This is a genomic window from Amycolatopsis sp. NBC_01488 (assembly GCF_036227105.1).
Lineage (GTDB): Bacteria > Actinomycetota > Actinomycetes > Mycobacteriales > Pseudonocardiaceae > Amycolatopsis.
On record NZ_CP109434.1, the window covers coordinates 2,585,014 to 2,639,895 of the forward strand.

Below are 54,882 nucleotides of genomic sequence, written 5' to 3' on the forward strand. Positions count from 1 at the left end.
CGTGGCTCCGCACGCGTTGTTCGGGCGCAAGGGGCTCGACCTCACGATCACCGTGCCGGTCGACTTCACCGAGCTGACGCTCGGCACCACGATCACGGTGCCGACGCTCGAGGGCAAGGTCTCGCTCAAGGTGCCGCCGGGCACCGCGAGCGGGCGGGTGCTGCGCGTGCGCGGCAAGGGCATCGCCAAGCGCGACGGCTCGCAAGGTGATCTGCTCGTCACCCTCCAGGCGGCGATCCCCGCCAAACTGGACGGCAAGGCGCGCGAAGCACTGCAGGCGTACGCCGAGTCGATGGCCGGGCACGACCCCCGGCCCGAGATCACTGAGCTGCTCGAAGGCAGGTGAGTGGGATGTTCGGCGGGATTCCCCAGGGGGGCGACGAAGAGACCCCGGTGTTCGTCATCTCGGTGGCGGCCCAGCTCGCTGGCATGCACGCGCAGACGTTGCGCACCTACGACCGGCAGGGCCTGGTGTCGCCGGGCCGGACCGCCGGTGGCGGGCGGCGCTACTCGATGCGGGACATCGCGCTGCTGCGCGAAGTCCAGCGCCTGTCGCAGGAGGACGGCGTCAACCTCGCCGGGATCAAGCGCATCATCGAGCTGGAGAACCAGGTCGACGCGCTGCGGGCCCGGCTGTCGGAGATCACCGAGGAGCTGGCCGCGGCTTACGCGGCCGCCGAACAGGGCGTGGCGGCCGCGCACGCGTCCTACCGCCGGGACCTGGTGCCGCTCAACCAGCAGACGGCGATGGTGGTCTGGCGTCCCAAGCGCCGCTGACGTTTCGACACACCGAAGGGCCTACCCGAACTTCTCGGGGAGGCCTTCGTGCGTCACAGCCGATCGAATACACGAAGACCGCGAGCAGCCGGGCAGAGGCTGCTCGCGGTCCGCGCCGCGGGGACGTCACACCTTGAAGTTCAACAGCTGCTTGACCTCGGCGCTCCGCGACTCGATGACCCGCCGCGCCAGGTCGCGGGCCTGGGCGTTGATCCCGCCGCTCGTGCCGTTCTCCGTCTGGGCCAGCTCGACCGCGCCCTGCTGCTGGCCGGACAGGACGTCGAGGAACTTGCGGGAGAACTCCGCGTCGGGAGCCGCCTGAAGCGCGCTCACCAGGTCCGGCGACGTCATCTTCATGCCGCCGTGGGCCGCGTGGGCCTGGGGGTTCAGGTCCATCGTCTCAGGCTGGCCCCACGCCTTCAGCCAGTTCTGCATGTCGGCGATCTCGGTCTGCTGGGTCGACGCGATCGCCGCCGCCAGCTCCTTCAGGGGTGCCGGGAGCTGCCGGTCGGCCGCCAGGCGGACGATGTCGATGCCCTGCTGGTTCTGGGGGATCAGCATCTGCAGGAACATCACGTCGGCCGCGTTGTAGGCGGGCGGGGCCGCCGTCGCGCTGCAACCGGCCAGCAGCAGGCCGACGACGGCCATCAGCACTCTCACTGACGCTGCCAGAGGGCAGGCGTGTTCGGCGGCTCCCAGCCCGCGATCGCCGTGTGCGCCTGGAGGCAGCGGTAGCTCACGCCGTTGTACGTCACGACGTCACCGGCCTTGTACGCCGTGCCGGCCGTCCACGTGCCGCTCGACGGCGGTGTCGTCGTCGGGGGCGGGGTCGTGGTGGGCGGCGGGGTCGTGGTCAGTGGCGGCGTGGTGGTCGGCGGCGGCGTGCCACCTCCGCCGATCTGGAGGTCGACGCAGCTGTAGAACGCGTTGGCCGTGTCGGAGATGTTCCAGATCGCCAGCACCTTCACCCGGCCCGAGTAGCCGGCCAGGTTCACCGTGTGCGAAACGGTCGCCGGTGGCTGCTGGTTGTTGCCGGGGATGTTCGCGACGCGGGTGTTCCCGATGTAGTACTCGTAGCTCGCGGTCGCGTGCCGGGCGGTGAACACCCAGTTGAACGTCACCGTCGTGCCGACGGACTTGGCAGGCCACGGCTTGGACTCGTCGGACAGCTGCGAGAAGCGGGAGTTGCCGCCGTCGCAGCTGCGCAGGCCCTTCGGACCTTCGACGCTCTGGGGCTCGTAGACGATGTCGCCGCAGTCCGGGACCTTCCCGGCCGCGCAGTTGGCCTGCCGGCTGGGCGGGTCGGAGATGTAGCCGTGGGCGCTCGCGGTGGTGGCGGGGAGGACGACGACCAGCACCGGGGCGAGCAGGACACCGGCGGAGGCCGCGAAGAGCTTGCGTTTCCAGGTCATTTCGGCTCCTCGAGGGGGAACAGCGTTGTTCCAAGGGGAGGACGAACGAGCACATCCGGGAAAGATGTGGTCTAGACCATAAGGTGATTCGGGCACAACGGTCAACGAACTACGACCATTCGGCGAAAAGGCTCGCCCGCTCGGCTCAGTGCGAAGGTCGGGCCGGTTGCTGCAGGTGTTCGCCGAAGAACGCCGTCACCCGGCGCCACGCGTCCTCGGACGCTTCGTGGTGGTAGGTGAACCCGACGACCTTGAGCAGCAGGTTCAGCGGCGGCGCGACCTCGATCTTGTTCGCGAACCCGTGACTGGCGCCGGGGTACTCCTTGACGTCGTGCGGGATTTCACGCTCGGTGAGCGCCGTCTCGAGCTTCGCCGCCGCGCCGCGTAGCGAGAAGTCCTTCTTGCCGAAGCTCGCGACGATCGGGCAGGCGTCGTCGAGCACCGACAGGTTCTTCGGCAGCTGCCCGTAGTACGGCGCGGACGCCTCGAAGCCGCGTGACGCCGCGACGAGCGCGAAGCCGCCGCCCAGGCAGAACCCGGCGATGCCGATCCGGCCCGAGCAGTCCGGGCGGGCGGCCAGGAGCGCGCGGGACGCCTCGATGTCGTCGAACGTCCGGCCCTGGTTCGCGAACATGTCCGAGAACACGCGTCGCACGCAGCGGCGCATCCCGCCGCGTGCGTACAGGTCCGGGCTGAGCGCGAGGTAGCCCTCGGCGGCGAAGCGGTCGGTGATGTTCTTCGTGTCCTGGCTCAGCCCGAACGCGTCGTGGATGAGCACCACGCCCGGGTGCGGTCCTTCGCCCGGCGGCTCCGCCAGGTAGCCGCCGATCGTGCCGTCCGAAACCGGAATAGTCATCTCCATATCGGCGAAGATAGCGAGAATCCGGCTGGTGTGCGCGGTGCGCTGAGAGTTCCTCAGTCCAGGGTGAACGGGTCGAAGCGGATGCGCTCGAGCTCGACGCCGGCGGTCAGCAGCCGCGCGATCGTCGCCCGGATCATCGCGGGCGAGCCGGCGACGAGGACGTCGTGGTCGTGCCACTCGCCGCGCTGGGTCACCGCGTGGGCGAGCGTGCCGCGGTCGCCGCCCGGCACCGCGCCCTCCTCGGTCACCGGCGTGACCGTCAGCCACTTCGACACCGCGGTCAGCCGCCGGAGGTCGTCCAGCGCGTACAGGTCTTCCGGTCTTCGGCCCCCGAAGAACAGGTGCACCGGCGGGTTGTGCTTCCAGTGCGCGAGGTCGTCGAGGATCGAGACGAACGGGGTGACCCCGGTCCCGCCGGCGATCATCAGCAGCGGCTTCCTCGTCGCGGTCGGGCGCACGGTGAGCGTGCCCATCGCCGGTCCGAGCCGCCAGGTGTCCCCCGGCTTGGTGTGGTTGACGATGGCGCCGCTGACCCAGCCGCCGGGCACCGTGCGCACGTGGAACGTCAGCTGGCCGTCGCCGCGCGGCGCGGTCGCCGGGGAGAGGTAGCGCCACATCCGCGGGCGCTGCGGTACCTCGACGCTCACGTAGCTGCCGGCCCGGAAGGGCAGCAGGCCTTCGGTCTGCACCCGCACCATCGCGACGTCCTGGGACAGCTTGCGGTGGTCGAGCACCCGCGCCGCCCACGACGCCGGCCCGGTCTCCGCCTGCGCGGCCTCGCGCATGGTCTTGGCGATGAGCCCGTACGCCGTCGTCCACGCGCATTCGACCTCGTGGGTCCACTTCTGCTTGAGGAACCGTTTCAGCGCGAGCAGCAGCGCGACGCCGACGGCGTCGTAGTGGCGGGCGACGACGGCGAACTTGCGGTGGTCGCGGCCCAGCTGGCCGAGGAAGGTGACCAGCTCGTCGGGCCGGTCGACCATCTGCACCACGTACACGAGCGCGCGCAGCAACCGGCTCCGCTGGTTCGTCATGGTGACCGGGAACAGATCGCGGCAATCCGGCGCGACCACGAACAACACGCCGTAGAAGTACTGTGCCACTTCGTCGGCTTTCGGTTCGATCTCCGCAAAACTTTCACGAATCAGCCGAGCCAGTTCGCGACCCTCCACGGTCGAAACGGGGACGGTCTGCGGCGGTGCGAAGATCTTCACGGATTCAGCGCTCATCGGGAACGGTAATCTCCAGTCGTGCAAGGGATTCTTTGCGCCGTGCGTGCGGCGTCGCCGTGCGGTGCCGCCCCCGAGGGTTTCCGACTGTAGGCGAATTCCCGTGCAGATGCGTGTGATTCCGCGCGGTCCGCTCGAACGGAGCAATTTCGCCACGCGCGGTCAACCCCGGCTGGCACAGCGTAAAAATGATCACGCCGCCCGATTAATCCGGTGCCGTTGTTGTTTTGCGCGGAAATGCGCACCGGACAGCGGATTGCCTTTGCTAGTCGATCGTGAACGGGTCGTACTGGATCTGGTCCAGTGCGCTGCCCGCGACCAGCATGCGCGACACCGTCGCGCGGATCATCGCCGGCGAACCGGAGACGAGGATGTCGTGGTCCGGCCAGGAGCCGTACCGCGTGATCGCCTCGGCGAGCGTGCCCTGCTCGAACCCGGGGACGTCGCCGCCGCGCTCCACCACCGGCGTCACGGTCAGCCAGGGGTTGACCGACGCGAGTGCGCGCAGTTCTTCGAGGTCGTAGAGGTCCTCACGGGCCGGGCCGCCGTAGAACAGCCACGTCTTCGGGTTCTCGCCCCACAGCGCGAGGTGGTCGAGGATCGACCGCAGCGGCGCGACGCCGGTGCCGCCGGCGACCATCAGCACGCCCCGTGACGATTCGCGGTCGACCGTCAGCCGCCCGAGTGGCGGGCCAAGCCGCCAGACGTCGCCGGGCTGCGTGTGGCTGACGATCGCCCTGGACACCCAGCCGCCGTCGATCGCGCGGACGTGGAACTCGATGCCGCCGTCCTCGCGGGGCGCGTTCGCCGGCGAGAGGTAGCGCCACAGCCGCGGCCGCTGCGGGACTTCGACGCTCACGTACTGGCCGGGGTGGTAGGGCACGGGCTGGTCGGGCACCAGCCGGACCAGCGCGAGATCCCAGGTCAGCCGCCGGTGCTCGACCACCGTGGCCTGCCAGGACGGCGGGTTCGTGTCGGACGCGGCGGCGTCCTGCATGGCCCGCGCGGCGATGGTGAACGCCTCGGCCCAGGCCCGTTCGACCTGGGGCGTCCACTCCGGGCCGAGGTGGTTCTTGAGCGACGCGAGCAGCGCCGTGCCGACGGCTTCGTAGTGCCGGGGCACCACGCCGAACTTGCGGTGGTCGCGGCCCAGCTGGCGCAGGAACGGCGCGAGGTCGTCGGGCCGGTCCACCATCTGCACGATGTGCACCAGCGCGCGCACCAGGCGGCCGCGCTGGATCTCCATGTTGATGGGGAAGAAGTCGCGCGTGGTCGGCGCGAGCGTGAACAGCATCCCGTAGAAGAACTGCGAGATCTCGGCGATGTAGGGCTCCGACTTCGCCCAGCTGTCGCGGATGAGCCGGACCATCGCGACGACGGCGGCGGGGGCTTCACGCGGGGCCGAGGACCTGGGGAGCGGGCTGACCGAATCGGCTGTCATGGACGTGGGTTCGCTGGTCGGGGACGGGTGAACGGCGGCACGCGGTCAGCCACCGCCGGGACGGCGGTTCCGTGCACAGCCGCCTCCTGGGTCCGTCGTCACTGCTGCCACCTCGTCACTCGTCCGCGCCGCGCGCGCGGTCCGTCCGCAGGGTAGCCGCCAGGCAGCCTTTTGCCCGCATTGTTGCTCCGACCGGGTGTACTGCCGGCTGTCACGGCGTGGGCGACCTCACCGGGGTGATCCTTGCTCGCGCAAGCGATCGGCAATAAACTTGTATTACACAAGTAATGGCTGTGGCAGGAGGGCCGATGGGCTTCGACGACACCGACGACGACGTCCGGGTCGAGCTCATGCGCGAGCTGAAGACCGCGTCGCAGCTCCAGCACGCCTGGGTCATGCAGGCCTGGCAGGACCAGCCGGGGTTGCACCCGGCGGCCGCGATGCTGCTGTCGGACCTCGCGAAGAACGGCGAAGCCAGGCCGTCCGAGCTGGCCAAGCGCCGGTTCGTCGACCTGTCGGTGGTCAGCAGGCAGATCACGCAGCTGCGGGACGCCGGGCTCGTCGACCGCCGTCCCGCGCCCGAGGACGGCCGGGCATCCCTGGTGAGCGTGTCCGAGAAGGGCCGGTCCGAGCTCGCCCGCTGGCGGACCAACTACCTGGAGTTCATGGAGCGGGCGCTCGGCGGCTGGGACGACGAGCGTGTCACCGACCTCACCGGACGGCTCGCCGAGATGAACGCCGACCTGCGCCGTGCTCTTGGCAGCGCCGCGTGCCTGGCCGACACGACCAAGTGACGCCTGGCGAACGGGTAACACCGGGAGTTGCATTTTGCACGCCGGAATGTGTCCGTTCGGGCCTGACTTGGCGGCGCGCCACAGGGTTAACGTCGATAGGTGACGCGTAGCCGGGTCGCACTGCTGTGCGCGCTGGGGATCGACAACTTCGGCTCAGGTCTCTTCCTCCCGTTGGCACTGGTCTACGTGACACAGGTGATCGGCGTGCCGCTCGCGATGGCGGGCACAGCTGTCACGCTCGGTACCGTCGGCGGCCTCGCCGTGCCGCCGCTGGCCGGCCGGCTCGTCGACCGCGTCGGGCCGCGGGCCGTCGTCGTCGGGGCCCAGCTGCTGCAGGCCGCCGGCGCGGGCGCGTACCTGCTCGCCGACGCCGCCGGCGCGGTCGTGGGCGCCGCGGTCCTGCTCGCCACCGGGCAGCAGCTGTTCTACAGCTCCCTGTTCGTGCTCATCGCCGACGTCGCGGGCGACGTCCCGAAGGATCGGCCGTTCGCCGAGGTGGGGATGGTGCGGGCCGGCTGCTTCGGCCTCGGCGGGCTCGTCGCGGGCGCGCTGCTGACCTGGCTGGGCGCGGACGGCTACCGGATCGCGCTCCTCCTCGACGCCGCGACGTTCGTCGTGGCCGCGTCGATCCTCGCCCTGTTCGTCCAGCTCGCGCGGCCGCACAAGCAGCACTGCGAACGCTCGGTCAAGGTGCTGCGCGACCGGCCGTACCTCGCGTTGATCCTGTTCAGCGGGCTCTTCGGGCTCTCGCTCGAGTTCTTCCTGATCGGCACGCCGGTCTTCGTGTTCGACCGGCTGCACGGCCCGGCCTGGCTGCCCGGCGCGATCCTTGCGCTGCTGACCGTATTGACGAGCGTCGGCGGCACGCTCGCGCTGCGGCTCACCGCCCGGCTGACCCGGATCACGGCGATGCGCGCGGGCTCGGCGCTGTTCGCGGCGTGGTGCGTGATCAGCCTCGGCGTGCTCCTCGTGCCCGACGGCTGGCGCGTGGTGTACCTCCTGGCGTCGACGCTGGTGTTCGCCGCCGGCGATCTCGTCTTCGGCCCGCGTTCGGGTGCACTGGCCGAAGCCGCGGCACCTCCGGTGGCTCGCGGGCGTTATCTCGCTGCGTACCAGTACGCGTTCACCATGGCGCAGGTGCTCGCGCCCGCCGTGGTGGCGTTGTTCTCGGTCGCCGACTGGTTACCCTGGGTGCTGGTCGGGGCGTGTGCCGGCGTCGCCGTGGCCGGGCTCGGGATGCTCGGGTCGCGGTTGCCGGCGGACGCCGTCGCACCCGGTCAGAGTTGAGCGGAACAGACTCAAGTTTTCCTGCGTTGAGGATAGTGTCAGGTCTCGGTCAGGCCTGTCACCTGGACTTTTGGTGTATCGAGCATGAGGTGAGGGATGGACGCTTTCAACCCGACCACGAAGACCCAGCAGGCGATCTCGTCCGCGGCGCAGGCAGCCACCATGGCCGGCAACCCGCACGTGTCGGCCGCCCATCTGCTGGGCGCCCTGCTGGCGCAGGGTGAGGGGCTGACCGCACCGCTGCTGACCGCGGTCGGGGCCGACCCGGGGGTGGTGCACAAGGAGCTCGAGCCGCTGATCGCGGCCCTGCCGTCGGCGACCGGCGCGACGGTGTCGAGCCCGCAGTTCGACACGTTCGCCGTCAAGTCGCTGACGCGCGCGCAGAAACTCGCCACCGAGCTGGGCGACGAGTACGTCTCGACCGAGCACCTGCTCGTCGGGCTCGCCACCGAAGGCGGCCAGGTGGCCGACCTGCTCAAGCGCCACGGCGCGACGCCGGACGCGCTGCAGGAGGCGTTCGCCAAGGTCCGCGGCTCCGCCCGGATCACCAGCGCGGACCCGGAGAGCACGTTCAAGGCGCTGGAGAAGTACGGCGTCGACCTCACCGAGCGCGCCCGCGCCGGCGAGCTCGACCCGGTCATCGGGCGGGACACCGAGATCCGCCGCGTCGTGCAGGTGCTGTCGCGGCGCACGAAGAACAACCCGGTCCTGATCGGCGAGCCGGGCGTCGGCAAGACGGCCATCGTCGAGGGGCTGGCCCAGCGCATCGTCGCCGGGGACGTGCCGGAGTCGCTGCGCGGCAAGCGCGTCGTTGCCCTCGACCTCGGGTCGATGGTGGCCGGCGCGAAGTTCCGCGGCGAGTTCGAGGAGCGGCTGAAGGCCGTGCTCAAGGAGATCACCGACTCCGCGGGCGAGGTCATCACGTTCATCGACGAGCTGCACACCATCGTCGGCGCCGGTGCCACCGGTGAAGGCGCGATGGACGCGGGCAACATGATCAAGCCGATGCTCGCCCGCGGTGAGCTGCGGATGGTCGGCGCGACCACGCTCGACGAGTACCGCCAGCACATCGAGAAGGACGCGGCCCTGGAGCGGCGCTTCCAGCAGGTGCTGGTCGGCGAGCCGTCGCCCGAGGACACCATCGCGATCCTGCGCGGGCTGAAGGAGCGTTACGAGGTGCACCACGGTGTCCGGATCACGGACGCCGCGCTGGTCGCCGCGGCGACGCTGTCCGACCGCTACATCACCGCGCGCTTCCTGCCGGACAAGGCCATCGACCTGGTCGACGAGGCCGCGTCCAAGCTGCGCATGGAGATCGACTCGCGGCCGGTGGAGATCGACGAGGTCGAGCGGGCGGTCCGCCGTCTCGAGATCGAGGAGATGGCGCTCGCCAAGGAGAGCGACGCGGCTTCGAAGGACCGGCTCAACGCGTTGCGCGCCGAGCTGGCCGAGAAGCGGGAGACGCTGACCGCGTTGACCGCGCGCTGGCAGAACGAGAAGGGCTCGATCGAGCGCGTCCGCGAGCTCAAGGAGCAGCTCGAGCAGCTGCGCGGCGAGTCCGAACGCGCCGAGCGCGACGGCGACCTGGGCAAGGCCGCCGAGCTGCGCTACGGCCGGATCCCGGCGCTGGAGAAGGAGTTCGAAGCGGCCACCGCGGCGAGCGAGGCCAGCCAGCAGAACGTCATGCTGAAGGAAGAGGTCGGCGCGGACGACGTCGCGGACGTGGTCAGCGCGTGGACCGGCATCCCGGCCGGACGGCTGCTCGAGGGCGAGACCGGCAAGCTCCTCCGGATGGAAGAGGAACTCGGCCGTCGGGTCATCGGGCAGCAGGAAGCCGTGCAGGTCGTCTCGGACGCGGTGCGCCGCAGCCGGGCCGGCGTCGCCGACCCCGACCGCCCGACCGGCTCGTTCCTGTTCCTCGGCCCGACCGGCGTCGGCAAGACCGAGCTGGCGAAGGCGCTGGCGGAGTTCCTGTTCGACGACGAGCGCGCGATGCAGCGCATCGACATGAGCGAGTACGCCGAGAAGCATTCGGTGGCGCGCCTGGTCGGTGCCCCGCCGGGCTACGTCGGGTACGACCAGGGCGGGCAGCTGACCGAGGCCGTCCGGCGCCGGCCGTACTCGGTGGTGCTGCTCGACGAGGTGGAGAAGGCGCACCCGGACGTCTTCGACGTGCTGCTGCAGGTCCTCGACGACGGGCGGCTGACCGACGGCCAGGGCCGGACGGTGGACTTCCGCAACACCATCCTGATCCTGACCTCGAACCTCGGCTCGCAGGCCATCGCCGACCCGAACCTGGACGAGCGGCAGCGGCGGGACGCGGTGCTGTCGACGGTGCAGCGGCAGTTCAAGCCGGAGTTCCTCAACCGGCTCGACGACATCGTCGTGTTCCACTCGCTCGGCACCGAGCAGCTGACGTCCATTGTGGACATCCAGGTGGCGCGGCTGGCCGCGCGGCTGGCGCAGCGCAGGCTGAACCTGGAGGTCACCGACGGCGCCCGCGAGTGGCTCGCGCTCAACGGCTTCGACCCGATCTACGGTGCCCGCCCCCTGCGGCGGCTGGTCCAGTCGGCGATCGGCGACAAGCTGGCGAAGGAGCTGCTGTCCGGCGAGGTCCGCGACGGCGACACGGTCCGGGTCGACATCCCGGCACTGGAAGCCGGGGACGCGCTGACCGTCGAGCGCGTCTGACCCGCAGGGTCATCAGGGGCACCTTCATGGTCTTCACGTCCATGGGGGTGCCCCTCATGGCGCTTCGCGGGCGTCCACAGTGGTGGTTCGTGACGATTTGTCGACCCGGGCGCGGGGAAATGGTCCGAACGGGCCCGGCGACACGGGTACCGGCGATCATCTCTTCGGCGTAGCAGGCGATACCCTGCACGTCGTGGGTATTCCGGCGTGGATCTGGTTCGTCATCGCGGCCGTCGCCCTGGTGGCGGGCCTCGGGCTGCTCGCGGCCGACCGGGCGAAGGAGGGCTCGCGCAACCGCGAGCGCATGCGCTGGGCGCAGTTGCGCGGCTGGCAGTTCGTCGAAGAGGACGAACGGCTGCCGCAGCAGTGGGCAGGCGGCGCCATCGGCTACTTCGGCGCGGACGCCGCCGTGAACGTCGTCGCGGGCTCGACCTTCACCTCCGACGGCCGCCGTCCCGTGTTCATCTTCGACATCGAGTCCGAGGGGCAGATCCCGGCGGTCGTCGTCGCCGTGCGCTGCAACAAGAAGCACCGGATCCCGATCGAGATGTGGCTGTCCAGCGTGCCGTTCCAGCGCGCCGACATGCCCGAGATGCTCGGCCCGATCGGCTCGCGCTACGCCTTCGCCGACGACGCCGACGGCGCTCGCGCGGTGATCACCCAGGAGCTCGTCGACGCCGCGGACCAGCTCGGCGGCGACGTCGGCGTGGCCTGGCTCGAGAACGAGTGGGTGCTCGCCAGCGTGGCCCCGACCGCGGGCCCGTCGCGCCTCGAGCGGCTGCTGCGCGACCTCGGCGAGATCGCGGACATCGTCGACCCGTTCGACGAGGACTACGACGCGGGCCGCCACCAGGCGAGCGCGCCGATCCCGTCCACCGGCGGCAACCCGCCGACCCCGGCCGCCGGGACGCCGGTCCAGCAGCCGCCCGCGGACCCGTCGACGCAGGACTAGAAGTCGAGGACCGGCTGGTCCAGCACGCTCGCCGACACCGACTGGTGCTGGTCGAGGGTGCCGCGCACCGACGTGGTCACGCCGTTTTCGACGTGCACCACGTGGTCGACGTCGAAGGTGCCGCTGATCGAGTTCACCGCGCCCGAGCCCGCGCTCTGGGTCGTCCTCAGCACTCCTGACGCCGGGCCCAGCCCGCCGCCGAGCTCGTGCTCCTGGCCGACGCCGAGCCTGCCGGTCACGTGCTGGGCGGACGTCGCGCCGATCGCGCCGAGCCCGCCCAGGTCCACGCCCTGCCCCGACGAGCGGTGCACTCCGAGGTCGCCGGTGAAGCCGCCCGAGCCGGGGTCGACCCGCTCGGCGTTCTCGGTGAGCACGTCGGCGTCACCCGGGAGCCAGACGCCGGTGTGGCGGGTCTCGGCGACGCCGTGGGTCAGCCGCTGCTCGCCGTTCGTCGCCACCGCCGTCGAACCGAGGCGGAGGTCGTGGTGGTCCGAACCCACCGGCAGGGCGATCCCGGCCGGGGTGGCGAACGCCGCCGCGGGGGCCGCGAACAAGAGGGCCACGGGTGCCGCGCCGGCGGCGATCTTGGGCACGAAGCCGCTTTTGCGCCTGCTGTGCTTACCCATGCGCGGACGATAACCCGAGGCCGAAACGGCTGCACCCGGAGGCCCTGACCTGTGGGTATCGTTCACCCACATGACCACCACCAACTTCTTTGCCGGGGGTCCGGGTGGCGGAGCCCCCGGCCAGGGGCGAAGTCCCGGACGTCACACCGCCGTGATCACCGGAGCCACCGCGGGCATCGGCGCGCAGTTCGCGCGCACGCTCGCCGCCGAGAAGTACGACCTGGTGCTCGTCGCCCGCGACACCGCGCGCCTGGAGGCCTACGCCGCTGAGCTGCGGGAAAAGCACGGTGTCGGCGTCGAGGTGCTCGCCGCCGATCTGTCCGAAGTGGACGGACGAGCGGCGGTCGAGGAGCGGCTCGCCGCCGGTCCGGTCGACCTGCTGGTGAACAACGCCGGGTTCGGGCTGAACGGCGACTTCTGGACGATCCCGCCGGACGCGCTGCAGCGCCAGCTCGACGTCAACGTCACGGCCGTGCTGCGGCTGACCAGGGCCGTGCTGCCCGGCATGATCCAGCGCGGTCACGGCGAGATCATCCAGGTCAGCAGTGTCGCGGGCTTCTTCAGCGGTCGCGGCTCGACGTACACCGCGAGCAAGAACTGGGTCACGTCGTTCACCGAAGGCATCGCCGCGTCGCTGCCGAAGGGTGTCCGGATGATGGCGCTGTGCCCCGGTTTCACCGCGACCGAGTTCCACCAGCGGGCCGGTATCGGGAAGCCCGGCCCGAAAATCGCCTGGCTGGGTGTCGAACAGGTGGTCGGCGAGGCGCTGGCGGACCTGCGGCGCGGCAAGGTGATCTCGGTGCCGAGCCTGCAGTACAAGGCCGTCGTCGCGATCGGCGGGTTGCTGCCGCGCGCCGTGCTGCGCCGGATCAGTGGCGGCTTCGGCGGCAAGGGCCGCACCTGAGTAGGGCTGTCCCTACCTGGAAGACGCGCGTGCGCACCAGGGTGACCGGGGTGTCGCCTCAATAGCGTTTTCCCCATGACGAATGAGGCGGTTCGGCTCGAGGCCGTGCGCAAGGAGTACGACGGCGTGGTCGCGCTGGACGGGGTCTCGATCTCGTTCCCGCGCGGCGGGTTCACCGCGGTGATGGGCCCGTCCGGGTCGGGCAAGAGCACGTTCCTGCACTGCGCGGCGGGCCTCGACCGGCCGACGTCGGGCCGCGTCGTGCTCGACGGCCAGGACCTCGACCGCAAGAGCGAGACGTACCTGACGAAGCTGCGCCGCGACCGCGTCGGCTTCGTCTTCCAGGCGTTCAACCTGCTCCCGGCGCTGACGGTCGAGCAGAACGTCGTGCTGCCGCTGCAACTCGCCGGCAAGCGCCCGGACAAGCGGCTCGTCGCGCGGATCCTCGCGCACGTCGGCCTCGACGGGCGCCGCAAGCACCTGCCCGGTCAGCTGTCCGGCGGCCAGCAGCAGCGCGTCGCGATCGCGCGGGCGCTGGTCACCGACCCGGCCGTCCTCTTCGCCGACGAGCCGACCGGCGCACTCGACACCCGCACCGCCGCCGACGTGCTCGGCCTGCTGCGCGAGTCCGTCCGGGCGTCCGGCCAGACGGTGATCATGGTGACGCACGACCCGGTCGCCGCGTCCTACGCCGACGAGGTCGTCTTCCTGGCCGACGGCCGGATCGCCGGACGGCTGGTCCGGCCGACCGCCGAAGCCGTCGCCGAGCGGATGACCCGTCTCGGCGCGTGGGACCGGTTGGCGGTGTGATGTTCAAGCTCGCGATGCGGACGCTGCGCCTGCGCAAAGGCGGCTTCCTGGCGACGTTCGTCGCCGTGTTCTTCGGCGCGCTGATCGTCTCGGCGTGCGGTGGCCTGATGGAGACGGGCATCCGGTCCGAGACGCCGGTGCAGCGGCTGGCCGCGGCGCCGATCGTCGTCGGCGGGCAGCAAACGCTTGCGGTGCCGGAAGAAGACCCGGCGACCGCCGATCCCGAGGACAAGCACAAGGTCAAGAACGCGACCCTGCCCGAGCGCGTCCGCGTCGACGCGTCTTTGGCCGACCGCCTGCGCGCGGTCCCGGGCGTCACGAACGTCGTCGGCGAGGTCAGCTTCGCGGCGCAGGCCGGGGCGTTGAGCGCGCTGGGGCATGCCTGGGACTCCGCCGCGCTGACGCCGTACGCGTTGACAGGCGAAGCGCCGAAGCCGGGTGAAGTGGTCGTTGACGCCGACATGGGGATCGCCGTCGGGACCACTCTGCCCGTCGCGGCGCACGGCACCATCGGTCAGTACCGCGTGTCCGGCATCGCGAAGGCGCCCCAGTCCATGCGGGACTCCGCGCTGTTCTTCTCCGCTTCGGACGCGGAAAAGCTCTCCGGGCACCCGGGCCAGTTCGACGCCATCGGCGTCTTCGGCGGTGACGTCGACGCGGTGGCGGCGGCCGTCGGCGACGCCGGGGTCGTGACGACCGGCGTCGACCGCGGTCTCCTCGAGTTCCCCGAGGTGGGCAAGAGCGGCGAGGACCTCATCGTGCTGGCCGCCGTCTCGGGCGGGCTGTCGGCGACGGTCATGGTGTTCGTGGTCGCGGGCACGCTCACGCTGTCGACCCAGCAGCGTCAGCGCGAGCTCGCGCTGCTGCGCGCGATCGGCACGACCCCGCGGCAGCTGCGGCGGATGGTCCTCGGCGAGGCGCTGGTCGTCGGCGTGCTGGCGGTGGCCGTCGCGGTCGTGCTCGGCCCGGTGCTCGGGGACTGGCTGTTCGGCGAGCTGGCGGCCAACCACGTCGTGCCGGACGTCCTGCGGTTCGAGCAGGGCTGGCTCCCGGCGACGGTCGCCGCGGGCGCGTCGCTGCTGGCCGTCGTCGCCGCTTCGTTCGTCGCCGGCCGTCGTGCCTCGAAGGTCCGGCCGACCGAAGCGCTGGCCGAAGCCGCCGTCGAACGACGCTGGCTGACGCCGATCCGGCTGATCACCGCGATCCTGTGCTTCGCGGGCGGGACGGCACTGGTGATCGTCACGGTCGCCGTGATGGCCGGCCCGGTCGCGGCCAGCACGGCCGGCCCCGCGGTGATGCTGTGGGCGTTCGGGTTCGCGGCGATCAGCCCCGGCGTCACCAAGGTGACGGCGATGCTGCTGCGCTGGCCGGTCCAGGCGGTCAGCGGCGTCACCGGCCGGGTCGCGCTGCTCAACACCCGCGTCGGTGCGGTGCGGACGGCCGGCGCGGTCACCCCGATCATGCTCGCGGTCGGCATCGCGACCGCCAACATCTACCTGCAGACCACCCAGGAAGCCGTCTCGAACCAGGCGTACACCGAGGACCTGCGCGCGGACGCGGTCGTCGCCGGGCCGGACGGGCTGGACAGTTCGGTGCTGGGGCGCGTGCGCTCGGCGCCGGGCGTCGCCGGTGCGTCGGAGTACGTCACCAGCACGGTGTTCGTCGAGAAGCCGTTCGATTCGACCCACGACGAAGACGGCTGGCCCGCGCTCGGCGTCAGCGAGCTGAGCGGGAACGCCGTCGAGGTGCCGGACACGCTCGGCCGTCACGTCGGCGACACGCTGTCGCTGCGGCTCGGCGACGGCGCGCCGGTGGACGTGCGGGTGTCCGCCGTCGTGAGCCAGCGCGCCGGGTTCGAACGGCTTGTGCTGCCCGCGTCGCTGCTGGCCCCGCACACGACGCTCGGACTGGCGCCGCAGCTGCTGGTGCGGGCGGCTCCCGGCGTCGACACGGCGACGCTGACTTCGCGCCTTCGCGAGGCGACAGCGGGGTTGCCGGTGGCTGTCGGTGATCGGGACGCGCTGATCGCGGCGCACGCGAAGGGCAACGAGATCGGCGCGTGGGTCAACTACCTGCTCGTCGGGATGATCATCGCGTATACGGTGATCTCCGTGGTGAACACGCTGGTGATGGCCACGGCCAAGCGGCGGCGCGAGTTCGGGCTGCAGCGGCTGAGCGGGTTCACCCGCGGCCAGGTGCTCCGGATGGCCGGTGTCGAAGGCGGGTTGATCGCGGCCATCGCCGTGCTGCTCGGGACGCTCGTCTCGGCGGGCGCGATCGTGCCGTTCTGCCTGGTGGTGAGCGGATCGGTGCTGCCGTCCGGGCCACTGGCGAGCTACCTGGTGGTGCTCGCGATCGCCGTGGTGCTTTCGCTCGTCGCGATCCTCGTCCCGGCCTGGGCAGCGACGCGCGGGCGTGCGGTCGACGCCACATCCATCGGGGAGTGAGAACGGCCGTGTGTAAGACTCTCGGCCGTGGCGAACCCCGGGTTGGATCAAGCGGCGAAACTCGAACTGGCCAGGCTGGTCACCGATCTTTCCGTGGTGCACGGAAAAGTGACCCTGGCGTCCGGCAAGGAAGCCGACTACTACATCGACCTCCGGCGCGCGACGCTGCACCACGCCGCCGCGCCGCTGATCGGCAAGCTGCTGCGCCAGCTGACGGCGGACTGGGACTACGTCGCGGCGGGCGGCCTGACGCTCGGCGCCGACCCGGTCGCCCTGGCCATGCTCCACTCCGCGGCGACCGACGGGGTCGTGCTCGACGCGTTCGTCGTCCGGAAGTCCGTCAAGGAACACGGGATGCAGCGGCGCATCGAGGGCATGGAGGTCCGGGGCCAGCGCGTGCTGGCCGTCGAGGACACGTCGACGACGGGTGGCAGCGTGCTGACGGCGGTCGAGGCCCTGCGTGAAGCGGGCGCGAACGTGGTGGGCGTGGTGACGGTGGTCGACCGCGACACCGGGGCGCGGGAGGCCATCGAGAAGGAAGGCCTGGAGTACCGCTACGTCCTGGGCAAGGACGACCTCGGTCTCGACTGATTGGCCGCGGTGACCGCGGTCACCGACAATCAGCCCGTGACGTTTCCGCGGCTCCGGTGTCCTCCTGTCGAGGAGGTGCCGTGACGACCGCCGCTACCCCGCTTGACGACGCGACCCTCGTCGGCCGCGCCAAGGACGGCGATGTCCGGGCGTACGAGCAGCTCGTGCTGCGCTACCAGGGGCCGATGTTCCGGCTCGCCGTGAAGATGCTCGCGCACCGCGGCGACGCCGAAGACGTCGTGCAGGAGGTGTTCCTCAACGCCTGGCGCAAGCTCGGCCAGCTCGGTGAGGACGCCGCGTTCGTCGGCTGGCTCTACCGGGCCACCACGAACCGCTGCCTCAATGCCATCCGCGCGCGCCGGCCCCAAGCGGACGTCGACCTCGACACCGCCGAGTCGCCGCGGGCGGACCTGCAGCCCGAACGGGCCGCGCAGGTCAACGGGCAGCTCGCGGCGTTGAACGCGGCCCTGGTGCAGCTGACGCCCGAACAGCGGGCGTGCTGGCTGCTGCGCGAAGTGCACGGCCGGTCCTACGACGAAATCGGCGAAGTCGTCGGCGCGAACGTAACGGCTGTCCGCGGCCGGATCGCGCGGGCCCGTGCCCAGCTGGCGGAGGTGCTGAAGCCGTGGCGATGACGGACTACGAGCTGCCCTGCGAACGCGACGTCGAGCAGGTGTGGGAGCGGCTCGACGCGGTCGGCGCCGGGCTGGCCGACGAGCACGAGCTGACCTGCCCGCACTGCCGGGCCGCCCGCGAAAGCCTGCTGGCCCTGCGCGAGGCCACCGCGGAACTGGTGGCCGAGGACGACGTCCCGCCTGCCCTGTTCGGCCGGATCATGTCCGCGGTCCGCGCCGAGGTGCGACGCGGCTCGATGGTGGCGCTGCCGACCCCGGAACCCGGGTTCGTCGAGATCAGCGAGCAGGCCGTCGCGGCCGTGCTGCGGTACGCGGCGGACACGGTCGACGGTGTCCGCGCGCGACGCTGCCGGGTGCGGACTGGCGCGAACGGCGTCGTCGAAGTCGAACTCACCCTCGCGGTGAGTCTGCGGAACGCTACCGGCGGTGCGGCGTTGGCCTCGGTGCGGGAGCGGGTGACCGCGGCGGCCGCGGCCCGGGTGGGGCTGACGCTGGCGCGGCTCGACCTGCTGGTGGACGACATCTTTGCGGAAGACACTGTCGGGGAGCCAGGGGAATGAGCGTGGAGTACGTCATCGCCGATCCGGTGATCACCGCGGTGGCGGCGCGGGCGGCGATCGGCACGCCGGGCGTCGTGCGGCTCGAGCCGGGCCTGCGCGGCCTGGTGACGGCGTGGACGCGAGCCGCCCGGCAGCGCTGGAAGGGCCTCGACCCGGCGCCGGCCGACGGCGTCCGGGCCCGCACGGCCGACGGCCGGGTGACGGTCGAGATCGACCTGGTCACGGCGGCGGCCGACCAGGCGGCGGCGGTGGGCCGGGCCGTGCAGCGCGCGGTCGGCCGGTTCGTCACCGAGCAGACCGGCCTGGCCGTCGCCGAGGTTTCGGTGTCCATCATGGACATCGAGCCCCGGTGACCGGCGCCGAAGCCGTCGAGAAGATCGTCGGCGCCCTCGAAGCCGTGGCCGGTCTCCGCCTGGCGACCCCGGTTTCCCCGGAGACGACCTGGCTGCCGGTCGACTGGGCCGGCCTGGCGGTCGACCTTTCGCCGGAGGTCGTCCAGATCCGCCTGATCGCGACGCGGCTGCCGATCCCGCCGCTGCTCGACCGCGCCGCGGCGGCGGTGCGCCCGGTGCTGGCGGGCACGGAGTGGGCGGACGCGCGGCTGCGGCTGGTCGTCACGGACCTCGACGGCGCGGCGTTCGCGAGACCCACGTCACAGTGACCCTCTCCCGTCCTCCGGGTCCTTACCCACGAAAAGCGTTGGGGCTCAGGACATCCAGGGAGGACACCGATGACCGCGACGGCCGAAAAGAACGAGACCGCTGCCCTCGTCACGAAGCAGGGCACGACCACGATCGCCGACACCGTGGTCCAGAAGATCGCCGGGCTCGCCGCGCGCGAGGTCGGCGGCGTGCACGACCTCGGGGGTGGCGCGGCGCGCGCGTTCGGCGCGCTGCGTGACCGCATCCCGGGCGCGTCGGCCAGTGCCGGCCGGGGCGTCTCGGTCGAGGTCGGGGAGAAGCAGGCGGCCGTCGACCTGGAGATCCTGGTCGAGTACGGCGTCGCCATCGCCGACCTCGCGCGGTCGGTGCGCCGCAACGTCGTCACCTCGATCGAGCAGATGACCGGACTGCAGGTCGTCGAGGTGAACATCACCGTCAGCGACGTCCACCTGCCCGGCGACGAGGCACCGGCGCCGTCCGACCGGGTCAGCTGATCCGGCGTACCGTCGAGAGCGTGGACGAGCCGTCGAAGCCCGACGAGCCGCCGGAGCGGCCGGGGCACCAGCCACCGTGGAAGAAGCCGCCCGAGCAGTACCCGCACGAAGAGCCGACGAAGTACCCGGCAAAACGCCCACCGGAATTTCCACCGGGCGTGACGCCTCCGTCACCGCCAAGGTGAACAGGTTGCTCCGGTGGGTTAAACATCACACAGCGGGGCAATCTCAGGGGCGGCCGAACTCGATCAGCGGAGTAAAGTCGCTGGTAGGGGGTTCGGTGAAGGGGGCGTGTGGTGGCGAAGTTCCTGGCGGAAGTGACTGTCGCGGTACACATCTTGGCCTTGCTCCTCATCGGTTTCGGCGGCTTCATCGCCTGGCGCTGGCCGAAGCTGATCTACGTCCACCTGCTCGGCGTCGCCTGGGGCGTCCTGGTCAACGTCGCGCCGGTGCCGTGCCCGTTCACCGCGTTGGAGAACTTCTTCCGCCACCAGCAGGGCCTCGGTGACTTGCCCGGCGGGTTCAACGCCTACTACCTGTACGGCACGGTGTTCCCGCAGTCGTGGCTGCCGGCGATCGGCGTCGTCGCGATCGCGGTGGTCGTCTACTCCTACGTCGGCGTCTACCACCGCTGGCGCCACCGCGACCACGAGGACGCCCGGACGCACCGGGTCCGCCTGGGCTAGGCGACAATCGGGGGGTGAGCACCTCCCCCGACGCCGGACCCACCGAGTGGGTGAGCCGCGAAGAGGTCGGCGTCGGCCCGTGGCCGGGTGACTGGCCGTCCGACGAGCGGTACGACCCCGACCTCCTGCGCGACGGCGACCGCCGCAACGTCGTGGACGCGTACCGGTACTGGCGCCGCGAGGCGATCGTGTCCGATGTGGACAGCCGGCGGCACCCGTTCCACGTCGCCATCGAGAACTTCCAGCACGACCACAACATCGGCACGGTCGTCCGCACGGCGAACGCGTTCGCGGCGGCGGAGGTCCACATCGTCGGCCGCCGCCGCTGGAACCGCCGCGGCGCGATGGTGACGGACCGCTACCAGCACCTCCGTCACCACGAGGACGTCTCCGGGCTGGTCTCGTTCGCGTCCGAGCAGGGGCTGGCGCTGGTCGCGGTCGACAACACGCCCGGCGCGCAGCCCGTCGAGACGGCGGAAATCCCGCGCGAGTGCGTGCTGCTGTTCGGCCAGGAAGGGCCGGGGTTGTCGCCGGGCGCGCAGGAGGCGGCGTCCCTGGTGGTGTCGATCGCCCAGTTCGGGACGACGCGCTCGATCAACGCGGGCGTCGCGGCCGGGATCGTCATGCACGCGTGGATCCGGCAGCACGCGGATCTGTCGACCGCCTGGTGACTACAGCCCCCAGCCCCAGCGCAGCTGGACCACGCCCGACGCGTTGTTGGTGGCCAGGCCGCTGCCGCTCTGCCGCGTGATCGAGTAGGTGTCGCCCGAGCGCAGGCCGGGCCAGTAGACGACGCCCATCTGCCGGGACCGCGCGAGGTCGGTGGTGGCGGCGAAGTACGCGGTGAAGTTGTTGCCGTCCTGGTGGCCGGCCGAGTAGTCCAGCCCGGTCGTCATCGGGGCGCCGGCCTCGTCGATGACCGTGCGCGAGGAGTACGAGCCGAGCCGGTTGCTGAGGTTCGTGGTCCACGCCGAGCGGGTCGTGTCCGAGGCCCAGAAGCCGTAGAAGTGCAGCGACAGCAGCGTTCCGGTCAACGCGCTCGCCGCGCCGACGCCCGTGACGTTGTCGTTGTAGCCGGTGCCGCTGATCAGCACCCGGCCGCGCGGGATGTTCGAGTGCCGCGAGAGCCAGGTCGAGCAGAGCGACACCCAGGAGTTCAGGCTGTAGCCGAACGGCTCGTTCATCGGCTCGAAGTAGACGCTGCCGTTGCCGCCGTAGTCGCCGGTGACCTTGTCCCACATGGTGTTCCACGCGGTGACGTCGTCGACGAGGCCGTCCTTGTTCGCTTCCCAGTAGCCGAAGATGACCTTCATGCCGTGGGCCAGCGCGGAGTCGGCGGCGCCCTTGTACCGTGCCCACCAGTCCGAATTGACGCTCTGCGGGTTGATCGGCAGCCGTACGGTGTTGGCACCCAGCTGCTGCTGGAACCCGCTGATGATGCCGTCGGCCTTGGTGCGGACGACGTCGTAGCTGTCACCGGCCGTGAGGCCGGTCGGGATGACCCAGCCGTCCACGTAGTTGTCGCGGGCGTCGGCCCAGTTCACGCCGCGGAAGGCGTTGGTGGCGGCGGAGGCGTCTTGGGGGATCGTGAGCAGGGGCGCGGCGAGGACCGCGATCAGGAGGGCGCGCAGGCAGCGACGAAGGCGGGTCATGCGAACTCCGATGTCCGATGATCGATGTTGACGTCAACATGCCTGGCGAGAATGCGCTCGGACCGTCGCCGGTGTCAAGCGTCAGACGGGGGCGACCTCGACCGGGATGCCGTTCAACACCGACGTTCCGGACGGAACGTCCAGCACCGTCTCGTCGGTGACCAGGTTCGAGTTGACGCCCGGATTCGCGCGTGCCACCTGCGTCCGCGAACCGTCGACGTCGTGACCCCAGCCGTGCGGGATGCTCACCACGCCCGGCCGAACCTCGTCGGTCACCTCGACCGGGACTTCGAGCTTTCCGGCGCGGGACGTCACCGACGCGAGGGCGCCGTCGGTGAGGCCCAGGCGGGCGGCGTCCTCGGGGTGGACCAGGACCGTGCAGCGGTTGCCGCCGCGGATCAGCGGCTTGAGGTTGTGCATCCACGAGTTGTTCGAGCTGAGGTGCCGCCTGCCGATCAGCACGAGGCCGTCGTCCGCCGGTTTCGCCAGTTCGGCACGCAGCCGGGGGACGTCGGCGACGACCTCCGGCGGCGCCAGCTCGATCCGGCCGGACGCCGTGCAGATCACCTCGGGGATCCGCGGCTGCAGCGGCCCGAAGTCCATCCCGTGCGGCGCGGCTTCGAGGTCGGCGAGCGTGACGTCGTAGGGCCCGGCGCGCAGCATCAGGTCCACCAGCCGCGCGGGACCGGTGCGGTCGTGGGTGACCTCGAGCTTGGCTCGGCGCGCGACGTCGGCGGCGACGAAGTCGTCGAGCGCCGCGAAGTCCGCTTCGGGGCCCTGACCGGTGACGATGCCGGTGAGCCGCAGCATCGTCTCCCACTCCTGCGGGAGCTTCGACGGCAGCGTGGCCGGCGTCCAGTTCGCGACGTTGCGCACCGAGAGCTGGTAGAAGGCCAGGTCGAAGTGCGGCCGTTCGAGCGGCGACGGGCCGGGCAGGATGACGTCGGCCTGGCGCGACGTCTCGTTGAGGTAGACGTCGACGGAGATCATGAAGTCGAGCTTCTTCAGGGCTTCGGCGAGCCGTCCGGCGTTCGGTGTGCTCAGGCACGGGTTGCCGCTGACCGTGATCAGCGCGCGGACCTGGCCCTCGCCCGGGGTTTCGATCTCGTCGGCGAGCGTCGCGACCGGCAGCTCCCCGACGACCTCGGGGTAGCCGCGCACCCGGCTGTGCCAGCGTCCGACGGCGAACGGCCGCCGGTTCCCGGTCGGCTGGCAGGCCGCCAGCGGGAACATCGCGCCGCCGGGGGCGTCGAGGTTGCCGGTGAGCACGTTGAGGACGTCGACGAGCCAGCTCGCGACCGTGCCGAACGTCTGCGTCGTCGTGCCGATCCGGCCGTAGACCACGGCGTTTTCCGCATCGGCCAGTTCTCGCGCGAGCCGGCGGATTTCCCCGGCGTCGATGCCGGTGCGCGGGGCGACGGCTTCCGGGGTGAACGGCTGAGCCAGCTCGCGGACGTCGTCGAGGCCGTTGAGGTGCTCGGCCAGGCGTCCGGGTGCGACCCGGTTCTCCGCGAACAGCACGTTGACCAGCGCGAACAGCAGCAGCGCGTCGGTGCCGGGCCGGATGGCGTGGTGCTCGTCGGCGAACTGCGCGGTGCGCGTCCGGCGCGGGTCGACGACGACGATCTTGCCGCCGCGCTCGCGGATCCCGCGCAGCCGGCCGCGGATGTCCGGCGCGGTCATCAGGCTGCCGTTCGAGACGAGCGGGTTGGCGCCGAGGATCAGCAGGTGCCGCGTGCGGTCGAGGTCGGGCACGGGGATCGCGAGCGGATCGCCGAACATGGTGCCGGCGGAGTAGTGCTTCGGCAGCTGGTCGACCGAGGTCGCACTGTAGAAGTTCTTGGTGCCCAAGGCTTTGTAGAGCACGCGGCCGTAGAGCGTGAGCGCGATGTTGTGCACGCCGGGGTTGCCCGCGTACACGGCGACGGCGTCCCGGCCGTGCTTCTCGAGGATCGGTGGCAGACGGCGGTCGATCTCGTCGTACGCCTCCTGCCAGCTGACCTCGACGAACTCGCCGCCCCGCTTGAGCAGCGGCGCGGTCAGCCGGTCGGGATCGTGGTGCAGCGCCCCGAGCGACGCGCCCTTCGGGCAGAGGTAGCCCTTCGAGAAGACGTCGTTCTCGTCGCCTAGCACCCGCGTGACCTGCTGGTTCGCGTCGAGCGTCACTTCGAGGCCGCAGGTGGCTTCACACAGCGGGCAGGTCACGTGGGCGGTCGTCATGGCCACCCAACATACCGAGCGGTATGTCGATGGGCAAGGCACGATTGCGACATGGACGTCTCCGCTGCCGAACGCGCAGTGACTTCGCGGCACCTGCGCCGGGTGTGGGCGCTGCCCGGCACGGTCCTCGGCCGCAGCGGCTGGCCCCCGTCGCTCGACCAGCGGCTGCACTGGCACTGGAACTACTGGTGGCAGGCGCACCTGCTGGACACGCTCGTCGACGCCCAGCTGCGCGCACCCACCGCGTCGCGCTTGGCTCTGATCCGGTCGTTCGTGCGTTCGGTGCGGCTGCGCAACTTCGGCCGCTGGACGAACGAGTACTACGACGACATCGCGTGGCTCGGCCTTGCGCTGCAACGGGTTGCGGCCCTCGGGGTCGACACCGGCCCGGCGGTGGCGGCGATCGACACGCAGCTGCTGTCGGGCTGGACGGCCGCGGCGGGCGGCGGCATCTGGTGGCGCGTCGGCGACGAGTTCAAGAACGCCCCGGCCAACGGCCCGGCGGCGATCTTCCACGCACGGTCGGGGAACCCGACTCGCGCCCGCGAGATGCTGGACTGGATGACGTCCACTCTGGTCGATCCGGCGTCCGGCTTGGTGTGGGACGGGATTCGCACGGACACGGGCGAGCTGGTGAAGCACATCTACACGTACTGCCAAGGGGTTTACCTCGGGGCGTGCCTGGAACTGTCCTCAATGGACGACGCGGCCAGGACGGTCCGCGCGGTGGCTGAGCAGTGCGCCCCTGGAGGAGTCCTCCGCGGCCAGAGCGGCGGCGACGGCGGGTTGTTCGCGGCGATCCTGGCGCGCTACCTGGCGTTGGCGGCGCACGCGTTGCCCGGCCCGGAAGCGGAAGTGGCACGCTCGCTGGTCCTGAAGTCGGCGGAGGCGTGCTGGTCGGGCGCGGCGCCGGGCCCGGTGTTCAGCGCGTTCTGGGACCGCGCGGCGCCGCCGTTGCCGTTGCCGGCGGACGCCCCGGAGCGGGACATGTCGGTCCAGGTGGGCGGCTGGATGCTCCTGGAAGCCGCGGCGACGCTGTGAGCGGGCGGGTCAGTTCTGGACGCCTTCCTTGCGCGGGTCGAGGTCGATCCGGCCGCGCTTGCCGTCCTCCCCGGTCTCGTGCCAATCGGCGATCGCGGCCTTGAGCCGGGCCTTCTGCTCCGCGTCGCCCGCCGCGTACTTCTCCGCAGCCTTCTTGATGCGATCGGCCGCCATGAGGTACCGCGCGGTCGTCTTCTGGAAGAACGACTCGACGTCTTCCCGCAACGCGATCAGCGCCGTGTCCGCCGCGATGGGCACGACGCCGCGGCCCACGAGCTGCCCGTCGGCGTAGGACGCCGTGGCGACCTTGCTCAGCAGGCCGGAGTAGATCTCGGCGGCGTCGTAGCAGTGCTGGGCGATCTCCATGACCACCACGACGTCCACGGCGAACCGGCCGGACGCGGACGGATCGCTGTCGTCGCCGTCGGGACTGCTCTTCGTGAAGTCGTAGAGTTCCAGCACCGTGCGGTCGACGCCGGCGATCCGGTGCCCGATGGCCGTGACGGCCTTCTGGTAGTCCGCTTCGGCCTCGTCCAGATCACTGTGGAGGGTGCGGACGGCGGAATCCAAGTGGGCGAAGAAGCCGCTCAGCTGCGGGAACCGCAGGTCTTCGTTCGGCTTCCCCTCGCGGAGGTTCAGCGCGAAGTCGATCAGGCTCAGCGCCGTGCCGATGCTCTCCGGAGCCTCTTCTCCCAATGCCTTGGTGACCGTCGAGACGATTCCCCATGCCTGGCCGGCGGCGTTCACCGCCACCCTTTCCTTCGGGGTGTCGCCCGATGGCGGAGCGGCTTCGAAAAGCTCGCTGGTGGCCTGGGCGATGAGCTGGAGGATGTTGTTCCGCGTGGCGTGGATCGTCGTGGCCCGCACGGAGTAGCAGTTCGCCAGCCACCGCACGAGAACGCTCTGGTTCTTCAGCGTGGGGCCGACCGTCGACAGGAAGCCGCCTTTGAGGCTGTTCGCGGCGAGCCCCGTCCAGCCGGCCAGCCACGCCCGGTTGTTGTTGCCGTCGTCCCGGACGGAGAGCTTCTCGACCATTCCGGGCAGCGTGTAGGCGTCGACTGAGCCCTCCGGTCGCATCGTCCCGTCGACGTTCAGGAGACTTTGCCGGGCGTCGTCGAGGGACGAGAGCTCCGGTCCGCCCGCCAGATCCGGGATCGCGGCCGCCAGCTGTTCCCGCTTCGCCCACGCCCAGTCGCCGACCTGGGAAAGGACGTCGGCCGCCCGGCATTCGACGTACTTCGCGTCCGGGACGCTCCAGCCGTCGCAGGGGGCGGACGGCCGGGTGGCCTGCGTGCTGTCGGTGACGGCCCAGGCGACGACCGGGCAGGTCGTCAGATGACCTCGCGACTCGGGCGGGACCTGCCACCGGGCGGGCTCGGGCGCGCCGTCGATCTGGCTCGTGCCGCCGCGCAAAGTCTGCCCGGCGTCCCTGGTCCAGCGGCGCTCCAGCGTCTGCCAGTAATCGTTGAGCGCCGCCGAAAGGGAAGCCGAGTAAACGCTTCCGCTCAGGTACTGACCGCTCATGCGCCACTTCCCCCGATTCGTTCGCCGTCGAGCGCGCCGAGAGTAGCAACAAAGTGACGCATTTAGCCTAATTGTCACTCCGTGGCGTCCGGAAGTGGCCAGTGTCCGGTCAGCAACCGCAGGAGGCGCCGTGCAGGAAACGCGGCGTCAGCGACACCGACTCCGGTGGCCCGTCCGGATCGGCCATCCGGGACAGCAGCATCCGCACCGCCCGCCGTCCGATGTCCGCGATCGGCTGGGCCAGCGTCGTCACCGCCGGGCTCACCCGGCGGGCCCACTCCATGTCGCCGTAGCCGACGACCGCCAGCTCCGAGCCGATGCGGATGCCGCGGCGGTGGGCCTCGTACTGGACGCCCACCAGCATCGACTCGTCCGCCACCACCAGCGCCGTCGGGGAGGGCCAGCCGTCCAGGAGCTTCGCCGTCGCGCGGGCCGCTCCGCCCGACGTCGACAAGCCGCACTCCACCAGCTCGCGGTTGAACCGCAGGCCCGCCTGGTCCAGGCCCAGCCGGTAGCCGCGGACGCGCTCGCGGCTGATGTCCAGGGCCTCGTCGCCCGAAATCAAGCCGATCTTGCGGTGCCGGCGCTCGGTCAGGTGCCGCACCAGCGACGCCACCGCGTGCACGTTCTCCGTGCCCACCTGGTCGACGTCGTTGCGGGCGGCGACGCGGTCGACCAGCACCGTCGGCACGCCCATCCGGACCAGGCCGTTGATCTCCGCTTCGGCACCGGCCGAGGGCACCAGCAGCACGCCGTCCACGAGGTCCGCCCGCAGCGCGCGCACGACCGCTGATTCCTCACTCGCCGTGTCGCCGGTGTCGGCCAGGGTGACGTCGCAGCCCGCCTGCGCCGCGGCTGTCCTGATCGAGCGCAGCAGCTCACCCGAGTACGGGTTCGCGTGCGTACCCATCGCGACGCCGATCCGGTAGGTGACCGGGGGGTCCCACAACCGGAGCTCCGGCGAAAGTGCCGTCATAAGCCCTCGCAGACGCTCAGCCGAAAGGTAGCCGCTGAGCGGGCACGCCGAGGTGCTAGCCCCGCAGAATCACTGATGTGAGTGAACCGGCGGGCAACCGCACGACTCTCGGTGACGCAGCGTGGGTGCCAGCCGGACCGTCTCGGCCTTGCGCGCGGGGTCGTTGAGCCGGGCCAGCAGCAGCCGCACCGCCTGCCGCCCGATCTCCTCGATCGGCTGGGCCATCGTCGTGAGCGGCGGGTCCACCAGGTCGGCCCACTCGACGTCGTCGTAGACCACCACCGGCAGGTCCTGCCCGATGCGCAGGCCCCGCCGCCGCGCCTCGTGCAGCACCCCGACCATCATGCTGTCGTTCCCGACGACCAGCGCCGTCGGCGGATCGGGCAGCGCCAGCAGTGTGCTCAACGCCAGCGAGCCACCCTCGTGCGACGAGTTCCCGCAGGCCACGAGCTCGGACGACCACGCCAGCCCGGACCGGCCGAGCCCCAGCCGGTAGCCCAGCACGCGCTCCTCGCTCGTCGACAGCCCAGGCGCGCCGCTGATCATCCCGATCCGCCGGTGCCCGAGCGTCGCCAGGTGCGCGGTCAGCGCCGAGGTCGCCTGGATGTTCTCGGTGCCCACCTGGTCGACGTCGGCGCGGGTGGTCAGCCGGTCGATCAGCACCGTCGGCACGTCCAGCGAGACCAGCTCGCCGATCACCGGGCCGTCGCCGGGCGCCGGGGTGATCAGCAGGCCGTCGACGCGCCGGGAGCGCAGCGCTCGCACCGTGTCACGCTCCGTGTCGGCGGTGTCGTGCGTGTCGGCCAGCAGCACGGTGTACCCGTGGGTCGACGCCTCGCGCTCGATCGCCTGCATCAGCGTCGCGAAGTACGGGTTGGCCACCAGCGAGATCGCCATCCCGATCGACCGCGTCCCGCCGGTCACCAGCGAGCGCGCGATGGCGTCACCCGTGTAGCCGGTCGTCTCGATCGCCCGCAGGACGGCCGCCTTGGTGTCCTCGGCGACCGCCCGCGTCCCGTTGACGACGTGCGAGACGGTCGTGATCGAGACGCCGGCGAGCTCGGCGATGTCCCGCTGGGTCGGCCGCGATGATCTCGGCTGGGCCATGCCAATCCTTTCCGGCAAGCGTTTGCGCAAACGCTTGCGTCCACGGTGCAGTCTGTCTACCTTCCCGACCATCGGCAAGCTTCGACACGAACAAAGGGTGGGAACCCATGAGACAGCGAAGTCTCACCGCAGTCGTGCTGGCCGCCCTCCTCGCCGCGACGACCGGGTGCACGGTCGAACGCCACTGGGGCGGCAACACCACCACCGGCGGGAGCGGCAAGGCCAAGGTCGGCCTGGTCACCAAGACCGACACGAACCCCTACTTCGTCGAACTGCGCAACTCCGCGAGAGCCGCCGCGCAGGCCAACGGCGCGGACTTCAGCGCGCTCGCCGGCCAGTTCGACGGCGACAACGACGGCCAGGTCCGCGCCATCGAGAACCTCGTGCAGCAGGGCGCGAACACCATCCTCATCACGCCCAGTTCGTCGACCGGCGTGTTGAAGGCGATCAAGGACGCCCGCGACGCCGGGATCCTCGTCATCGCCCTCGACACCGCGACCGAGCCGCCCGACGCCGTCGACGCCACCTTCGCCACCGACAACTTCGCGGCCGGCGAGCAGCAGGGCGCGTACGTCAAGGCCGCGCTCAAGGGCGCCACGCCCAAGCTGCTGATGGTCGACGGGACCGCCGGCAGCTCGGTCGACACCCAGCGCCACGGCGGCTTCCTCAAGGGCATCGGGCTGACCGACGGCTCGCCGGAGATCAAGGGCCACACCGCGGCCAACGGCGACCAGAGCCTCGCCCAGCAGGGCATGGAGAACCTGCTGCAGCGCAGCACCGACATCAACGCCGTCTACTCGATGAACGAGCCGATGGGCCGCGGCGCGTACGCCGCGCTCAAGGCCCGCGGGCTCACCGGCCGGATCGTCATGGGCTCGATCGACGGCGGCTGCGAAGGCGTCCAGAACGTCAAGGACGGCGAGTACGCCGCGACCGTCATGCAGTTCCCCAAGAAGATGGCCGAACAGGGCGTGCTCGCCGCCGTCGAGTACGCGAAGACCGGCAAGAAGCCGACCGGCTTCGTCAACACCGGGTCCGCCGTGATCACCGACAAGCCGCTGCCCGGCATCGAAAGCCACGACACGGCGTGGGGCCTGCAGAACTGCTGGGGAGGCACGCAGTGACAACCACAAGCACGACGACCGCGACAGTGTCCACAAGGGACACGCGGGAACGGGAGTCACTCGGCGAGTTCCTGCTTCGCGCCCCCGCGGTCGGCCCGGCGCTCGCGCTGATCGTCGCGATCGTGGTGTTCTCGCTGGCCACGGACACGTTCTTCGACCTCGACAACCTGTCCACGGTGGTCCAGCAGTCGCTGGTCGTCGGGACGCTCGCATTGGGACAGACGCTCGTCATCCTCATCGCGGGCATCGACCTGTCCAACGCGTCGTCGATGGTCGTCGCGACGCTGATCATGGCCAAGCTCGCCGCGGCGGGCACGAACGGCTTCGTCGCGCTGCTGGCCGGGGTCGTGCTGACGATCATCGTGGGCATCTTCATCGGCGGGCTCGCGACGCGGATCAAGCTGCCGGCGTTCATCATCACGCTCGGCACGTTCACCATGCTGACCGCGGTGTCGAAACTGATCGCCGGCGGCCAGGCCGTCCCGGTGACCGACGGGCTGCTGCAGTGGCTCGGCACCAAGCGCTACCTCTTCGGCGGCATCCCGATCACCTACGGCATGACGCTGGCGCTGCTGATGTACCTCGGCGTCTGGTACGCGCTCACGAAAACCGCGTGGGGCAAGCACGTCTACGCGGTCGGCAACGCGCCGGAGTCCGCGCGGCTGTCCGGCATCAAGGTCAACCGCACGGTGCTGTCGGTCTACATCGTGGCCGGGCTGACCTTCGGCATCGCCGCCTGGCAGGCGCTCGGCCGGACGCCGAACGCCGACCCGAACCAGTTCCAGCTCGGCAACCTCGACTCGATCACCGCCGTCGTCCTCGGCGGGACGAGCCTCTTCGGCGGCCGCGGCTCGGTGCTCGGCACGCTGATGGGCGCGCTGGTCGTGGCCGTGCTGCGGTCGGGGCTGACGCAGATGAACGTCGACGGCAACTACCAGGACCTCGCCACCGGCGCCCTGCTGATCGCCGCCGTCGTGGTGGACCGGATCGCGAGGAGGCAGCAGCAGTCATGACCGAACCGATCCTCCAGGCCCGTGGCCTGGTCAAGCGCTACGGCCGGGTCACCGCCATCGACGGCGCCGACTTCGACCTGCTCCCCGGCGAGGTGCTCGCCGTGGTCGGGGACAACGGCGCCGGCAAGTCGTCACTCATCAAAGTCCTGTCCGGCGCGGTGATCCCGGACGAAGGCGAGATCAAAGTGGACGGCAAGACCGTCCACTTCAAGTCCCCGTTGGACGCTCGCCACTTCGGCATCGAGACGGTGTACCAGGACCTCGCCGTCGCGCCCGCGCTCGACATCGCGTCGAACATGTTCCTGGGCCGGGAAAAGCGGCTCAAAGGACCGTTCGGGCTGTTCCGCAAGCTCGACACCGCGACCATGCGGTCGGAGGCGCAGCGGATCCTCGACGAGCTGGGCATCAGCATCAAGTCGATCGGCCAGCTCGTCGAGACGCTGTCCGGTGGGCAGCGCCAGGGTGTCGCCGTGGCCCGCGCGGCCGCGTTCGGCACCAAGGCCGTGATCATGGACGAGCCCACCGCCGCGCTCGGCGTCGCCGAGTCCGGCAAGGTGCTCGACCTCATCGGCCGGATCCGCGACCGCGGCCTGCCGGTGGTGCTGATCAGCCACAACATGCCGCACGTCTTCGACATCGCCGACCGCATCCACGTGCACCGCCTCGGCAAGCGCGTCGCGGTCGTCTCGCCGAAGACGCACTCGATGAACCAGGTCGTCGGCCTGCTCACGGGTGCGTTGCGGCTCAACGAGAACGGTGAAGTCGAAGAAGCCGCCGCCGCGACCCACGTCGCCGGATTGAAATGAGACTGCTGCTGGCGGGACTGTGCACTGTGGACGTCGTCCAGCGGGTCGACGAGCTTCCGGCGCCGGGCGAGAAGGTCCAGTCGCTGCGGGTGGACGTCGCGGCCGGGGGGCCCGCGACGAACGCCGCGGTGACCGCCGCCGCGCTCGGCGCCGAAGCGACCCTGCTGACCGTCCTCGGTGCCCACCCGCTGGCCGCGCTCGCCCGCGCCGACCTCGAAGCCTGCGGCGTCCAGGTCGTCGACCTCGACCCCACACGAGCCGATCCGCCGCCGGTCAGCGCCGTCGCCGTGCGAGACCGCGACGGCGAGCGCACGGTCGTCTCCCGCAACGCCGCCGAGCGCCACTTTCCCGTGAAAGCGCCGCTTCCGGAGGCCGACGTGGTACTGCTCGACGGGCACTACCCGGAACTCGCGCTGGCCGTTGCGCGGGGAACCGAAGCGCCGGTCGTGCTCGACGCCGGGAGCTGGAAGCCCGTGCTCGACGAACTCCTCCCGCTGGTCGACATCGCCGCGTGCTCCGCCCACTTCACCGCGCCGGAACCGGGCCTGCACGAGCGCGGCGTCCCCACCGTCATCACCACCGCGGGCCCCGGGCCGGTGCGGTGGTCCACAGCGGACGGCGGCTCGGGTGAGGTGCCTGTCGCGGACGTGGAAGCGCGGGACACACTAGGTGCGGGCGACGTCTGGCACGGCGCCTTCGCCGTCGCCGTGGCCCGCGAACCGACGGTGACGGACCGGATCCGCTTCGCCAACGAGGTGGCCGCCGAACGGGTGCGGCACGTGGGACCGCGGTCATGGACGACCGCGATCGCAGGAAGGAACAGGACATGACGGCGTTCGACGACCTGCTGGCCAGGGCCGAGGGCCTGACCGTGCGCGGGCAGCGCAACGTGCTGGGCATCATCGGCGCGCCCGCGTCGGGCAAGACCACGCTGGCCTGGGCGATCGCCAACGCGCTCGGCTCGCGCGCGGCCGTGGTCGGGATGGACGGCTTCCACCTCGCGCAGGTCGAGCTGCGGCGGCTGGAGCGCACCGAGCGCAAGGGCGCCCCGGACACGTTCGACGCGGCCGGCTACTACCACCTGATCCGCCGGCTCGCCGAAGGCCGCGAGACGGTGTACGCGCCGGAGTTCCGCCGCGAGATCGAGGAGCCGATCGCCGGGGCCGTCCCGGTGCCGCCGGAGGTCCAGCTGGTGATCACCGAGGGCAACTACCTGCTGCTGCCGGACGACCCGTGGAGCGGCATCCGGCCGCTGCTCACCGAGGCCTGGTTCCTTGCGCCGGACGAGCCCGAGCGGATCGAACGGCTGGTGTCGCGCCACCGCCGCTACGGCCGTTCCCTGGTCGAGGCCCGGCGCCGCGCGCTCGGCTCGGACCAGCGCAACGCCGACCTCATCTCGCAGACGCGCGACCGCGCGGACCTGGTGCTGGAGAACCTGCCGCTGGCGAACTTCGCGATTTGACCCTCATCGTCACCGGCGGCAGCCGGGGGATCGGGGCGGCGATCTGCTCGCTGGCGGCTTCGCGCGGCCACGACGTGGTCGTGAACTACTCCGGCGATGCCGCGCCGGCCCTCGCGGTGGCCGACGAGGTGCGGTCGGTCGGCCGGCAGGCGCTGGCGGTCCGCGCGGACGTCTCGGCCGAGGACGACGTCCGTGCGCTGTTCGACGCGGCCGCCGAGCTGGGGCCGGTGAACGCGCTGGTCAACAACGCGGCGATCACCGGGAACACGCCCGGGCGGCTCGACTCCTACGACGTCGAGGTCGTCCGGCGCACCTTCGACGTCAACGTGACCGGGGTGTTCCTGTGCTGCCGTGAGGCGGTCCGCCGGATGTCGACGCGCTACGGCGGCGACGGCGGCGCGATCGTCAACATCTCCTCGACCGCCGCGCGCACCGGTTCGGCCGGGGAGTGGGTGCATTACGCGGCGTCGAAGGCCGCCGTCGACACGCTGACGTTCGGGCTGGCCCAGGAGGTCGCGGGCGAGGGCGTGCGGGTCAACGCGGTCGCGCCCGGGATGGTCCACACCGGCCTGCACGAGGCCGCCGGCCTGCCGGGCCGGCTCGAGAAGTTCGCGCGGCAGATCCCGATGGGGCGGGCCGGTGAGCCGGCCGAGATCGCCGAAGCGGTGCTGTTCCTGCTGTCGCCCGCGTCGTCGTTCACGACGGGCGCGGTGCTCGACGTCGGTGGCGGCCGGTGACCGTCCGGGCACCCTCTGATAATTCGGAATGACCTTGGGTCACCGGCGTCCGCCTGCTGGGACGCCCGGAGACGGCGAGATCACGATCGGACGGGGAACTTGGTCACCCTCGTTTCGGCCGGCGAACGCTGTGCAACTCTGGGGAGCCGCCACGCGAAAGGACGGCTTCGAAAGCCATGGCAAAACTCATGTCCGTGCACCATCTCGCGCTCACCGTGACCGACGTGGACCGCAGCGTGCCTTGGTACGTCCGCGTCCTCGACCTCGAGGAGGTCACCCGGCGCGAAGAGCCGGACACGGGACTGCGCAAGGTCGTGCTCCGGTCCGCCGGGGACGAGTTCTCCGTGGTGCTGGTCCAGCACTCGGACACCGGCAGACGCGGGTTCGACGAACGCAGAACCGGGCTCGACCACGTCGCCTTCAAGGTCGGTTCCGAGGCCGAGCTGGCCGAGTGGGAGTGCCGCCTCGCGGAGTTCGGGGTGTCGTACCTGCCGGCCGCGCCCTCGCGGACGTTCGAGGGCTCGCGAGTGGTCGTGTTCCGCGACCCGGACGGCATCCAGCTGGAGATCTGGGCCGACCCGGTCCTCTGACCCTCAAGCCCGCGCGTCGTCCCGCTCGTCGACCGGGCGGCGCATCTCCTGGCGGTAGCGCAGCACGCCGTAGCCCGTGCCGAACACGAAGAACGCGACGCTGATCCACAGCGCCGCCGTCTTCAGCCACGGCAAGGCGTCCAGCAGGCCCGCGCCGTAGTAGCCGAGCAGCACCAGCGTCGGCACCCACAGCAGGCCACCCAGTGCCGTCGCCGCCATGAAGCGGCGGGGGTCCATGCGGGCCGCTCCGGCGATCAGCGGGGCCAGCGTGCGGATCCACGGGATCCAGCGGGCCGCCACGATCGCGAAGAAGCCCTTGCGGTCCAGGAACCGCTGCGCGCGCTCGAGGTTGTGCCGGTTCAGCACCTTGCCGTCGCGGCGCGCGATGAGCTTGGTGCCGCTGCCGCGGCCGATGTAGTACCCGATCTGGTTGCCGAGCACAGCGACGATCAGCGCGGCCCCCGAGAGGAACCACGCGTTCGCGTCCGAACCGTGCTGGGCCAGCACCACGCCGGCCCCGAACAGCAGCGAGTCACCGGGCAGGAACAGCCCGATGATCAGCGCGCATTCGACCAGCACGAAGCTCAGCACGATCACCCAGACGAGCAGCGGACCGGCGGTGTCCAGCCAGCTCACGCCGACGCCCGCGGCCTCCATGCTCACGACGTTCACACGGGGAGCCTACGTGGCCGAGGTGAACGCCCCACGGCGAACGGTCGAATCGAGCGCTCCCGGATATCCGGAGCTACGAACGGTGAAGGCCCCCTCACCAGCGGTGAGAGGGCCTTCGTCCGGGAACCTCAGAACTGCGGCAGCGACTCGCCCTGCACGGCTTCGATGTCCAGCTCGACCTTCACCGTCGTGCCGACCGCCGCGACGCCCGCCCGCACCATCGCGCTGTAGTTGATCGCGAAGTCGTTCCGGTGCAGCGTCGTCTCCGCGTGGAAAGCCACCCGCACGCCGCCCCACGGGTCCGGGCCCCAGCCGCCGTACGACAGCTCCAGCTCGATCTCGCGACGCTCGCCGTGCAGCGTCAGGTCGCCGGCCAGCGTCCACGAGTCCACGCCGCGCTGGCGCAGGCCGGTGCTCGTGAACGTGATCACCGGGTGGACGTCGACGTCGAGGAAGTCCGGCGAGCGCAGGTGGTCGTCACGCATCTTGATGTTCGTGTCGATGCTCGCCGCCTTGATCTCGGCGTGCACCGACGACCGCTCGGCCGGGCGGCCGATCTCGATCCGGCCGGACACGTCCGGGAACCGCGCCTTGATGCTCGCGATGCCCAGGTGCCGGGCGGTCGCGACCACCGACGAGTGCATCGGGTCGATCACCCACGGCCCGGCGGGCGGCAGCTCGATCGCCTCGGCGACCGGGGTCAGCACGACGTCGCCGAGCGAGCCGGAGCCGTCCGAGGCGACCTGGGCCGTCCGGGCGACCGGGGTGTACCCGGCCGCCGTGACGACCGCGGTGTAGGTGCCCGGCGCGAGCGCGTCGGTCACCACGTCGCCGCGGACGTCCGCCGCCTGCCGGGCGACCTGCCGCCCGGCCGGGTCGGTGACGGTGAGCACCGCGTGCTCCACCGCCCAGCCCTCGGTCGTCCGGAAGGTCGCGCGCAAGCCGGTCATGACCGGTCGACCAGCTCGTCGAGGGCCTGGTCGTAGCTCAGCCGGACGTCGTGGTCCGCCTCGCCGCCGGTCAGCTCCACCTGGCTGGTCGCCGGCGGGTAACCGCTCGCGACCACGGTGTACGCACCCGCGGGCAGGTCGCTGACCACGTACCGGCCTTCGCCGTCGGTCCGGGCCACGGCCGAGACGTTGCCTTCGGCGTCGAGCACGGTGATCCGCGCGTCCGGGACGACCCGGTCGCCCTCGGTCCGCGCGACGCCGGTCAGCTGCACCGAGCTGGACAGCTCGACGTCGTGGCGCAGCACGCCGCTGTCCGGCACGGTCAGCGTCACCGCGACGGGCCGGTAGCCCGCGCCGCTGGCGACCAGGGTGTACGCCCCGGCGCCGACCCCGAGGAAGGCGTAGGTGCCGTCCGTGGTCGTGATGAACGCGCCGTTCACCTCGCCGCGGCCGTCGGTCAGCGTCACCGTGACGTTCGCCAGCGGGGAACCGGTGACGGCCGCCCGCACGGTGCCGGTCAGCTCGCCGGACCCGGTGAGCGTGACGTCGACCGTCGCCGGGCCGTTGCTGATCACGACGCTGGAGGCCTGCGGCTGGTGGCCGTGGGCCGACACGATGAGGACGTACGCACCCGGGCCCTGGCTGGGCACCGAGTAGCTGCCGTCCGCGGCGCCGGTGGCCCGCGCGACCTGGCGGCCGCGCTGGTCGATCAGGGTCAGCGCCGCGCCGGGGACGTGGCTGCCGTCCTGACGGCGGACGTGGCCGGTCACCGGCACGCCACCCGCGCCGACGGGAACGTCGAGCTCGGCGTCGGCGAGGGAGTTCGTGATCGGCAGCGCACCCGACACGGCCTGGTAGTCACCGTGGCCGTTGCTCAGCGCGTGCTTCCCGCCGCCGACCAGGGCCGGCTCGCGGTCGAGCTGGCGCACCGGCTCGACGATCTCGGTCGGCTCGTCCGCGTGGTCGTCCGCCTCGAGCAGCGCCTCGCCGCCCTCCATGGCCGCCGCGGCCGGGGCCGCGTTGGTCAGCGGAATTTCCTTCATGAACAGCAACACGATCGTGGCCAGCAGGGCCACCCCGCCTGCGATGTAGAACACCGTGGTGATCGACTCGGTGAAGCCGATCAGCACCGGGGTCTTGATCGCCTCCGGCAGGTTCTGGATGCCGCTGGTGTCGCCGGACAGGCTGCTGATGCCCGCGCCGGCGCCGGCCGGCAGCTTGCCGCCGAACGCCTTCGTGATGTTGGGCAGCAGGGTGTTGAACAGGACCGTCAGGAAGATCGCGACACCCGCGGTACCACCGATCTGGCGGAAGAACGTCGCCGACGCCGTCGAGACGCCCATGTCGCTGCGCGGACCGGCGTTCTGCACCGCGATGATCAGCGTCTGCATGCACTGGCCGAGGCCGAGGCCGATGATGGCGGCCGCGACCAGCGGGTGCCACAGCGGCGAGTCGTACTTGACCTGCGCGAAGAAGAACGCGCCACCGGCGATCATGATCGTGCCGACGATCGGGAAGATCTTGTAGCGCCCGGTCCTCCCGGTGAGCCGGCCGGACACGATCGAGCTGGTCATGATGCCCGCCATCAGCGGCAGCATCAGCAAGCCGGACTCGGTCGGCGTGTAGCCCTGCACGACCTGCATGTACTGCGGGATCATGATGATCGCGCCGAACATCGCGACACCGACGATGACACCGCCGATGATCGCCACGGTGAACGTCGAGTTCTTGAACAGCCGCAGCGGGATGAGCGCGGCGTCCTTCATCAGCTTCTCGACCACGATGAACGCGATCACGCCGACGCCGCCGACGACGTAGCAGAGGATCGCCTTGCCGTCGCCCCAGCCCCACTTCTGGCCCTGCTCGGCCACGATCAGGAACGGCACGACCGCGACGATCAGCGTGAGCGCGCCCCACCAGTCGATCTTGTGCTTGTGCGGCGTGTGCGGCACGTTCAGCACCTTCGCGACGACGAACAGCGCGACGATGCCGATCGGGACGTTGATCAGGAAGACCCAGCGCCAGCCGTGCAGGCCGGCCAGGGTGTCGATGCCGGCGAAGAAGCCGCCGAGCACCGGGCCGAGCACGGTCGACAGGCCGAACACGGCCAGGATGTAGCCCTGGTACTTCGCCCGCTCACGCGGCGGGACGATGTCGCCGAGGATGGTCATGGCCAGCGACATCAGGCCGCCGGCGCCGAGGCCCTGCACCGCGCGGAACGCGGCCAGCTCGTACATCGACGTCGAGAACGACGACGCCGCGGAGCCGACCACGAAGATCGTGATCGCGGCCAGGTAGAACGGCTTGCGGCCGTAGATGTCGGAGAGCTTGCCGTAGATCGGCGTGACGATCGTCGAAGTGATCAGGTACGCCGTGGTCGCCCACGCCTGCAGGTCGAACCCGTGCAGGTCGTTGGCGATCTTGACGATCGACGTGCCGACGATCGTCTGGTCCAGTGCGGCGAGGAACATGCCGCACATCAGGCCGCTCAGGATCGTGACGATCTGGCGGTGGCTCAGCCGGGGTGGTTGGCCCACCTCGGGCAGTGCCGGAGCTTCGGTGGTGGAACTCATGCGTTGGCCCCCTTGGCCGGTGCACTGGCGGACGCGTGGGCGTCGGCCAGCTGTGGAGAGTGGTTCTCGATACCTGTGTTGAGTCGGCCGAACAGCTTGTTCAGGGTCTGGATGTCCCCGTCGGTCCAGTCCCCGAGCACGTCGGCCAGCCATCGGTTTCGCTGCTTGCGGTTCTCTTCGAACACCCGCATGCCCTCGGCGGTCGGCGCGAGCAGGCACGCGCGGCCGTCCTCGGGGTCGGCCTGACGCTCGACCAGGCCGTGCTGGACGAGCGAGCTCGACTGCCTGCTGATCGTGGAGATCTCGGAGTGGAGCGACTCGGCGAGCCGGCTGGTGCGCTGCGGGCCCTCGTGGATGAGGGTGAAGAGGATCGCGTAGGCCGCCCGCTCGATCCCGTCCGGACCCTGCTTGGACACCTGGGACTTCGCCTTGTTGATCAAGCGGACCAGGCGGACGAGCTCGTGCCCGAGCTGGTCGGCGAGATCCAGCTCGGCGGTGGGCCGAGTGGCGGAGCTGTTCGGTGCCATGAGGGATCCTTCAACGGCGTTGGTTGGCGGCTGCAACTAGTTGCCTCAGGCAAGGATGTGCCTTCACTAGCGGTTATGCAAGTCGAGAGCTGGCCGATGTGTCGGAACACACTTTAGTTGCCGCATGCAAGCAGATTTCTTCCGGGCTGCTTCCGGAACAACGGCGGCCGCCGCCGGTTGGAACGGATATGACCGACGACACAGCGCTGAAGGACTTCCTCGCGAGCCGCCGCCACGGCGTCCTCGCCACGATCCGGCGGGACGGCCGGCCCCAGCTCTCCACGATCACGCATCTGTATGACCCCGAAACGGGCACGATAACCGCGTCGGTCACCGAAACCCGGGCCAAGACGAAGAACATGCGCCGCGACCCGCGGGTGACCTACCACGTGGGCAGCGAGGACGGCTGGAGCTACGTCGTCGCGGAAGGGCGTGCTTCGCTCACGGCGCCGGCCGCGTCGCGGGAAGACGAGACCGTCGAGGCCCTCGTCGACTACTACCGCCGCGCGGCGGGGGAGCACCCCGACTGGGACGAGTACCGCGCCGCGATGGTCAGCGACCAGCGGGTGCTGCTGCGGGTGCACGTCGACAAGCTGCTGGGGCAAGTCCGGTAGGGGCGATTTTGAAATAGAAGTTCCGCAGTGCGGACTTCGCGGGCTTACGATGAACGCATGAGCGACGAAGCTTTGGTCACCCGGCTCCGCGACCTGCTCGGCAAGAGCGCCGTGCTCACCGACTCCGACGTCACTGCGTCCTACGCGCGCGACATGATGCCGCTGGCGCCCTCCGGCGAGCCCCTGGCCGTGGTGCTGCCCGCGAACGTCGAGGAGGTGCAGGCCGTCGTCAAGGCCTGCGCCGAAGCCGGGGTGCCGATCGTGCCGCGCGGGGCGGGCAGCGGCCTGTCCGGCGCCGCGAACGCCATCGACGGCTGCGTCACGCTGTCGCTGACCAAGCTGAACGAGATCGTCGAGATCGACCCGGGCAACCGGCTCGCCGTCGTCCAGCCGGGCGTGGTCAACCTGGACTTCCGCAACGCCGTCGAGAAGCACGGGCTGTTCTACCCGCCGGACCCGTCGAGCTACGACTGGTGCACGATCGGCGGCAACCTCTCGACCAACGCGGGCGGCCTCTGCTGCGTGAAGTACGGCGTCACCACGGACTCGGTGCTCGGCCTCGAGGTCGTCCTGGCCGACGGGTCCCTGCTGAAGACCGGACGGCGCACGGTCAAGGGCGTCGCGGGGTACGACCTGGCGCGGCTGTTCGTCGGCAGCGAGGGCACGCTCGGCGTCATCACGCAGGCGACGGTCCAGCTCAAGCCCCTGCCCCAGGCCCCGGCGACGCTGGTCGCGGGCTTCACGACGACCGAAGCGGCGGGAGAGGCGGTCGCGCGGGTCGTCCGCGAAGGGCTCGTGCCGTCGCTGCTGGAGATCATGGACGCGTCGTCGATCAAGGCGTCCGAGGCGTACCTGAAGACGGACCTCGGCGCGGGTTCGGAATGCCAGGCGCTGCTGCTGGGCCAGTCGGACGCGGGTGGCGAGGTGGCCCGCCGCGAGCTGGCGGCCCTGGAACAGATCTGCGTCGACTGCGGCGCGGACCTGGCCTACACGACCGAGGACCTGGAGGAGGGGCGGATGCTCCTGCAGGCCCGTCGGGTGGTCCTGACGGCGCTGGAGACGTACGGCCAGTGGCTGACCGACGACGTGTGCGTGCCCCGCACGCGGATCGCGGAGCTGATCCGCGGCTGCGAGAAGATCAGCTCCGAGGTGGGGCTGCGCATCGCCGTGGTCGGTCACGCCGGCGACGGCAACATGCACCCGACGATCGTCTACCAGCCCGATGACGCCGACGAGTTCGCCCGGGCCCAGCGTGCGTTCGACGAGATCCTCGAGGTCGGGCTGTCACTGGGCGGGACCGTGACCGGCGAGCACGGGGTCGGCAAGATCAAGCGGGAGTGGCTGGAGCGCGAGATCGGGCCGGTGGGCATGCGGGTGCACCGGCAGATCAAGGCGGCGCTGGACCCGGACAACCTGTTCAACCCCGGCTCGATGTTCTCGATGACCTGACGACGAAGGGCCCCACCGCCGACCGGTGGGGCCCTTCTCGTCCGGCAAACCTCAGTCCTTGATGCGCGGGATCCGCTGCGTGACCTCGGGGTCGGCCGCGGCCGTGGCCTTCTTCTCCCGACGCGCCTTCAGGTACTCCAGGCCGATCGGCACCACCGACACCAGCACGATCAGCACGAAGATCGCGTCCACGTTGTTCGCGATGAACGACACGCCGCCGAGCAGCGAGCCGAGCACCGTGATGCCCGCGGCCCACAGGATGCCGCCGATGACCGTGTACGTGAAGTAACGCTTCGGGTCCATGCGGCCGATGCCCGCGATCCACGTGATGAACGTCCGGACGAACGGCACGAACCGGGCCAGCACGACCGCCTTGGGGCCGTGCTTGTCCAGGAACTCGTGCGTCTTGTCCACGTACTCGCGCTTGAAGAACTTCGAGTCCGGCCGGTTGAACAGCTTGGGCCCGACGAAGTAGCCGATGTAGTAGCCGACCACGTTGCCGAGCAGCGCCGCGGCCGTCACCAGCACGCAGACCAGCCACAACGGCGCGTCGAGGGTACCGTTGGCGATGAACAGGCCGGCCGTGAACAGCAGGGAGTCACCCGGTAGCACCGGGAAGACACTGCTCTCGATGAAGATGATCAGGCAGAGCACCGCGATGACCGGCGTGGTCAGGCCGCTCAGCAGGTGCTGCGGGTCGAGCCATGACGGCAGCAGGGACATCGTGTTGACCGTGCTCTGGGCGAGAATCACCTCAAAAACGGTACAGGGTCACCCTGAGTCGTTACTGAGACCCGGTCAGACCAGCGTGAGCAGGCCCACCACGGACCCCGCCGCGAGCCCCAGCAGCACCGCGAGCAACAGGATCCAGTACGCGGGCAGCTGCGCGCCCTGCCGAGGCGGCTCGGGGGGACGGGGGACGTACGCCGTGGGCGCTTCGGGTGCCGGGTCCAGGGCCGCGCGCTCGCGCTCCAGGGAGTCCGCGCTCGCGCCCGAGAGCAGCCCGTACGCCGACGGCAGCTCGTTGATCGCGCTGGTCGGGACCGCGTCCGTACCCGGCTCGGGCTCGCGAGCCGGGGGTGACGCCTGGGGGGCGAAGACGGCTTGCGCGCGAAGGGCGTCCGCCAGCAGTTGCTCGGGGTCCTTCGGCTCGCTCATCTCCGCCCGTCCGCTCGTTGAAATCAGGTACTCAAGGTAGCCGTACCCACCTCGGCGACCCATTCACCCCGGCGCAGCACCTTCGCGGGCCGCAGGTCCTGGTCGAGGACGACGATGTCGGCCACGTAGCCGGGGCACAGCATCCCGGTGCGGTCGGCGATGCCGAGCAGCTCGGCGGGCCGTTGCGACGTCGCGTGCACGGCGTCGAGGATGCCGAGTTTCGCACCCCGGACCAGATTGCGGAAGGCGGTGTCCATCGTCAGCGTGCTGCCGGCCAGCGAGCCGTTGTCGGCGAGGGTGGCGACGCCGTCGTGGACGTCGACCTCCAGCCGGCCGAGCGTGTAGCGGCCGTCGGCGGCGTCGGTGGCCGACATCGCGTCGGTGATGAGCACCGTCCGGTTGCGGCCCGCGTGCTTCGCGGCCAGCCGCACCACGGTCGGGTGCAGGTGCACCAGGTCGCAGATGAGCTCGATCGTGATGCGCTCGTCGTCGAGCAGTGCCCCGATCGGGCCCGGCTCGCGGTGGTGCAGCGGCCGCATGCCGTTGAACAGGTGGGTCGCGACGGTCGCGCCCGCGTCGATGGCCGGCAGCAGCTGCTCTTCGATGCCGTCGGTGTGCCCGATGGCGGCGATGACGCCCGACTCGGCGAGCTGCCGGACGGCCTTGACGCCGCCGTGCAGCTCCGGGGCGATGGTGACCATCCGGATCGCGCCCTGGCCGGCGCGCAGGAGCTTGTCGACCGTGCCGGTGTCCGGCTCCAGGAGCGTCTCCGGGTCGTGGGCCCCGCAGCGGGCCTTCGAGATGAACGGCCCCTCCAGGTGGATGCCCGCGACCTCGCCGTCCTGGACGAGCTCACGCAGCGCCGCGACCTGCTCACGCAGGACGTCCACCGGGTCGGACACCAGGCTGGCGAGCATGGTCGTGGTGCCGTGACGGCGGTGCGCCCGCACCGCCGTCAGGAGTTCCTCGGGATCGAGGGAGGTGAACGAAGCACCTCCCCCGCCGTGGCAGTGGGTGTCGACGAACCCGGGCACGACCAGTGCCCCGCCGACGTCGACGTGCTCGCCCGACGGCGGGGTCCCGGAACCCACGCCGGCGATCCGCCCGTCGGAGACGGCTACCCAGCCGTCATCGAGTACACGGTCCGGGGCAGCGACCCGGCCGCCCATGATCACGAAATCTCCGGCGCCTCTCACGCACCCCAGCATATATTGGTCTGGACCAAGCATGGTGATACGACTCAGTGATCGGAGTGGTCCACCCGGGTCACTGTGGGGCCTGCATGGCCTTCTGGAGTGCCTCGAGCGCCCGGCTGGCGGTCGATTTAACGGTACCCTTGGAAATGCCTGCGGCCTCAGAGATTTCGGCCTCGCTCAGCCCACCGTAGTAACGCAGCACCAGCACTTCGCGCTGGCGGGGCGGCAGCTTGGACAGCGCGCTGACCACCGCCTGGTGCTCGCTGGAGAGCATCGCGAGGCTCTCCGCGGACCGCGCGTTGACCGCGTGCGGCGGCACGTACTCGCGGGCGGTCTTGCGCCGGCGCAGCACGCTGCGCGACCCGTTGACCACGGCGGTGCGCAGGTAGCCGACGGCGGCCGCGGCGTCGCGCAGCCGTCCCCAGTTGCGGTGCAGGCCGGTGAAGGCCTCCTGGACGACGTCTTCCGCGGTCGCGGGCTCGTCGACCAGCAGGATCGCCAGCCGGACCAGCCGCATGCGGTGCTGCCGGTAGAGGTCTTCGAGGGTCAGTGGCACCGGCGTCTGCGCCGGGGCCGGACCGTCCAAGACCCGCAGTTGGCCGAGGGTCGCCTCGACGCTGCGTTCCGCATTGCCCTCGAGCATGAACCCCTGCCTGTTCTCGACCCCGGTCCGGCCGTGCCGGTCGTCCCGGGTGGGATCGGGCACGGTGTGCCGCGTCAGCAGGTTCACGGTATTCACAGCGCTCACACAGGTACTGACGCATGCCCAGCCTATCGGGTTGGCCTCCCGTTGCCACAGATCGGCTGCCGAGACACGGGTAGGTTCGGACACGTACCGCCCGCGCGACCCCGGAGAGCCCCCATGGCCTGGTTCCTCGTCGAAATCACCTACGTCCAGGAGAAGCTGCCGGAGGTCCGGCCGCGGCACCGCGAGTTCCTGGGCAAGCTGGCCGGGGAAGGGCGCGTCGCGGTCGCCGGCCCGCTCGGCGACGGCACCGGCGGCCTCACGCTCTACCAGGCCGACGACGAGGCGCACCTCAAGGAGACGATCGACCAGGACCCGTACTTCCTGGAGGGGGTCATCGCCGAGCGCAGCATCCGCGAGTTCAAGCCGGTGATCGGCGCCTGGCTGCCCGAGGGCTCATAGGTCGAGCACGGCGGTGCGGCGGTCGACGCAGATCCGCATGGACGAGCCGTCGGCCGTCGGCACCGCGCACGTCCCGCAGAAACCCTGGCGGCACGAATACGGCGTGCCGGGGCGCGTCTCGAGGAGGACGTCGAGCGCGGTCCGGTCGGCCGGCACGTCCAGTAGCTGCCCTGACCTGCGGAGAGTCAGCCGGAACGGCTCACCGTCGACGATCGGGGGCGGCGCGAACCGCTCGAAGTGCACCGGGCCCCTGGTCAGGGCCAAGTCGACGCGGAGGCCGGTGATCATCGGCGCCGGACCGCAGCAGTACACCGCGGCGCCGGCCGGCAGGCCGTCGAGGAGTTCGGCGCCCGAGGCCGGGATGCCGTACTCCGTGTCCGGGCGGATCCGGACGCGGTCGTCGCCCGGCAGCTCGTCGAGGAACGGCATCGACGCGCGGCTGCGACCGGTGTAGACCAGCCGCCAGTCCGCGCCCGATCCCGCGCAGGCGCGGACCATCGGCAGGATCGGCGTGATCCCGATACCCCCGGCGACGAACAAGAACGGCCCGCCGCCGACGAACGGGAACGCCGTCCGCGGCCCGCGCACGGTGACCCGGGTGCCGGGCGTGAGGGCGTGGACCTCGCCGGACGCGACGCCGATCTTCCGCACGGCGATCCGGTAATGGGTGTTTTCGGCCGGGTCGCCGCAGAGGGAGTACTGCCGCACCAGGCCGGACGGCAGCACGAGGTCGATGTGCGCACCCGGCCGCCAGCTCGGCAAGGACGTGCCGTTCGCGAGGCGCAGGCTGACGACGCCCTCGGCTTCGGGCCGCACGTCTTCGACCACCAGCGGCAGGTTCCGGTCCACCGCGCGCACGGGCCGACGCCGTTTCGCGCTGAATTGCGACATCCTGCGGTAAACGCCCACCACACCGACCAAAGTGGACAGCAGGCGGTCGGTCCGGCCGCTGCCGTCCAGCCGGGTGGGCCGGCCGAGCGTCACTCCGCCGCCCGGGCGGCCGGCGAACTCGCCAGGTACGCCACCGCTTGCTCGGTGTTCCCGGTCTCCGTCGGGTGGTACGACTTCCGGAAGTACGGCCGGATCTCCCGCAGCAGCTGACGTCCGGTCGGCAGCAGTCCCCGCTTCGCCGCCCGGCGATAGCCCCGCAGCGAAGCGCGGCCCGGGCGCGTCGGATCGTTACGCATCAGATATCGCGTGCCGCGGGCGAACACCCACGCCAGCACCGGCGTCACCGCCGCCATGCTGCGCACCCGCCGCGGGTACCGCCCGTCCAGGTGCATGAACAGGTCGAAGGCCACCGAGCGGTGCTCGACCTCCTCGGCGCCGTGCCAGCGCAGCAGGTCGAGCATCACCGGGTCGGCGCCGGCGTCCTCCAGGGGCGCGTCGAGCACCCACTGGCCGAGGAACGCCGTGTAGTGCTCGATCGCGGCGACGATCCCGAGCCGTTCGACCAGCCACTCCTCCGCCGCGCGGCCGGTCAGGCCGCGGTCGCCGAGCAGCTTGCGGAAGAGCCACTCCATCTGCGCGACGAACGGCCGCACCGGCACGCCGGCAGCCTCGAGGTGCGCCGCCGCGCCGTCGTGGGCCTCGGCGTGCACCGCCTCCTGGCCGATGAACCCGAGGACGTCCGCCTTGAGCCGGTCGTCCCGGATCAGCGGCACCGCCTGCTTGAACACCTCGACGAACCAGCGTTCGCCTTCGGGCAGCGCCAGGTGCAGGACGTTGATGGTGTGCGTGGCCTGCGGTTCGCCGGGGAGCCAGTGCATCGGCAGCGCCGCCCAGTCGAACTTCACGTCCCGGGCGTGCAGGACGAGCTGCTCGTCGGTCATGACGCCCGGCCGGACAGCTCGTAGTCCGCCGGGTCGACCTTGCGCGTCTCCAGCCAGTACCGCCAGGTGAAGCCGGGCCAGATCGTCCGGTTCACGCCCTTGGCGTCGAGGTACCAGCTCTTGCAGCCACCCTGCGTCCAGACGCCCTTGACGAGCTTGTCCTGGATCTCCTGCTGGAACCTCTCCTGGACGCCCGGCCGGACGTCGAGCGCGGCGGCGTCGCGGGCGTCGGCGAGCTTGATGGCGTCGACGACGTACTTCGACTGCGACTCGATCATGAACACCACGGAGTTGTGGCCCAGCGCGGTGTTCGGGCCGAGCAGGAAGAACAGGTTCGGGTAGCCGGACACCGTGATGCCCTTGTGCGTCCGCATGCCCTCGGCCGCCCACTCCTTGGCGAGGTCGCGGCCGTCGACGCCGGTGATGTCGAGGTACTCCAGCGCGTCGGTCACCTTGAACCCGGTGCCGTAGATGATCGCGTCGACCTCGTGCTCGACCCCGGCGGAGTCGACGATCGAGTGCGCCTTGACCTCCGTGATCCCGGCGGTGGTGACGTCGACGTTCGGGCGGTTCAGCGCCGGGTAGTAGTCGTTGGAGATGAGGACGCGCTTGCAGCCCATGGTGTAGTCCGGCGTGACCTTCTTGCGCAGCGCGCGGTCCTTGACCCCCTTCGCGATGTGCCGCTTCGCGATCAGCTCGCCGGCCTTCATGATCGCCGGGTGGCCGTTGAAGCCGACGGCGCGGACTTCGAGGAACCAGTACAGCGCGTTGCGGTAGGCCCGCTGGGTGCCGGGGACGCGCTTGAACAGCGTCTGCGCCCACGACGGCATCGCGTGGTCGGGCTTCGGCATGATCCACGGCGGCGTGCGCTGGAACAGCGTCAGCTCGGCGACGTCCGGGGCGATCTTCGGGACGAACTGGACCGCGCTGGCGCCGGTGCCGACCACGGCGACCTTCTTGCCGCGCAGGTCGTACTCGTGGTTCCACTGCGCGGAGTGCCAGGTCTGGCCCTTGAACTTCTTGATCCCGGGCAGCTCGGGCACCTGCGGGATGTGCAGGCCGCCGACGCCGGAGACGAGGAACTGCGCGACGAACTCGCGGCCGTCCTTGGTCGTCGCCGTCCAGCGGCGTTCCCGCTCGTCCCAGTGCGCGCCGGTGAGCTCGACGCCGAACCGGATCTTCTCGCGCAGCCGGTACTTGTCCGCGACACCCTTGAGGTACTCGAAGATCTCCGGCTGCGGCGAAAACGACCGCGACCAGTCCGGGTTCTGCTCGTACGAGAACGAGTACATGTGCGACTGCACGTCGCACGCGCACCCGGGGTAGGAGTTGTCGCGCCAGGTGCCGCCCACCTCGTCGGCCTTCTCCAGGATCACGTAGTCCCGGATGCCGGCCTTTTCGAGCTGGATCGCCTGGCCGAGCCCGGAGAACCCGGTGCCCACGATCACGACCTTGAACCGCTCGGTCATCTGTCGGCCTCCGCTGCTTCGAGGAAACTACGGAGATGACGTTACCTCAAGTAACAGTTACTTGGAAGTACTCCCTACTGGTTAGTACGTCCCGCCGAGCTTGGTGTGGTCCCAGCTGACGATCTTCGTCGGGTGGAAGACCAGCCCGATCCGCTTCGGCGCCTGGCCTGCGATGAAGGCGCTCAGCTCGTCGGGAACCGGGTCGCCGGGCTTGGCGCCCGCGTACCGCTGCATGAGCGTGATGCCCATCCGGGTGACTTCCGCCGTGTCCTCGACGATCTCCACGTCGGCCTCGAGCGAGACGCCGCGCAGCTTCTCGTAGCTGTCGCCGTCTTCGATGAGCACGGTCGCCTCCGGCAGGCGCCGGAGGTTCTTCGCCTTCTGCGACGTGCCGTACGTCCAGGTCGCGACGCCGTCCTCGTGCGGGAAGTACCAGAGCGGCGCGAGGTGCGGACGGCCGTTCGGGCCGACGCTGGCGACGTTGATGACCTTCTGCTCGGCGAAGTACGCCCGCACTTCGTCCTCGGTCATCCGGATCTGGTCACGACGGGACATCTTCACCCCTTGGTGGCGGCCCGGCCGCCGTGGCCGGTGACCGCCGACTCGAACGCGCCGCGCGCCTCGATGTCGGCCAGCGCGGCCTTGTCCGCCGAAGGTACCCGGCTGCGGGAGCCGATTTCGATGATCGGCGGGAGGAACGCGCGGAGCAGCTTGAGCCCGCCGACCCAGCGCGGCACGTGGATGGTCCGGGCGCGCTTGAGGATGCCGGCTTCAAGGTCGTCCAGGGCGACGTCGAGCGGGTAGGTCTTGCCGATCAGGCCGGGCATCGACGCACGGAGCTTGCCGAACACCGGGTGCGCGTCGGCGCTCTCGACGAGGTCGGTCCGGATCCACGTCGGGTGCGCGACGCCGACCTTGACGCCCAGGTGCGCGACCTCGGCGCGGAGGCTGTTCGAGAAGGCTTCGACGCCGGCCTTGGCGGCGGCGTAGTTCGCCATGCCCGGCGCGTGCGTGATCGCGGCGAGGCTCGAGATGGCCAGCAGGTAGCCCTTGCGCTCGATGACGTGCGGGAGCGTGACGCGGAACGTGCGCCAGACGCCGAGCAGGTCGACCTCGATGACCTTCTCGAACGCGGCCCGGTCGACCGAGCGGACGAAGCCCGCGGTCGCGATGCCGGCGTTGGCGATGACGATGTCGATACCGCCGAAGTGCTCGACGACGCCCTTCGTCGCGCGTTCGAGCGCGTCCCAGCTCGTGACGTCGGCTTCCCAGGCGCGGGCGTTCGGGCCGATCCGGTCGGCGACCTTCTGCTGCTCTTCGGCTTCGAGGCCGACGAGGGCGACCTTCGCACCGCGCGCAGCGAGGCGTTCGGCCAGCCCGGCGCCGATGCCGCGGGCGGCGCCGGTGATCAGCACGACCTTGCCGTCGACCTTCTTGGTGCCGCTCAGCAGCGAAAACGGGTTGGCCACGGTGCCCTCCTGGACGTCGCACGTCGCTTCTGGAGGGCACCGTACCGCACCTTACTGCGAGTAAGCTACCCATAAGTAGGTTCTAGGCTTCGCTGAGCGCGGCGGCTTCGGCGTCGGTCAGTTCGAGGTCGACCGACGCGATCAGGTCGGTGAGCTGCTCGGGTGTCCGGGCGCTGGCGATCGGCGCGGCGACGGTCGGCTGCTGCCGCAGCCAGGCGAGTGCCACCGTGGCGACCGAGACGCCGTGCGCCGCCGCCACTTCGTCGAGCTTGGCCAGGACCCGCTCGCCGCCCTTGTCCAAATAGGACTCCGCGCGGGCGGCACGCGGGCTGTTCGTGACGTCGCCCTTCGTGCGGTACTTGCCGGTCAGGAAGCCCTTCGCGAGGGCGAAGTACGGCAGCGTGGCGAGGCCTTCACGGGCGACGAGCGGGGCGAGGTCGCGCTCGTAGTCGCGCTCGACGAGGTTGTAGTGCGGCTGCAGCACCGCGTACCGCGCGAGGCCGTTCCGGTCCGAAATGGACAGTGCTTCGGCGAGCCGCTCGGCGCTGTAGTTGGACGCGCCGAGGTGACGCACCTTGCCCGCCCGGACCAGCGCGTCGAACGCCTCCAGCGTCTCCTCGAGCGGGGTGTCCGGGTCGTCCCGGTGCGCGTAGTAAAGGTCGACGTGGTCGGTCTTGAGGCGACGCAGCGAGTCTTCGGCCGCGGCCTGGATGTTCCTCGCGGACAGGCCCGGCCGGCCGTCCCACATGCCGACCTTGGTCGCGATGACGACGTCGTCGCGGTTGCCGCGCGCGGCCAGCCAGTTGCCGAGGATCTCCTCGGAGCCGCCGCCCCCGCCGTAGAGGTCGGCGGTGTCCACGAAGTTGCCGCCGGCCGCGGTGTAGGCGTCCAGCACGGTGAAGGACTGCGCCTCGTCCGCCGTCCAGCCGAAGACGTTGCCGCCGAGGTTGAGCCCGTACACGTCGAGGTCGGTGTTTCCCAGCTTGGTCATACCTTCGACGTTAGTTCGCCGGACCCGGGAGGAAAATCGCCGTCCCAAGCGTTGGAGTGTTCCATGGCTATCGAACTGGGCAAGCTCGGAATCTGGCGGTACCACGGGAACGTCGACGCGAAGTTCGCGGCGGAAGCGGAGAAGCTCGGCTACGGGGCGATCTGGCTGGGCGGCTCACCCAGCGGCGCGGACCTCGCCTCGGTGGACGACCTGCTCGCGGCGACGGACTCGCTGGTCATCGCGACCGGCATCGTGAACATCTGGCAGGACGAACCCGCGGACATCGCGAAGGTGTACGAGCGCATCGCGGCGAAGTACCCGGACCGCTTCCTGCTGGGCGTCGGCGCGGGCCACCGCGAAGCGACGACGGAGTACAAGAAACCGTACGCGTCGCTGGTCGACTACCTCGACGGCCTCGACGCGGCGGGCGTCCCGGTTTCGGGTCGCGCCCTGGCGGCGCTCGGTCCGAAGGTCGTGGCGTTGTCGGGCGAGCGCACGGCGGGCGCACACCCGTACCTGACGACGCCGGAGCACACCCGCGGCACCCGCGAGATCCTCGGCGCGGGCAAGCTGCTGGCCCCGGAGCACAAGGTGGTCCTCTCGACGGACGTCGCCGAGGCGCGTGCGATCGGCCGCAACACGGTGAAGTACTACCTGGGACTGTCCAACTACGTCGCCAACCTGCGGAAACTCGGCTTCACCGACGCCGACCTGGAAGGCGAGGGCAGCGACCGGCTGGTCGACGCGCTGGCGTTGCACGGCGACGCGTCGACGATCGCGCGGGGGCTTTCGGCCCACCTCGAGGCGGGGGCGGACCAGGTGGTGGTCCAGGTGCTGAACGAAGACCCGTGGCCGGGCTACCGGGCGCTGGCTTCCGAGCTGCTGTGATCCTCGTCCGGCCGCCGCTCGTGCGGCGGCCGGATGCACTCCTTCTGAACCGATTCGACGTGCGGAGCAGTTTCTGCGCGGGGACCGGTGTGCGGCGGCGGTCCACCTCGTACGATGCGGTCGGGACCACCCTGTGCCAAGGAGGAGTAACGATGCCCATCGCCACCCCCGAGGTCTACGCGGAGATGCTCGACCGGGCCAAGGCGAACGAGTTCGCCTACCCGGCCATCAACGTGACCTCGTCCGAGACCGTGAACGCCGCCATCCGCGGCTTCGCCGAGGCGGAGAGCGACGGCATCATCCAGTTCTCCACGGGCGGTGCGGAGTTCGCGTCGGGCCAGAAGGTCAAGGACATGGTGACCGGCGCGACCGCGCTCGCGGAGTTCGCCCAGGTCGTCGCGGCGAAGTACGACGTGAACGTGGCGCTGCACACCGACCACTGCCCGAAGGACAAGCTGGACGGCTTCGTCCGCCCGCTGATCGAGATCTCGACGGAGCGCGTCAAGAACGGCCAGAACCCGCTGTTCCAGTCCCACATGTGGGACGGCTCGGCGATCGACCTCGACGAGAACCTCGAGATCGCGCAGGAGCTGCTCGCCAAGACGGCGGCCGCGAAGATCATCCTCGAGGTCGAGATCGGTGTCGTCGGCGGCGAGGAGGACGGCGTCGCGCACGACATCAACGAGAAGCTGTACACCGCCGAGGGCGACTTCCTGAAGACGATCGACGCGCTGGGCGCGGGCGAGAAGGGCCGCTACCTGCTGGCGGCGACGTTCGGCAACGTCCACGGCGTGTACAAGCCGGGCAACGTCAAGCTGCGCCCGGACGTGCTGAAGGGCGGCCAGGAGGCGGCGTCGAAGAAGCTCGGCCTGGACGCCGGCTCGAAGCCGTTCGAGCTGGTCTTCCACGGCGGCTCGGGTTCCCTCCCGGAGGAGATCCGCGAGGCGGTGTCGTACGGCGTGGTGAAGATGAACGTCGACACGGACACGCAGTACGCGTTCACCCGCCCGATCGTCGACCACTTCTTCAAGAACTACGACGGCGTCCTGAAGATCGACGGCGAGGTCGGCAACAAGAAGGTCTACGACCCGCGGTCGTACCTGAAGGCCGCGGAGGCCGGGATGGCGCAGCGCGTGGTCGAGGCCTGCCAGGCGCTCGGCTCGGCCGGCACGAAGGTCAAGTAAGGCTGTTCGCGCGAAGGGCCGCCACGGAGGTTTCGTGGCGGCCCTTCGTCGTGTTCACACCGATTCGGCGACCGAACGCCGGGCCGTCCACCGCCGCGACGCCGGGCCGGCCGCGGCCCACAGCACGAACACCCCGCCCAGCACGACCAAAGCCGTCCAGTACGCGACCGGCGGCGCGGACTCCGTGTGCGCGTCACCCAGCACCCACGGCCGGAACTGCGACTGCACCCACAGCGCCCCGAACCCGAAGGCCGTCACCAGCAGCGCCCCCGCGCCTGCCCGGACAACGCCGACGCCGATCGCGAACGCCAGGTCCACCGCGAGGCCCACGAACAGCAGGTAGAACGGCACCGTCGACACCGGGAACCCCAGCCCGAGCAGCAGCGGCCACATCACCGACCGATAAGCCACGTACGCCAACGCCACCAGCGACGCCGACCAGCGGAACCCCAAAGTCTTGCGCGCCAAGGCCAGGATCAGCGCCATCACCCCGATGCCCCACAGTGGGTACACCCACTCCGGGATCGGCATCGTGAAGTGCAGGATCGCGGTCCGGTCGACCGGGTGGCCGATCTGGTTCGCCGCGAACGACAGCAGCGACGGCTCGGCCTCCGGAGCCCCGCGCTCCCACGCGCGCAGCCCCAGGATGCCGTACTCCTGCTGGCCGTTCGGGAAGAACGTGTTCTCCAGGAAGAACGCCCACAGCGCGAGCAACACGCCGGTGCGGAACCTCCCCGCGGGCGCGGACCGGAGCCAGCCCAGCAGGACGCCCGCCTGCATGATGCCCGTGCCCAGGTACAACATCATGTGCGACGGGCTCCACGCGGTCAGGTCGAGGCCGTTGACGCGGTGGTTGATGACGTCCAGCGGCGCTGCCACCAGGAACGTCAGCAGGCCGATCTGCATCAGCCGCAGCGACGTCTTGTCGGCGCCCAGGCCCGTGTAACTGTGGATCGCCACCAGCACCACGATGATCACCGTGCCGACGGTGTTGATCAGGTGCGGTGGCGCCAGGTCGTCGCGCAGCCACTTGAAGTGCCACGACATGTCCCACGACGAGCCGACCAGCTTGAACGCGAACGCCGCCAGCCACATCCCGTAGCAGAACCGGAGCACCCAGTCCGGCGTCGGCTGCCCGGGGGCGCCGCGGTGCCAGTGCCGCGTGAAGAACAGCCGCGTCTTGCCGATCGGGCTGCGCGGGATCACGTCCACCGGGACGTCGACTGCCTTGGCCATGCCGGACATCATGGCCGGTCATGGTCACGAGCGGGTCAGGACCGTGGCAAAGACCGCCAAAATCGGGATTCCCCCCGACCTTCTTCCCCACCACCACCCTCAGCGGAGGCGCTTCGCGCCGCTGTCACCCTTAGGGGTGGACGACTTGCCTCGGGCGTGCGTGGCTTGGCAGGGTGTGCCGCCATGATGCCGAAACGAGTTGTGGCCGCCGTCCTGGTCGGCGCTCTGGTCCTGGCCGGCGGCGGGGTTCTCGCGGGCCTGTTCTTCTGACCCGCGGGCGTGGGCAGAATGGGCGGCATGACGCACAACCTGCTCGGCCCCGAGCCGACGCTGCTGCCCGAGCACACCGCCGCCCAGGCCGCGCTCGACGCCGGGAACGACCCGGCCGCCGTGGCCGCCGAACACCCCGACTACAGCGAGGCGTGGGCTTCGCTGGCCGAGAAGGCCCTGGACGCGGGCGAGACCGTCGCCGCGTACGCCTACGCCCGCACCGGCTACCACCGCGGCCTCGACCAGCTGCGCCGCGCCGGCTGGAAGGGCTTCGGCCCGGTGCCGTGGGCGCACCGCCCGAACCAGGGGTTCCTGCGCGCGCTCGCCGTGCTGGGCAAGGCCGCGGGGAAGATCGGCGAGACCGAGGAGTACGACCGCTGCCGGACGTTCCTCGCCGACTCCGACCCGGCGGCCGCGGAAGCCACCGGCCTGAAGTAGTGCCATGAGGGGCACCTTCCTGGCCATTGAGTCCAGGAAGGTGCCCCTCACGACTTTCAGAAGAGGCCGCAGTCGGAGACCGCGGGGAGGCCGGCGAAGCGGCCCTCGAGCCACGCGAACGCCTCCGGGTACGCCCGCACCGCCGCGAGCACGTGCGTGGGCACCAGCGTCGTGCTGAACTGCACCTGCACGCCCTTGCCGCACCACGTCCGGCCCAGGTCGCGGTCCTGGGCGTAGGGCACGATGTCGTCGAGTGCGCTGTGGACGATCAGCACCGGCACCGTCGGCTTCAGGGTCCCGATCTTCTGCTCGGCCACCCGCGACGCGTAGGGCTCTTCGCCGAGGTACGCGGTGAGCGAGCGGCCGTCGTTGGTGAGCGTCGACGACTGCGTGAACGCGTGCGCGGCGATCGCCGCCACCGTGCACTCCGTCCGGACCTGCTCGAACAGCTGCTTGCCGCGCGCGTTGAGCAGGGCCGGGATGTTGAGCTCCGGGTACGCGTAGTTCATGCTGACCAGCGCGAAGCCGAGGAAGCCGACCGCGTAGTGCCCGTCGAGGTTCTTGGCGACCGCGGCGAGGTCCGCCGGCACCGCGCCCGCGTACGCGCCTTTCAGGTTCAGCTCGGGTGCGTAGCTCGGCTGCAGCTCCGCCGCCGCGGCCGACGCGCCGCCGCCCTGGGAGTAGCCCGCGATCGCGACCGGGCCGTC

General features: G+C 70.7%; 58 protein-coding genes (2 of these 58 cut by a window edge). 31 read left to right on the forward strand and 27 right to left on the reverse strand.

Annotated elements, in window-relative coordinates; all coding sequences use genetic code 11:
* Together dnaJ and OG738_RS12425 are read left to right on the forward strand one after the other, a co-directional pair.
* Positions 1-346, forward strand: partial view of a molecular chaperone DnaJ gene (dnaJ, locus tag OG738_RS12420; protein WP_329053767.1) — the 3' end only. The gene continues 827 nt to the left of window position 1, outside the view; only the last 346 of its 1,173 coding nucleotides appear in the window; its start codon lies beyond the left edge, outside the window; the stop codon is at positions 344-346.
* 5 nt (positions 347-351) lie between these two features.
* Positions 352-777 (forward strand): heat shock protein transcriptional repressor HspR, encoded by a 426-nt coding sequence (locus OG738_RS12425; protein ID WP_329053769.1) that lies wholly within the window; start codon positions 352-354, stop codon positions 775-777.
* 126 nt (positions 778-903) lie between these two features.
* Here the strand turns inward: OG738_RS12425 and OG738_RS12430 are convergent, their stop codons facing one another.
* The 5 genes from OG738_RS12430 to OG738_RS12450 all read right to left on the reverse strand — a co-directional run bounded on the left by OG738_RS12430 (position 904) and on the right by OG738_RS12450 (position 5,721).
* Positions 904-1,425 (reverse strand): DUF305 domain-containing protein, encoded by a 522-nt coding sequence (locus tag OG738_RS12430; protein ID WP_329053771.1) that lies wholly within the window; start codon positions 1,423-1,425, stop codon positions 904-906.
* Positions 1,426-1,433: 8 nt separating this feature from the next.
* The gene (locus tag OG738_RS12435; RefSeq protein ID WP_329053773.1) at positions 1,434-2,189 is read right to left on the reverse strand and encodes a lytic polysaccharide monooxygenase; all 756 of its coding nucleotides are present in this window, start codon (positions 2,187-2,189) and stop codon (positions 1,434-1,436) included.
* 145 nt (positions 2,190-2,334) lie between these two features.
* On the reverse strand, positions 2,335-3,051 hold the full coding sequence (locus OG738_RS12440; RefSeq protein ID WP_329053775.1) for a dienelactone hydrolase family protein: 717 nt from the start codon (positions 3,049-3,051) through the stop codon (positions 2,335-2,337).
* A gap of 53 nt (positions 3,052-3,104) precedes the next feature.
* Positions 3,105-4,208, reverse strand: coding sequence for an FAD-binding oxidoreductase (locus OG738_RS12445; RefSeq protein ID WP_329056679.1), 1,104 nt, complete (start codon positions 4,206-4,208; stop codon positions 3,105-3,107).
* 337 nt (positions 4,209-4,545) lie between these two features.
* On the reverse strand, positions 4,546-5,721 hold the full coding sequence (locus OG738_RS12450) for a globin domain-containing protein (RefSeq protein WP_329053777.1): 1,176 nt from the start codon (positions 5,719-5,721) through the stop codon (positions 4,546-4,548).
* A gap of 308 nt (positions 5,722-6,029) precedes the next feature.
* Here OG738_RS12450 and OG738_RS12455 point away from each other — a divergent pair, with 308 nt between their 5' ends.
* The 4 genes from OG738_RS12455 to OG738_RS12470 all read left to right on the forward strand — a co-directional run bounded on the left by OG738_RS12455 (position 6,030) and on the right by OG738_RS12470 (position 11,445).
* Entirely contained in the window at positions 6,030-6,515 is a 486-nt protein-coding gene (locus OG738_RS12455; RefSeq protein ID WP_329053779.1) for a MarR family winged helix-turn-helix transcriptional regulator, read from the forward strand.
* 99 nt (positions 6,516-6,614) lie between these two features.
* Positions 6,615-7,802: an MFS transporter gene (locus tag OG738_RS12460; protein WP_329053780.1), complete on the forward strand. Its 1,188-nt coding sequence runs from the start codon at positions 6,615-6,617 to the stop codon at positions 7,800-7,802.
* Positions 7,803-7,898: 96 nt separating this feature from the next.
* Positions 7,899-10,493, forward strand: coding sequence for an ATP-dependent chaperone ClpB (gene clpB, locus OG738_RS12465; RefSeq protein WP_329053781.1), 2,595 nt, complete (start codon positions 7,899-7,901; stop codon positions 10,491-10,493).
* Between the two features lie 193 nt (positions 10,494-10,686).
* Positions 10,687-11,445 (forward strand): hypothetical protein, encoded by a 759-nt coding sequence (locus OG738_RS12470; protein WP_329053782.1) that lies wholly within the window; start codon positions 10,687-10,689, stop codon positions 11,443-11,445.
* On the opposite strand, the gene OG738_RS12475 is transcribed toward OG738_RS12470, so the two are convergent.
* Positions 11,442-12,071 carry a hypothetical protein gene (locus OG738_RS12475; protein WP_329053784.1) on the reverse strand — a complete coding sequence of 210 codons (630 nt, stop codon included), beginning with the start codon at positions 12,069-12,071 and terminating at the stop codon, positions 11,442-11,444. The genes OG738_RS12470 and OG738_RS12475 overlap by 4 nt on opposite strands.
* A 70-nt stretch (positions 12,072-12,141) precedes the next feature.
* Here OG738_RS12475 and OG738_RS12480 point away from each other — a divergent pair, with 70 nt between their 5' ends.
* The 11 genes from OG738_RS12480 (at position 12,142) to OG738_RS12530 (ending at position 20,531) form a co-directional block, all read left to right on the forward strand.
* Entirely contained in the window at positions 12,142-12,975 is an 834-nt protein-coding gene (locus tag OG738_RS12480; protein WP_329053785.1) for an SDR family NAD(P)-dependent oxidoreductase, read from the forward strand.
* Between the two features lie 75 nt (positions 12,976-13,050).
* Complete coding sequence (locus tag OG738_RS12485) at positions 13,051-13,785, forward strand: ABC transporter ATP-binding protein (protein ID WP_329053786.1); 735 nt, start codon at positions 13,051-13,053, stop codon at positions 13,783-13,785.
* Positions 13,785-16,232, forward strand: coding sequence for an ABC transporter permease (locus OG738_RS12490; protein ID WP_329053788.1), 2,448 nt, complete (start codon positions 13,785-13,787; stop codon positions 16,230-16,232). Before OG738_RS12485 ends, OG738_RS12490 begins: the two co-directional genes overlap by 1 nt.
* 27 nt (positions 16,233-16,259) lie before the next feature.
* Positions 16,260-16,823, forward strand: a complete 564-nt coding sequence (gene pyrE, locus OG738_RS12495) for an orotate phosphoribosyltransferase (RefSeq protein WP_329053790.1) — start codon at positions 16,260-16,262, stop codon at positions 16,821-16,823.
* Between the two features lie 80 nt (positions 16,824-16,903).
* On the forward strand, positions 16,904-17,458 hold the full coding sequence (locus OG738_RS12500; RefSeq protein WP_329053791.1) for an RNA polymerase sigma factor: 555 nt from the start codon (positions 16,904-16,906) through the stop codon (positions 17,456-17,458).
* Complete coding sequence (locus OG738_RS12505; RefSeq protein ID WP_442875893.1) at positions 17,449-18,018, forward strand: Asp23/Gls24 family envelope stress response protein; 570 nt, start codon at positions 17,449-17,451, stop codon at positions 18,016-18,018. The genes OG738_RS12500 and OG738_RS12505 overlap by 10 nt, the downstream gene beginning before the upstream one ends.
* On the forward strand, positions 18,015-18,371 hold the full coding sequence (locus OG738_RS12510) for an Asp23/Gls24 family envelope stress response protein (RefSeq protein ID WP_329053793.1): 357 nt from the start codon (positions 18,015-18,017) through the stop codon (positions 18,369-18,371). Before OG738_RS12505 ends, OG738_RS12510 begins: the two co-directional genes overlap by 4 nt.
* Entirely contained in the window at positions 18,368-18,679 is a 312-nt protein-coding gene (locus OG738_RS12515) for a hypothetical protein (protein WP_329053794.1), read from the forward strand. Before OG738_RS12510 ends, OG738_RS12515 begins: the two co-directional genes overlap by 4 nt.
* Before the next feature lie 69 nt (positions 18,680-18,748).
* Positions 18,749-19,174 carry an Asp23/Gls24 family envelope stress response protein gene (locus OG738_RS12520; RefSeq protein WP_329053795.1) on the forward strand — a complete coding sequence of 142 codons (426 nt, stop codon included), beginning with the start codon at positions 18,749-18,751 and terminating at the stop codon, positions 19,172-19,174.
* 296 nt (positions 19,175-19,470) lie between these two features.
* Positions 19,471-19,860 carry a DUF2784 domain-containing protein gene (locus OG738_RS12525; protein WP_329053796.1) on the forward strand — a complete coding sequence of 130 codons (390 nt, stop codon included), beginning with the start codon at positions 19,471-19,473 and terminating at the stop codon, positions 19,858-19,860.
* A gap of 14 nt (positions 19,861-19,874) precedes the next feature.
* Positions 19,875-20,531: a TrmH family RNA methyltransferase gene (locus OG738_RS12530; protein WP_329053797.1), complete on the forward strand. Its 657-nt coding sequence runs from the start codon at positions 19,875-19,877 to the stop codon at positions 20,529-20,531.
* Here OG738_RS12530 and OG738_RS12535 read toward each other — a convergent pair whose 3' ends face one another.
* Entirely contained in the window at positions 20,532-21,512 is a 981-nt protein-coding gene (locus OG738_RS12535; RefSeq protein WP_329053799.1) for a cellulase family glycosylhydrolase, read from the reverse strand. It abuts the gene before it with no gap.
* 81 nt (positions 21,513-21,593) lie between these two features.
* Positions 21,594-23,732: a molybdopterin oxidoreductase family protein gene (locus OG738_RS12540; protein ID WP_329053800.1), complete on the reverse strand. Its 2,139-nt coding sequence runs from the start codon at positions 23,730-23,732 to the stop codon at positions 21,594-21,596.
* Between the two features lie 51 nt (positions 23,733-23,783).
* Here OG738_RS12540 and OG738_RS12545 point away from each other — a divergent pair, with 51 nt between their 5' ends.
* Entirely contained in the window at positions 23,784-24,773 is a 990-nt protein-coding gene (locus tag OG738_RS12545) for a glycoside hydrolase family 76 protein (RefSeq protein ID WP_329053802.1), read from the forward strand.
* Between the two features lie 9 nt (positions 24,774-24,782).
* On the opposite strand, the gene OG738_RS12550 is transcribed toward OG738_RS12545, so the two are convergent.
* The 3 genes from OG738_RS12550 to OG738_RS12560 all read right to left on the reverse strand — a co-directional run bounded on the left by OG738_RS12550 (position 24,783) and on the right by OG738_RS12560 (position 28,380).
* Entirely contained in the window at positions 24,783-26,297 is a 1,515-nt protein-coding gene (locus tag OG738_RS12550; protein WP_329053804.1) for a hypothetical protein, read from the reverse strand.
* A gap of 109 nt (positions 26,298-26,406) precedes the next feature.
* Entirely contained in the window at positions 26,407-27,273 is an 867-nt protein-coding gene (locus OG738_RS12555; RefSeq protein WP_329053806.1) for a LacI family DNA-binding transcriptional regulator, read from the reverse strand.
* A 69-nt stretch (positions 27,274-27,342) separates the two neighbouring features.
* Positions 27,343-28,380: a LacI family DNA-binding transcriptional regulator gene (locus OG738_RS12560; RefSeq protein ID WP_329053807.1), complete on the reverse strand. Its 1,038-nt coding sequence runs from the start codon at positions 28,378-28,380 to the stop codon at positions 27,343-27,345.
* A gap of 107 nt (positions 28,381-28,487) precedes the next feature.
* Here OG738_RS12560 and OG738_RS12565 point away from each other — a divergent pair, with 107 nt between their 5' ends.
* From OG738_RS12565 to OG738_RS12595, 7 genes are all read left to right on the forward strand, one after another.
* Complete coding sequence (locus OG738_RS12565) at positions 28,488-29,504, forward strand: substrate-binding domain-containing protein (RefSeq protein WP_329053808.1); 1,017 nt, start codon at positions 28,488-28,490, stop codon at positions 29,502-29,504.
* Positions 29,501-30,517, forward strand: a complete 1,017-nt coding sequence (locus OG738_RS12570) for an ABC transporter permease (protein ID WP_329053809.1) — start codon at positions 29,501-29,503, stop codon at positions 30,515-30,517. The genes OG738_RS12565 and OG738_RS12570 overlap by 4 nt, the downstream gene beginning before the upstream one ends.
* Positions 30,514-31,323 (forward strand): ATP-binding cassette domain-containing protein, encoded by an 810-nt coding sequence (locus OG738_RS12575; protein WP_329053810.1) that lies wholly within the window; start codon positions 30,514-30,516, stop codon positions 31,321-31,323. Before OG738_RS12570 ends, OG738_RS12575 begins: the two co-directional genes overlap by 4 nt.
* Positions 31,320-32,153, forward strand: a complete 834-nt coding sequence (locus OG738_RS12580) for a PfkB family carbohydrate kinase (protein WP_329053811.1) — start codon at positions 31,320-31,322, stop codon at positions 32,151-32,153. The genes OG738_RS12575 and OG738_RS12580 overlap by 4 nt, the downstream gene beginning before the upstream one ends.
* Positions 32,150-32,785 (forward strand): nucleoside/nucleotide kinase family protein, encoded by a 636-nt coding sequence (locus OG738_RS12585; RefSeq protein WP_329053812.1) that lies wholly within the window; start codon positions 32,150-32,152, stop codon positions 32,783-32,785. Before OG738_RS12580 ends, OG738_RS12585 begins: the two co-directional genes overlap by 4 nt.
* Positions 32,782-33,522, forward strand: coding sequence for an SDR family oxidoreductase (locus OG738_RS12590; RefSeq protein WP_329053813.1), 741 nt, complete (start codon positions 32,782-32,784; stop codon positions 33,520-33,522). Before OG738_RS12585 ends, OG738_RS12590 begins: the two co-directional genes overlap by 4 nt.
* A 176-nt stretch (positions 33,523-33,698) precedes the next feature.
* The gene (locus OG738_RS12595; RefSeq protein ID WP_329053815.1) at positions 33,699-34,112 is read left to right on the forward strand and encodes a VOC family protein; all 414 of its coding nucleotides are present in this window, start codon (positions 33,699-33,701) and stop codon (positions 34,110-34,112) included.
* Between the two features lie 3 nt (positions 34,113-34,115).
* Here OG738_RS12595 and OG738_RS12600 read toward each other — a convergent pair whose 3' ends face one another.
* The 4 genes from OG738_RS12600 to OG738_RS12615 form a co-directional block, all read right to left on the reverse strand.
* Positions 34,116-34,784: a DedA family protein gene (locus OG738_RS12600; protein ID WP_329053817.1), complete on the reverse strand. Its 669-nt coding sequence runs from the start codon at positions 34,782-34,784 to the stop codon at positions 34,116-34,118.
* Between the two features lie 128 nt (positions 34,785-34,912).
* Positions 34,913-35,734 carry a YceI family protein gene (locus tag OG738_RS12605; protein ID WP_329053818.1) on the reverse strand — a complete coding sequence of 274 codons (822 nt, stop codon included), beginning with the start codon at positions 35,732-35,734 and terminating at the stop codon, positions 34,913-34,915.
* On the reverse strand, positions 35,731-38,307 hold the full coding sequence (locus OG738_RS12610; protein WP_329053819.1) for an MFS transporter: 2,577 nt from the start codon (positions 38,305-38,307) through the stop codon (positions 35,731-35,733). The genes OG738_RS12605 and OG738_RS12610 overlap by 4 nt, the downstream gene beginning before the upstream one ends.
* On the reverse strand, positions 38,304-38,834 hold the full coding sequence (locus OG738_RS12615) for a MarR family winged helix-turn-helix transcriptional regulator (RefSeq protein WP_329053820.1): 531 nt from the start codon (positions 38,832-38,834) through the stop codon (positions 38,304-38,306). Before OG738_RS12615 ends, OG738_RS12610 begins: the two co-directional genes overlap by 4 nt.
* A 188-nt stretch (positions 38,835-39,022) precedes the next feature.
* Here OG738_RS12615 and OG738_RS12620 point away from each other — a divergent pair, with 188 nt between their 5' ends.
* Positions 39,023-39,448: a PPOX class F420-dependent oxidoreductase gene (locus tag OG738_RS12620; RefSeq protein ID WP_329053822.1), complete on the forward strand. Its 426-nt coding sequence runs from the start codon at positions 39,023-39,025 to the stop codon at positions 39,446-39,448.
* Between the two features lie 57 nt (positions 39,449-39,505).
* The gene (locus OG738_RS12625) at positions 39,506-40,897 is read left to right on the forward strand and encodes an FAD-binding oxidoreductase (protein ID WP_329053824.1); all 1,392 of its coding nucleotides are present in this window, start codon (positions 39,506-39,508) and stop codon (positions 40,895-40,897) included.
* A gap of 51 nt (positions 40,898-40,948) precedes the next feature.
* On the opposite strand, the gene OG738_RS12630 is transcribed toward OG738_RS12625, so the two are convergent.
* The 4 genes from OG738_RS12630 to OG738_RS12645 form a co-directional block, all read right to left on the reverse strand.
* Positions 40,949-41,650, reverse strand: a complete 702-nt coding sequence (locus OG738_RS12630; protein ID WP_329053825.1) for a DedA family protein — start codon at positions 41,648-41,650, stop codon at positions 40,949-40,951.
* A 45-nt stretch (positions 41,651-41,695) separates the two neighbouring features.
* Entirely contained in the window at positions 41,696-42,055 is a 360-nt protein-coding gene (locus tag OG738_RS12635) for a hypothetical protein (RefSeq protein ID WP_329053826.1), read from the reverse strand.
* Positions 42,056-42,078: 23 nt separating this feature from the next.
* On the reverse strand, positions 42,079-43,230 hold the full coding sequence (nagA, locus tag OG738_RS12640) for an N-acetylglucosamine-6-phosphate deacetylase (RefSeq protein ID WP_329056682.1): 1,152 nt from the start codon (positions 43,228-43,230) through the stop codon (positions 42,079-42,081).
* Between the two features lie 91 nt (positions 43,231-43,321).
* Positions 43,322-43,894 carry an RNA polymerase sigma factor gene (locus tag OG738_RS12645; RefSeq protein WP_329056683.1) on the reverse strand — a complete coding sequence of 191 codons (573 nt, stop codon included), beginning with the start codon at positions 43,892-43,894 and terminating at the stop codon, positions 43,322-43,324.
* A gap of 219 nt (positions 43,895-44,113) precedes the next feature.
* On the opposite strand from OG738_RS12645, the gene OG738_RS12650 reads away from it, so the two are divergent.
* Positions 44,114-44,398: a YciI family protein gene (locus OG738_RS12650; RefSeq protein ID WP_329053827.1), complete on the forward strand. Its 285-nt coding sequence runs from the start codon at positions 44,114-44,116 to the stop codon at positions 44,396-44,398.
* Here the strand turns inward: OG738_RS12650 and OG738_RS12655 are convergent.
* The 6 genes from OG738_RS12655 to OG738_RS12680 form a co-directional block, all read right to left on the reverse strand.
* A complete protein-coding gene (locus OG738_RS12655; protein WP_442875894.1) occupies positions 44,393-45,256 on the reverse strand; it encodes a PDR/VanB family oxidoreductase in 864 nt (287 codons plus the stop codon). The genes OG738_RS12650 and OG738_RS12655 overlap by 6 nt on opposite strands.
* 122 nt (positions 45,257-45,378) lie before the next feature.
* Positions 45,379-46,230 carry a metal-dependent hydrolase gene (locus OG738_RS12660; protein WP_329053829.1) on the reverse strand — a complete coding sequence of 284 codons (852 nt, stop codon included), beginning with the start codon at positions 46,228-46,230 and terminating at the stop codon, positions 45,379-45,381.
* Positions 46,227-47,699, reverse strand: coding sequence for a flavin-containing monooxygenase (locus OG738_RS12665; RefSeq protein ID WP_329053830.1), 1,473 nt, complete (start codon positions 47,697-47,699; stop codon positions 46,227-46,229). Before OG738_RS12665 ends, OG738_RS12660 begins: the two co-directional genes overlap by 4 nt.
* An 81-nt stretch (positions 47,700-47,780) precedes the next feature.
* A complete protein-coding gene (locus tag OG738_RS12670; protein WP_329053831.1) occupies positions 47,781-48,254 on the reverse strand; it encodes a pyridoxamine 5'-phosphate oxidase family protein in 474 nt (157 codons plus the stop codon).
* 2 nt (positions 48,255-48,256) lie between these two features.
* Positions 48,257-49,168 carry an SDR family oxidoreductase gene (locus tag OG738_RS12675; protein WP_329053832.1) on the reverse strand — a complete coding sequence of 304 codons (912 nt, stop codon included), beginning with the start codon at positions 49,166-49,168 and terminating at the stop codon, positions 48,257-48,259.
* An 82-nt stretch (positions 49,169-49,250) separates the two neighbouring features.
* On the reverse strand, positions 49,251-50,159 hold the full coding sequence (locus OG738_RS12680; RefSeq protein WP_329053833.1) for an aldo/keto reductase: 909 nt from the start codon (positions 50,157-50,159) through the stop codon (positions 49,251-49,253).
* A 63-nt stretch (positions 50,160-50,222) separates the two neighbouring features.
* On the opposite strand from OG738_RS12680, the gene OG738_RS12685 reads away from it, so the two are divergent.
* Positions 50,223-51,047, forward strand: a complete 825-nt coding sequence (locus OG738_RS12685; protein ID WP_329053834.1) for an LLM class F420-dependent oxidoreductase — start codon at positions 50,223-50,225, stop codon at positions 51,045-51,047.
* A 152-nt stretch (positions 51,048-51,199) separates the two neighbouring features.
* The gene (gene fbaA / locus OG738_RS12690; protein WP_329053835.1) at positions 51,200-52,231 is read left to right on the forward strand and encodes a class II fructose-bisphosphate aldolase; all 1,032 of its coding nucleotides are present in this window, start codon (positions 51,200-51,202) and stop codon (positions 52,229-52,231) included.
* Positions 52,232-52,285: 54 nt separating this feature from the next.
* Here fbaA and OG738_RS12695 read toward each other — a convergent pair whose 3' ends face one another.
* Positions 52,286-53,467 (reverse strand): hypothetical protein, encoded by a 1,182-nt coding sequence (locus OG738_RS12695; protein ID WP_329053836.1) that lies wholly within the window; start codon positions 53,465-53,467, stop codon positions 52,286-52,288.
* Between the two features lie 297 nt (positions 53,468-53,764).
* Between OG738_RS12695 and OG738_RS12700 the strand changes: the two genes are divergently transcribed.
* On the forward strand, positions 53,765-54,175 hold the full coding sequence (locus OG738_RS12700) for a DUF3151 domain-containing protein (protein ID WP_286001012.1): 411 nt from the start codon (positions 53,765-53,767) through the stop codon (positions 54,173-54,175).
* 56 nt (positions 54,176-54,231) lie between these two features.
* On the opposite strand, the gene OG738_RS12705 is transcribed toward OG738_RS12700, so the two are convergent.
* Positions 54,232-54,882: the 3' portion of a lipase family protein gene (locus OG738_RS12705; RefSeq protein ID WP_329053838.1), read on the reverse strand. 573 nt of this gene lie beyond the right edge of the window; the window shows 651 of its 1,224 coding nt (coding positions 574-1,224); its start codon lies beyond the right edge, outside the window; it ends in the stop codon at positions 54,232-54,234.

What these genes read in the sequence shown, in the direction of transcription:
- OG738_RS12425 (WP_329053769.1), top strand. Translation starts at nt 352, where the DNA reads ATGTTCGGCGGGATTCCCCAGGGGGGCGACGAAGAGACCCCGGTGTTC.
- OG738_RS12430 (WP_329053771.1), bottom strand. Translation starts at nt 1,425, where the DNA reads ATGGCCGTCGTCGGCCTGCTGCTGGCCGGTTGCAGCGCGACGGCGGCC.
- OG738_RS12435 (WP_329053773.1), bottom strand. Translation starts at nt 2,189, where the DNA reads ATGACCTGGAAACGCAAGCTCTTCGCGGCCTCCGCCGGTGTCCTGCTC.
- OG738_RS12440 (WP_329053775.1), bottom strand. Translation starts at nt 3,051, where the DNA reads ATGGAGATGACTATTCCGGTTTCGGACGGCACGATCGGCGGCTACCTG.
- OG738_RS12450 (WP_329053777.1), bottom strand. Translation starts at nt 5,721, where the DNA reads ATGACAGCCGATTCGGTCAGCCCGCTCCCCAGGTCCTCGGCCCCGCGT.
- OG738_RS12455 (WP_329053779.1), top strand. Translation starts at nt 6,030, where the DNA reads ATGGGCTTCGACGACACCGACGACGACGTCCGGGTCGAGCTCATGCGC.
- clpB (WP_329053781.1), top strand. Translation starts at nt 7,899, where the DNA reads ATGGACGCTTTCAACCCGACCACGAAGACCCAGCAGGCGATCTCGTCC.
- OG738_RS12475 (WP_329053784.1), bottom strand. Translation starts at nt 12,071, where the DNA reads ATGGGTAAGCACAGCAGGCGCAAAAGCGGCTTCGTGCCCAAGATCGCC.
- OG738_RS12480 (WP_329053785.1), top strand. Translation starts at nt 12,142, where the DNA reads ATGACCACCACCAACTTCTTTGCCGGGGGTCCGGGTGGCGGAGCCCCC.
- OG738_RS12485 (WP_329053786.1), top strand. Translation starts at nt 13,051, where the DNA reads ATGACGAATGAGGCGGTTCGGCTCGAGGCCGTGCGCAAGGAGTACGAC.
- OG738_RS12490 (WP_329053788.1), top strand. Translation starts at nt 13,785, where the DNA reads ATGTTCAAGCTCGCGATGCGGACGCTGCGCCTGCGCAAAGGCGGCTTC.
- OG738_RS12510 (WP_329053793.1), top strand. Translation starts at nt 18,015, where the DNA reads ATGAGCGTGGAGTACGTCATCGCCGATCCGGTGATCACCGCGGTGGCG.
- OG738_RS12520 (WP_329053795.1), top strand. Translation starts at nt 18,749, where the DNA reads ATGACCGCGACGGCCGAAAAGAACGAGACCGCTGCCCTCGTCACGAAG.
- OG738_RS12535 (WP_329053799.1), bottom strand. Translation starts at nt 21,512, where the DNA reads ATGACCCGCCTTCGTCGCTGCCTGCGCGCCCTCCTGATCGCGGTCCTC.
- OG738_RS12540 (WP_329053800.1), bottom strand. Translation starts at nt 23,732, where the DNA reads ATGACGACCGCCCACGTGACCTGCCCGCTGTGTGAAGCCACCTGCGGC.
- OG738_RS12545 (WP_329053802.1), top strand. Translation starts at nt 23,784, where the DNA reads ATGGACGTCTCCGCTGCCGAACGCGCAGTGACTTCGCGGCACCTGCGC.
- OG738_RS12550 (WP_329053804.1), bottom strand. Translation starts at nt 26,297, where the DNA reads ATGAGCGGTCAGTACCTGAGCGGAAGCGTTTACTCGGCTTCCCTTTCG.
- OG738_RS12555 (WP_329053806.1), bottom strand. Translation starts at nt 27,273, where the DNA reads ATGACGGCACTTTCGCCGGAGCTCCGGTTGTGGGACCCCCCGGTCACC.
- OG738_RS12560 (WP_329053807.1), bottom strand. Translation starts at nt 28,380, where the DNA reads ATGGCCCAGCCGAGATCATCGCGGCCGACCCAGCGGGACATCGCCGAG.
- OG738_RS12565 (WP_329053808.1), top strand. Translation starts at nt 28,488, where the DNA reads ATGAGACAGCGAAGTCTCACCGCAGTCGTGCTGGCCGCCCTCCTCGCC.
- OG738_RS12575 (WP_329053810.1), top strand. Translation starts at nt 30,514, where the DNA reads ATGACCGAACCGATCCTCCAGGCCCGTGGCCTGGTCAAGCGCTACGGC.
- OG738_RS12580 (WP_329053811.1), top strand. Translation starts at nt 31,320, where the DNA reads ATGAGACTGCTGCTGGCGGGACTGTGCACTGTGGACGTCGTCCAGCGG.
- OG738_RS12585 (WP_329053812.1), top strand. Translation starts at nt 32,150, where the DNA reads ATGACGGCGTTCGACGACCTGCTGGCCAGGGCCGAGGGCCTGACCGTG.
- OG738_RS12595 (WP_329053815.1), top strand. Translation starts at nt 33,699, where the DNA reads ATGGCAAAACTCATGTCCGTGCACCATCTCGCGCTCACCGTGACCGAC.
- OG738_RS12605 (WP_329053818.1), bottom strand. Translation starts at nt 35,734, where the DNA reads ATGACCGGCTTGCGCGCGACCTTCCGGACGACCGAGGGCTGGGCGGTG.
- OG738_RS12610 (WP_329053819.1), bottom strand. Translation starts at nt 38,307, where the DNA reads ATGAGTTCCACCACCGAAGCTCCGGCACTGCCCGAGGTGGGCCAACCA.
- OG738_RS12615 (WP_329053820.1), bottom strand. Translation starts at nt 38,834, where the DNA reads ATGGCACCGAACAGCTCCGCCACTCGGCCCACCGCCGAGCTGGATCTC.
- OG738_RS12620 (WP_329053822.1), top strand. Translation starts at nt 39,023, where the DNA reads ATGACCGACGACACAGCGCTGAAGGACTTCCTCGCGAGCCGCCGCCAC.
- OG738_RS12625 (WP_329053824.1), top strand. Translation starts at nt 39,506, where the DNA reads ATGAGCGACGAAGCTTTGGTCACCCGGCTCCGCGACCTGCTCGGCAAG.
- OG738_RS12635 (WP_329053826.1), bottom strand. Translation starts at nt 42,055, where the DNA reads ATGAGCGAGCCGAAGGACCCCGAGCAACTGCTGGCGGACGCCCTTCGC.
- OG738_RS12645 (WP_329056683.1), bottom strand. Translation starts at nt 43,894, where the DNA reads ATGCTCGAGGGCAATGCGGAACGCAGCGTCGAGGCGACCCTCGGCCAA.
- OG738_RS12650 (WP_329053827.1), top strand. Translation starts at nt 44,114, where the DNA reads ATGGCCTGGTTCCTCGTCGAAATCACCTACGTCCAGGAGAAGCTGCCG.
- OG738_RS12660 (WP_329053829.1), bottom strand. Translation starts at nt 46,230, where the DNA reads ATGACCGACGAGCAGCTCGTCCTGCACGCCCGGGACGTGAAGTTCGAC.
- OG738_RS12665 (WP_329053830.1), bottom strand. Translation starts at nt 47,699, where the DNA reads ATGACCGAGCGGTTCAAGGTCGTGATCGTGGGCACCGGGTTCTCCGGG.
- OG738_RS12670 (WP_329053831.1), bottom strand. Translation starts at nt 48,254, where the DNA reads ATGTCCCGTCGTGACCAGATCCGGATGACCGAGGACGAAGTGCGGGCG.
- OG738_RS12680 (WP_329053833.1), bottom strand. Translation starts at nt 50,159, where the DNA reads ATGACCAAGCTGGGAAACACCGACCTCGACGTGTACGGGCTCAACCTC.
- OG738_RS12685 (WP_329053834.1), top strand. Translation starts at nt 50,223, where the DNA reads ATGGCTATCGAACTGGGCAAGCTCGGAATCTGGCGGTACCACGGGAAC.
- fbaA (WP_329053835.1), top strand. Translation starts at nt 51,200, where the DNA reads ATGCCCATCGCCACCCCCGAGGTCTACGCGGAGATGCTCGACCGGGCC.
- OG738_RS12695 (WP_329053836.1), bottom strand. Translation starts at nt 53,467, where the DNA reads ATGGCCAAGGCAGTCGACGTCCCGGTGGACGTGATCCCGCGCAGCCCG.
- OG738_RS12700 (WP_286001012.1), top strand. Translation starts at nt 53,765, where the DNA reads ATGACGCACAACCTGCTCGGCCCCGAGCCGACGCTGCTGCCCGAGCAC.